This window comes from Streptomyces sp. NPDC058872 (assembly GCF_042743065.1).
Taxonomy (GTDB): domain Bacteria; phylum Actinomycetota; class Actinomycetes; order Streptomycetales; family Streptomycetaceae; genus Streptomyces.
This window is the reverse complement of record NZ_JBHYMK010000049.1, coordinates 1-54,944: the sequence shown is the minus strand read 5'-3', so window position 1 is coordinate 54,944 and position 54,944 is coordinate 1. Positions and strand designations below refer to the sequence as shown.

The following is a 54,944-nucleotide window of genomic DNA, read 5'->3' as shown; positions in this document are numbered from 1 at the left end:
GCGAGGACGGCGGACGTCGCGCGGGTGTCGAGTTCCAGGCGCAGGCGGTGGGCGGTGCCGTAGACGTCGCGCGAGGGGTCGAGCGGGCGGTCGCCGAGCGGTGCGGTGCCGGCAGCGAACTGTTCGTTCCACAGGGGGAACTCGGCGACCCGTTCGGCGGTCCTGGCATGGGCGCCCAGTCTGCTGGTCCACTCACGGTACGAGGTGGGGACGGGGTCCGGGCTGTCGCCCGCGACGGCGCGGGCGAGGTCGGAGACGAGGACGCGCCAGGAGACGCCGTCGACGCACAGGTGGTGGGTGAGCCAGACCAGGCGGCCCGAGCGGCCGGGGCCGCGGTCGAGCAGGACGAGCTGGGTGACCTGGCCGGTGTCCGGGGAGAGCCGGGCGCGGGTGAGGTCGGTTTGCTCGCGGACGGCGTCGGCCAGGGCCCGGGGGTCGTCGGCGAGGGAGGACGCGTCGACGTGGCGGACGAGGTCGGCGGCGGTGACCGCGCTCGGCGGGAGCGCTTCGAAGGACCAGAGCCCCTCGACGGGGACCGTGAGCCGGGTGCGCAGGGCGGCGTGTCGGTCGAGGAGGGCGTCGACGGCGGCGCGGAGGGCTTCGACGCCGAGTCCTACCGGGGTGCGCAGGACGACGAACTGGCTGTACTCGCGGGAGCGTTCGTCGAGGGCGGCGAGGTCCTCGCGCAGTTGGTGGGCGATCGGGGCGAGTTCGATCTCGCCGGTGCCGTCCTGGGCGGGGCCGGCCGGGCGGGCGGGCCCGTCGGCGGGGGTGGCGGCGGCAACGGCGCGGGGGGTGCCGTGCTTGCGGATCAGCAGCGGGGTGACGGCGAGGCCGGCCTTGCGGGCGTGGCTGACCGCCTGGATGGCGGTGATGCTGTCGCCGCCGAGCTCGAAGAAGTTGTCGTCGGGGCCGGCGGGGACTCCGAGGACCTCCGTGAAGACGGCGCGGAGGATCTCCTCGCCGCGGGAGCGGGGGGTGGCCGGGTCGGGGGCGGTGCTCGCGCGGCCGGTCGGGGGCAGGGGCAGTGCCTTGCGGTCGACCTTGCCGTGGGCGGTCAGCGGCAGCGCGTCGAGGACGAGGAGGTGCTGCGGCACCATGTACGCGGGCAGGTGCGCCGCCAGGTGCGCGCGGAGCGCTCCGGTGTCGAGGGCGGTGTGCTCGCGGGGGACGCAGTGGCCGACGAGGTGCTTGCCGCCGGAGGCGTCGGCCGTGACCGTGACGACGGCGTCGGCGACGTCCTCGTGGCGGCGCAGGATGGTCTCGATCTCGCCGAGTTCGATGCGGTGGCCGCGGATCTTCACCTGGTGGTCCCGCCGTTCGAGGAAAACGAGTTCGCCGTCGTCGTCCCAGTGGACGCGGTCGCCGGTGCGGTACATGCGGGTGCCGGCGGGACCGTACGGGTCGGGGACGAAGGTGCCGGCGGTGCGGGCCGGGTCGGCGAGGTAGCCGCGGCCGACGCCCGCGCCGGCGATGTACAGCTCGCCGGGGATGCCGTGCGGGAGGGGCCGCAGGTCGTCGCCGAGGACGTACAGGCGGGTGTTGCGGACGGGGGCGCCGATGGGGACGGGCCGGTCGGAGGCCGGGGCGTGCACGATGCGGGCGTGGGTGACGTCGTCGGAGCACTCGGTGGGCCCGTAGGCGTTGACGAGGGGCGTCCCGGGGTGGTGGGCGAGCCAGCGGCGGCAGAGGTCGGCGGGCAGGGCCTCGCCGGTGACCATGAGGTGGCGCAGGACCGGCAGGTCCATGCCGGCGCCGGTGAGGTCCCAGGCGTCGAGGGCGGCGCGCAGCAGGGACGGTACGACCTCGAGGACGGTGACGCCGTCGGCGGCGGCGAGCGCGAACAGGAGGTCGGGGTCGGCGGCGGTGTCCCGGCCGACGACGCGCACCCGGCCGCCGACAACGAGCGGGGTGAGCATCTGCCAGACGGAGATGTCGAAGGTGACGGGGGCGTTCTGCACGAGCGTGTCCCGCTCGGTCAGCGCCAGCTCGTCGACCTTGGCGAGCAGGTGGTTGGCCATGCCCGCGCGGTGCACCATGGCGCCCTTGGGCTGCCCGGTGGAGCCGGAGGTGAAGATCACGTAGGCGAGGTCGAGCGGTGCGCCGACGAGCGGCGCGAGGCCGTCCAGGGGGTCCTCGGCGCCGTCGGGGGTGACGATCCGCACGGGCCGCCCGGCGGCCGCGGCAGCCTGCTCGGCGAGGCGGCGGTGGGGCGCGTCCGCGATCAGGTGGTCGATGCCGTTGTCGGCAAGCAGGGCGGCGGTGCGCGCGACGGGCGCGTGCGTGTCGAGGGGTACGTAGGCGCCGCCGGCGCCGATGACGGCGAGCACCGAGGCCAGGTAGCCGGCGCCGGGGGTGGCGAGGATGCCGACGAGGCCCGTGCCGGGGAGGGTGCGGGAGAGCGCGGAGGCACGGGCGACGAGGGAGGCGTACGTGGTGCGGGCGTCGTCGTCCTCGACCGCGACCGCGTCGGGGCGGCGGGCGGCCTGCTCCCGGACGCGCTCGACGACGCAGGTGAGGTCGGCGGGGCGCTCGGGTCCCGAGGCGGTGCGCAGCCAGGCGGTGCGGCTCTCAGCCGTGGGGGCGTCGGGCAGGTCGCCGGGGATGTCCAGGCCGCCGACGCGCTCCTCGCCCGCGGCCTCGGCGAACCGTCCGACGAAGGCGGCGAGCCGGGCGAGGTGCCGGGCGGTCTCGGCGTCGCCGTAGCGGCCGGGGCTGCCGTTGAGGTGGATCTCCATGCCGTCGCCGGGTGTCTCGACGAGGGTGACCATCAAATCGTCGACGAGGCCGGTGGACAGGTTGTGCACCTCGGCCGTGCACGGGCCGAGGTCGAGTCCGGTCTGCTGCGGCAGCAGGTTGACGAAGGGACCGAAGGGGCGGCGGTCGTCGCTGCGCAGTCCCATGTCGCGGCGGATCGCGCTGACCCGGTGCCGCTGGTGCCGGAGGACCTGGGCGAGTTCCCGGGAGGTGAGCCGGAGCAGTTCCGCCTTGGTGAGGGTGGGCCGCACCGGTACGCGCAGGGGCAGGTAGTTGGCCATCATGCCGGGCACGGCCCGCTGGCGGGCGTTCATCCGGGCGGTGGCGGGCAGGGTGAGCAGCACGTCCTCGGTGCCGGACGCCCGCTGGGTGTAGAGGGCGACGGCGGCCATGGCCACGGTGGGCCAGGTGACGTCCGAGCGGCCGGCGGTGTCGCGCAGGGCTCGTACCGTCGCATCGGGCAGGACGACGGAGTGGCGCAGGAACCCGCTGGGGTGTCCGGCGGCGGGGGGCCTGCGGGACAGGGTGACCGGTTCCGGCGGCTCGGGGAAGCGCCGCTGCCAGAACTCCGCGTCGCGGCGGGCGGCTCCTGACGCGCGGTAGGCAGTCTCGGCGTCGACCAGCTCGCGCAGGGGCGGCAGCGGGGTGCCGGGCGCGGTGCCGTCGGCGTCGGCGGCGTACAGCTCGGCGAGCCGGCGCCACAGGACCGTCTGGCTGAAGCCGTCGCACAGCAGGTGGTGCACGCACAGGTAGAAGAAGGCGCGGTCGGGGGCGACGGTGAGGACGGCGGTCCGCATCAGCGGGAAGTCGTCGAGGCCCATGGGGACGGCGAGGTCCTGCGCCATCCATTCCCGGGCGGCCTCGGCGGGGTCTTCCGCGTGCCGCAGGTCGAGCTCGGTCAGCGGCGGCTCCGGGAGCCGTTCGACGGTCTGGTGCGGTTCGCCGTCGCGGTCGGTGAAGCGGGCGCGCAGGCATTCGGCCTCGTCGACGAGCCGGCGGAGCGCGGTGCGGAAGCGGTCGGTGTCGAGCGGGCCCCGGATGTCCAGGTATCCGGCCGAGTTGTACGCGCTGCCGCGGCCCGCGGCCCGCGCGTCGAGCCAGATCTCCACCTGGCCCGCGGTGAGCGCCGGTCCGGCGCCCGGAGTCGATGTCATCACAGGCTCCCAGGGGAGGTCGGGCCGACCCGGACGGGATCGGCGGGATGGTGCGGTGCGGGCTGGGCGTGCGGGGGGCGGTGGCCGGGGGCCCTCGGGGCGGGCGGCGGCGCGAAGGGGTCCTCGGTGAGGGTCTCCGGGCCGAACGCCTCGCCGACCCAGGCGTCGTCGTAGACGGTGTCGAGATACCGCTCGCCGAGGTCGGGGGCGATGGCGACGGCGGTCAGTCCGCCGGCGCCGGGGCGGTTCTCGCGCAGCCAGCGGACGGCGCCGCTGAGCACGGTGCCGGTGGAGCCGCCGAGCAGGAAGCCCTCGCGCAGCAGCGCCCGGCAGGCGCGCACGGTGTCCTTCTCGGGGACGATGACGACGTCGTCGAGGAGCGAGGCGTCCAGGAGGGCGGGCCGCACGCTCGTGCCCACGCCGGGGATGAGCCGGGGGGCGGGCTCGCCTCCGAAGTTGACCGAGCCGGCCGCGTCGACGGCGACGATGGTCACCGCCGGGTTGTGCTCGCGGAAGAAGCGGGCGCAGCCCATCAGGGTGCCGGTGGTGCCCGCGCCGACGAAGAGGACGCCCAGGTCCGGGAAGGCCTTCGCGATCTGCGGGGCGGTCGACTGGTAGTGCGCGGTCCAGTTGCCCGTGTTGGCGTACTGGTTGAGCCAGTGGTAGTCGTCGTGCTCCTCGCACAGCCGGCGGACCAGGTCCAGGCGCGCGCCGAGCAGCCCCCGTTCGGGGTGCGGCCGGGAGACCACACGTACGTCGGCGCCGAGCCGCTGCATCAGCCTGCGGGACGCCTGGGTGCACCGTGAGTCGGTGATACAGACGAACCGGTAGCCCCGGCTGACGGCGACCAGGCTGAGCGCCACCCCCAGGTTGCCGGACGAGCTTTCGACGATGGTCATTCCGGGGCGGAGCGCCCCGGCGCGCTCGGCGGACTCCACCATCTCGTTCGCGGCGCGGAGTTTGACCGAGCCCGCGAAGTTGAAGCCCTCACATTTCAGGTAGAGGGGATATCCGGTGACCCGCCGGACGTCGACGAAAAGGTCGTCGATGTCGAATTCCTGCGGCGTCGTGATGACTGGCATGCGTCTACTCCCGCCCGATGCGCGCGTGTTCAGCCCGTGGTGGTCTGCCGCTGTCCGTAGCGGTCCAGTTCGTGGAAGAAGTCGTCGACGACGTGGAGTTCACCGGCGTCGCGGACGAGGTCGTGGACGTACTTGCCGACGGCGAGGTCGAGCACACCGAGCCCGAAGGGGGAGAACACCAGCGGGAGCGACGGATCGGGCCGTACGGACCCGGTGATCACGTCGTACAGGGTACCGGCGATGAAATCGCGGTTTCCCATGCGCTGTTCGGCCAGGTGCACCGAGGTGTCGGCCTTGAGGCAGTGCTCGATGTCGTCGACGATGTTGGCCGAGGCCAGGACGACCTCGGGTGCCAGGTCGCGCAGCGACACGTTCAGGACGAGCGGGCGGTGCGCGAAGAGTTCGGGGTCGGTGACGTGCGGTGCGCTGACGACGGTGGCGAAGACGACGAGGTCGGAGGAGCGCAGCAGGTCGTCGGAGGTGTCGTGGACGGTGACGGGGGCCCGTTCGCCGCTCTGCTCCAGGTAGACGCGGAACTCGCGCGCGTACTCGGGGCGCAGGTCGTGGACGCCCACGTGCTCGAACTCCCAGCCGGTGGCGGCCAGGAAGGTGTGGACGTAGCGGGCGATGAGTCCGGTGCCCACGATGCCGAGCCGCAGCGGCCGGGGACGGCCCTGGGAGAGCCGGTCGGCGGCAAGCGCGGCGGACGCAGCGGTCCGGACGGCGCTGATGATGGAGCCCTCCATGCAGGCGAACGGATAGCCCGTGACGGGGTCGTTCAGGAGGAGGGCGGCCGAGGCGCGGGGCAGACCGGAGGCGATGTTCCCGGGGAAGCTCGATATCCATTTGATGCCGTCCACGCCGACGTCTCCGCCGCAGGAGGCGGGCAGCGCGATGATCCGCGCGTCGGGCCGGTCGGGGAAGCGCAGGAAGTAGGAGGGCGGGTTCACGGTCCGGCCCGCTCCGTGGAGCCGGTAGGCATCCTCCACGATCTCCACGACCTGCTTCTCGCGGCCGGTGAGGGCGGCCTGGACCTGCGCGCCCGGTATCACTGCGAAAGCCGGGGACGGCTTCTCCATGGCTGTGTCCACCTCATTCTCAAACGATGACGTGCTCGGCTCGGCCGAGGACGATGAGTGCATGGTTGCGCCGGGCCCTGACGGCAGGCTGATCCACCGCTGACGGGACGGCACTGTCAGCGGGTGGCGAGGGGCGGTGCGGCGCGGTCGATCTTCCCGCCGAGCAGCCCCTGGAAGAGGTTCAGTCGCTGCATGTGCGCGGTGCCTTCGAGGAACTCCATCGCCCGGGCGTCCCGGGTGAGTTTGTCGAGCAGCGGTTGGTCGAGGCGGGCGCCAGGACCGAAGAAGGAGCAGGCCGCCAGGGTGATGTCCTCGGCGAGTGCGGCGGTGCGCAGTTTGGCGGCGGAGGCCAGGTGGCCGTCGGTGCCGCGGGCGTCGACGGCGGCCGCCGCGTGGTGCACCAGGAGGCGCGCCGCGTCGACGCGCCGGCGGAGGTCGTCGAGCCGCTCGCGTTCGGCCGCGCGCAGGGTGCCGCGGTGGGCGGTGACGTATTCGAGAGCGGCGCGGGCGATGCCGACGGAGATGGCGGCGACGCCGGGGCGCAGCAGGTTGAAGGTCTGCACGAAGGCCCACACGCCGCGCCGGGTGGCGGGCAGGTGCCGGCCGAGGAAGCGTTCTTCGGGGACGGGGACGCGGTCCATGACGATGGAGCTGATCCGGGCGCCGCGCAGTCCGATCATGTCGAGCGGTTCGGCGCGGAAGCCGGGGTCGGCCGTGTCGACGAGGACGGCGGTGATGCCGAGCGGTCCCGGCCTGCTGCGGGCGAACACCACGCCGAGCTGGGCGCGCGAGGCGTTGCCGACGTAGCGCTTCTCGCCGCTCAGCAGGGCGCCCCCGGGGGTGGGGGTGAGGATAGTGCGCAGCGCGGCGGCATCCGAGCCGCCGTCCGGTTCGGTGAGGGCGAAGCAGGTCCACAGCGGCTCACTGAGCATCCGGCCGTAGAACCAGTGCTTCTGGGCCTCGTCGGCGAAGAGGCCGACGGCGACCCCGGCGAGGAGCGGTCCTGGCGCGGCGACGAGCGTGCCCACGTCGGCGCAGGCCAACTCCTCCATGACGACAGCGCGTTCGAGGGCGGAGTCGCCGTAGAAGCGGTGTCCGTCGATCTTCTCCGGCTCGTGTCCGTACGCGGCGGGGATGCCCATGGTGGCGAGATGGCGTACGGCCGGCAGGTCGAAGTGGCGGCGGACGGCCTCCGGGTCGCGGTCGATCTCCAGCGCGAGCGGGCGCAGGTCCGCGCCCCATTCGCGCAGCCGGCCGCGGAGCGCCGCCAGGCGGGCGTCGACGTGGTTCACGGCGTGACCTCCCCGCCGGTGTGGGCCTCGGCGAGCAGCTCCGAGACGTGGACGGTCATGCCGGGGCTGTTCCTGAGGTAGCCGGAGGCACCGAGCAGCCGCACCTGCTCGCGGTCGGCGGCGGTGATCCGGCGGTGCAGGTGGTGCAGCATGCCGGTGTCGAGGTCGCCCGGGGCGGCGCCGGTCAGGACGGCCCGGACCTCCAGGTGCTCGACGAGGACGTCGGCGATCGTGCCCTTGACCAGCTGCTGCTGGAGCAGGGTGGAGTCCCCGGTCCGCCGGTGCGCGAGACGGACGACGCAGGCGGCCCGCAGGCCCTCGGAGAGTCCGAGGCGCAGCCACACCAGACCGAGGGCGTACGCGGCGCTCCGGGCCCGGCCGGCCGCGTCCGGGCGGTCGGCGTCGTCCGGTCCGGGCCGGGTGACCCGGGTCGTGAGCACGGGGCCGCCCGGCAGGTCCGTCCCGGCCGGCGCGGTCTCCCGGCGGCGCTCGCGGGGGTGGCGCAGACCGCCGATCCATACCTCGTCGGCCTCGGCGTGGGTCCGGGCGTCCACGACGGCGTGCCCGGCGGGTCCGCACGGCAGCAGGCCGGGCAGGACGGCGGAGCCGAGCGCGGCGAGCGCGGGGGCGAACCCCTCGTGCCGGGCCGTGGCGTGGACGTGTCCGGTCAGCGCCGTGTCGTCGGGCGCGAGCGTGGTCATGTGTCTCTCCGGACCAGGCAGGCGCTGAGTTCGCCGGTCTCCGGGTCGTGGTCGAGCAGGGCGAGGCGGCCCTCGTGCGGGGCCCGCCGTGCCTCGGCGACCAGTTCGGTCAGGGTGGCGGAGGCCGGGAACCCGGCCGGGGCCCGCAGCCGGCGGCCGGTGTGGCCGGCCGGTCCGCTGTCCGCGTCGAGGCCGGGGCCGAGGACGAGGGGGCCGTCCGGGTCGTAGCCGAGGCCGTCGAGGAGCGCCGGGGCCAGGCCCGGCACGTCGTCGGGGCCGACGCCGGAGGCACGGCGGACCGCCAGCTCCCCGGCCGCTCCGTCGGCGCTAAACAGCAGGGCGACTCCGGCGTCCCCGGCGAGGTCGCGGCCCGTCTCGTACGGCAGGGTCGCCTGGTCCAGGACGAACACGGCGGCCGAGCGGTAGCCCTGCCGCCGGACGTACCGGCCGGCCAGTTCCAGGGCGACGAAGGGAGCCGCGGTGCCGCAGTCGGCGACCGTGAGGACCTGCGGGTCACCGGGGACGAGCACGGACAGGGCGGTGACCGCGGCGAGCCGGCAGTCGAGGTCCGGGGTGGTGTGGGCGACGACGACGAGCTCGGCGTCGACGGGCCCGGCCGACAGGTCGGCGAGGAGCGCCGCGGCCATGACGGCGAAGGTGTTGCCGGTGCCGCGGGCGGCGACCTCGGGGCGGTGCTCGACCCCGTAAAGGGTGGTGAGGTCGGCGAAGTGCCGGGCAGAGAAGGCGTCGTCGATCCGTGCCGGGCCCTCGGGGAACGTACGGTGCACGGCCGCGGCCAGGGGCAGCGGGAACACCCCGGTGTCCTCGGCGGCGCGGGGTGCCGGGGCGGGCTGCACGGTCATCCGCGGGCACCCGTTTCGGCGGCGATGAAGTCCGTCAGCGAGCGCACGCTCGCGAAGTGCGCCATCTCCAGCGAGTCCGTGTCGAACTCGATGTCCAGCGACTCCTCCAGACGCATCAGCATCTCGAAGACGCCCGTCGAGTCGAGACCCAGCTCGTCGAAGAGCCGGGAGTCCTCGGTCAGCTCCGGCAGGTCGTAGTCGAGCACGTCGTGGAGGGCCGCGGAGATCTCGGAGACGATCCGGGCGCGGTCGGTGGTGGTCGGAGCGGTCATGGCGGGAGTCCTTCCGGCGGTGGTCGGGGTCAGTTGGCGGCGGTGGCGCGTGCCTGGAGCACGGCCGCCGGGAGCCGCTGCTTGCTCAGGAGATCGGCGGGGCGGTCGGCCTCCCGGACGAGGTGGGCGTGTCCGTCGACGACGAGCACCTCCGCGGGGTAGCCGTGGCTGAGGAAGTTCACGGGGGACGCGGTGGGGCCGTACGCGCCGGAGCGCTCCACGCCGAGCAGGTCGCCGGGGGCGAGGGGCGGCAGCGCGATCTTCTTGGCCAGGGTGTCGTTCGGGGTGCACAGCGGTCCGGTGACGTTCCACGTCTCCGTGCCGGTCTCGTCGCCGGCGCCGCTGATCAGGCGCATCGGGAAGTTCCGCTTGACGAAGGAGCCGATGCCGACCGCCGCCATGTGGTGGTGGGTGCCGCCGTCGGTGACGGCGAAGCGCTCGCCGAGCGAGGTCTTCACGTACCGGACGCGCAGGACGTACGTGCCGGCCTCGGCGGTCAGGTAGCGGCCGAGTTCCATGACGAGCCGGGTGCGCGGGTGGCGGCCGGCGAAGCCGGCCACCACGGGGTTGAGGCCCTTCGCGAGGACGGACAGGTCGAGGTCGCTCTCGCCGTCGAAGTAGGCGACGCCGAGGCCGCCGCCGATGTCGACGAGGTCCAGGTCGAAGCCGAGCGCGGCGGAGAGGCGTTCGGCCAGCTCGACGATGCGCGTGGAGTTCTCGACGACGGACTGCTCGCTGAGGATGCGGGTGCCCATGTAGACCTGAACACCCATCAGCCGGACGTGCGGGAAGCGCTGCGCGAGGTCGGGTTCGGCGAACAGCTGTGCCTCGTCGATGCCGAACTGGCGGGGCTTGCCGCCCATGGTGAGGCCGGAGCCCTTCACCGAGAAGCCGGGGTTGACGCGCAGGGCGACAGGCGCCCGCTCGTCGCGCTCCCGGGCCAGTTCGTCGATGACGGCGAGTTCCTGGAGCGATTCGCAGACGACGGCGGCCACGCCCTCGTCCAGGCAGGCGGTCAGTTCGGCGCGGCTCTTACCCGGGCCGAGGAAGATGATGTCCTCGGGGGCGACGCCGGCCCGGCGTGCGGTGAGGAGCTCGGTCAGCGAGCAGACCTCGGCGCGGGCGCCGTGCGCGTGCAGCAGGGCGCAGACGGCGACGTTCGGGTTGGACTTGAGGGAGAAGAAGATCTCCAGGCGGGGGTCGAAGGCCTCGCGGAGCTCCCGCATCCGTCCCTCCAGCGCGTCCCCGTCGTACAGGTAGAACGGGGTGCCGTAGGTCTCGGCGAGTTCGGAGACGGGGATTCCCTGGACCTCGTGTCGTGTGGTCATGCCGCGTTGTCCTTCCGTGCCGCGAGTCGCGCGGCGATCTCCGTGTCGAGGGTGCCGACGCGGGCGTCCGAGGCCTCCACGAGGACTCCGTAGAGGCGTCCGTCGACGGTCGGCGCGGCCTGCTCCGCCGTCTCGGCGAAGCCCCCGTTGACCGTGGCGTGGTTGTTGACGAGCAGGCCGGTCCCCCGGTCCGGGTCGAAGAGGAGTCCGTCGAGCAGGTCCCGGGTCTCCGCGAACGACAGGGGGGCGGTGAGCCGGAGCGGGTAGTGGCGGGCGACGGCGATCCGGCCGTCCCGGACGAACCGCTCCTCCAGACCGACCTGGTAGGTCGACATGTTGTGCCGGGCGTTGATCTCCACGACCGGGTAGAGCCCGCCCTCGGGGTCGATCATGGCGTCCACGCCGACGACCCCGACGTAGCCGTCGGCGGCGAGGCGCTTGCCGAGCCGCTCGGCGGCGTCGCGGACCTCGTCCCGCTGGAGGGCGGAGAGCCGGGCGGGCATCCGGTGCCCCTTGTGCACACCGCCCTCGGTGAGCTGCTCCTTGACGAAGTCGAAACGCACCGAGCCGTCGCGGCCGACCGTGAACTGGTAGTTCAGGTCGGTCTCCTTGGCCACCCACTCCTCGACGACGAAGGCGACCCTCCCGTTCCCGGAGCGTTCCGCCTGCTTGCGCACCATGCCGAGGATCCGGTCGGCCCTGCGCCGGCTCTCCAGGACCGCGATGCCCTTGCCGGAGACGCCGAACGCCTCTTTGACCACGTACCGCGTCCCGCTGTCGTCGGTGGCGGCGGCGAACGCGCCGGCGAGGTCGTCGAGCGTCTCGCAGGCCCAGCCGTGGGGCTGGCGCAGCCCGAGCTCGTCGGCGACGCGGCGGCTGTACACCTTGCTGTTGACCGCCTTGCAGACGTCCGGTCCCGGCCCGGCCAGCGGCAGTCCGGTCACCTCCGTGAAGCGCCGCTCGTCCGCGGAGATGCCGTGCGCGGTGACCTGGCAGCCCTGGGCCGCCAGCGCGGACAGGGCCGTGAGCAGCGCCGGGGCGTCGAGGGCGTCCTCGGTGACCGTGCGCTGCGGCTCCTGCCGGCCGGGCACGTGGATGCGGGGCAGGGCGATGCCGAGACCGGTGAGGAAGGCGAGGTAGTCGTCGTCCGGCCGGGTCTTGAGGACGACGTGGTCGTCGGCGCCGCCGAGGAACAGGGCGAACTCGTCCATGTGGTTGACCACGGCGCCGGCCGTCGCGGCCGACAGGCGTGGCAGGGTGTGCTCGCCCTTCGCCCACTGCTGTTCCACCTCGAAGTTGCCGAGGAACAGCAGCGGGGTCTCGGGCGCCCCGGTCAGGGCTGTCGCGAGCCGCGCTCGGAAGCCCGGGAGTGTGCCGCTCATGTGCCGTCCTCTCGGTGTCAGTGCTGGAGCACGGCCGCCGCGAACGACTGGCCGAGGCCCGCGGAGGTCATCAGGTAGAAGCCTCCGGGCCGCAGTAGGCCGAGTTCGCGCGCGGACTGGTAGTTGACGAAGGGGTCGGCGCAGAAGCAGTGGCCGGTCTTCGCGATGTTCTCCAGGAAGATGCGGTCCTGGGAGATGCCGAGGTTCTTGGCGGCGACCGTCCACGAGACGCGGTTGACGTTGTGCGGGAGCACGAGGTCGAGGTCGCCGACGCCGATCCCTGCGGCGGCGAGCGCCTCGTGGATGACCTCGGACATGACGTCCTGGTAGATACGCTTGGCCTCCCTGGCCCCCTCGGGGTCCAGGTCGATCACGCCGTCGTCTCGGCCGATGATGCGGGCCTGGTAGCCCAGCACCCGGTCACGGGGGCCGTCCGCGCTGACGAGCAGGGCCGTCATGCCCTCGCCCATGATGGAGACGTCCTCGACCCACTGGGAGAACGGGGTGAACGTCTTGTCGCCGGCCAGGACCAGGGCGAGGGCGCCGGGGTCGGCGGCCAGCAGGGTGCCCGCCACGTCGAGGGCGAGCAGTCCGGTCGCACAGCCGTGGTCGGCCACGGAGAACACGGTCGCGTGGCGCAGGCCGAGCGCCTCACGCACCTGCTGGAGGGGGCTGACCGGGTAGGGCGCGGTGGTGCGCAGCCCCTTGGCGCGCACCACGTAGCGCACGCGGTCTTCCTGGCCTGCGAGCGCCTCCAGCTTCCCGGCCGCCGCGAGCAGCAGCTCGACCTCGGACTGGTCAGGCGCCTGGCAGATTTGCTCCAGGCCGTAGAGCCTGGTGAACCTGCGTACCTGCTGGTCCGTCAGACCCAGCGGTTCACGCAGTTCTTCCACGGACATGGCGGGTGGCAGATAACTCGACACCGCTTCGAGCGAGGTCATGCGCCGGGCCTCCTTGAGTGGTCGGAGCCACTCAAGACTCTTCAGAGGCGCTGACAGCGGGCTGACGCCTCGCTGATCGCCACCACCGCCACCACCGCCGACGCCGCCGAGGGCGTTCGGGCGGCGGGTGCGGCGGCGGGTGCGCGGCGGGTGCGACGGTCACGCGGCCGGTGGGGGGCGGGTGGGCCTGGGGCCCGCCCGGGTTCAGCTGTTCCTGACGGTGATGTCGCCGTTGCTGGTGCGCACTCCGAGCTCGTACTTGCCGGCCGGGTCGCTGGGCACGTCGATGGTCTGGTCACCGTTGTTGGAGTCGACGGTCACCTTGTAACTGGCCTTCGGCACGGTGAGGGTGACGGCGCCGTTGGAGGTCTGGGCACGGATGTCGGCGGGGGTGTCCGGGGCCAGGTTGATCCTGCCGTTGGAGGTCTGGGCCTGGATCCAGTCGCCCTTGATGCCGGTGCCGTTGATCTGGCCGTTGCTGGTCCGCACCTGGACGGTGCCGGTGACCCCGTTCATCTCGACGCGGCCCGAGCTGGTCGTCACCTCGACCGAACCGACCTGGGCGAGGCGGATGGCCCCACTGGAGACCTCGCCGCTGACGGGGATGCCGGCCGGCACGTCGACGGTGTAGTTGACCGAGCAGCGGTTGCCGCAACCACCGAGGATCAGCACGCCGTTCTCGATCCGGTGGGTGGCGCCCTGGGGCCGCTCGCCCTGGAACTCGATCGTGCGGTGCAGCGCCAGGGCGCCGTCCTTGACCCCGTTGACCGTGACGCCGCCCGAGCCGTTGTCGAGGCGCACCGAGGTGATCTTGCCGGAGAGGGTGCTGTCGTCCTCGTAGGTCTCCCCCTGGACGATCCCGCAGGAGGCGAGCGAGACGACGGCGGTGCCGGACACGGCGACGAGCCCGAGGCCGCGGAGTAACTGACGCATGAAGGTTCCTCAGTTCTGGAGAGTGGCCCGAACGGGCACGGGGAGTAGGCCGGTCCGGGCCCTGGTGGTCACGGCGCTCTGCGACGCTATCGCACCTGCAACGGAGCGACCATGGGGCAAACCCCCGGGTCCGGGCGCGGGCTGCCCGTACCCCGGAGGGGTGGTCCCATGCGGTGCGCGGGCCCGCCGGCGGGCGGTCAGCGAGGTGTCAGCGGGGTGTCAGCGATGGGGCCCAGCATCGTCCCATGACTGCGGCGACGACCCTGCCCCCGGGGAGAACGCTGGGCGTACTCGGCGGGATGGGGCCCGCGGCGACCGCGGAGTTCCTCCGTCTCCTCGCCAACGACGTACCGGCGTCCCGGGACCAGGAACACCCCCGGATCGTCATGCTCTCCGACCCCACCGTCCCCGACCGCACGGCCGCGATCCTCGGCGACGACACCGAGGCGGCCCGGCTCATTTGCAAACATCTGTTCACCCTCGTCGAATGGGGAGCCGATCTGCTCGCCATCCCCTGCAACACCGCGCACGCGCTGCTCGACGACATCGCTTCGGAACTTCCCGCCCCCCTCGTCGACATCGTCGACGCGACCCTCGACGAGGCGGTACGGCTGAGCCCCGAGGGCGGCTGGCTCACGGCCACCACCGGAACGGTGGCCAGCGGCCTCTACCAGAAGCGGGCGGCGACGCGGGGCTACCCGCTGCACGTGCCGGGCGACGCGGAGCAGGAGCGCGTCCACGCGGCCGCCGGGCTCGTGAAGGCCGGGCGGACCGACGAGGCCGCCGACGGCTTCCAGGACGTCGTGGAGTCCCTGTGGCGGCGGCGCTCCCTTCCGGTCCTCGCCGCCTGCACCGAACTCCCGCTCGCCCACCGGGCCTCCGCGCTGCCGCCGGAGTCCATGGTGTCCAGCCTGCAGGCGCTCTCCCGTGCCTGTGTCGCCGCACTGCTCTGAGGAGGGCCCCATGCCGTGGACCCGTACGACCGCACCGCGGGCCTCCGCCCCGGTGCGGCTCTTCTGCTTTCCGCACGCCGGCGGCTCCCCGCTGTTCTTCCGTGGATGGGGCGGCGCGCTCACCGGGGCCGAGGTGTACACCGTCTGCTATCCGGGGCGCGCCGAGCGTCTTGGCGAGGAGCCGTTCACCGACCTGCGCGCGATGGCGCGCCTGATCGCCGAGGAGATCGCCGGCGCGGACGACGGCCGGCGGGTCGTGCTGTTCGGGCACAGCATGGGTGCGCTCGTGGCGTACGAGACGGCGGCCGTCCTGGAGGAGCGCGGTGCCCCGGTACACGGGCTGCTCGTCTCGGGTGCGCGGGCGCCGCACCTGCCGCGCTCTGACGCCCCCGACGGCCCGGAGGGCGCCCTGCGGACCTTGACCGAACTTGGCGGCACCGCACCCGAGTTGCTGGCGGACCCGGACTTCCGCGCGCTGATCCTGCCCTCGCTGACAGCCGACTTCGTCATGCTCGGCGGCTACACGAAGCCGGACCGGCCGCCGCTGTCCTGTCCCGTCACGGCGCTCGTGGGGGACGCCGATCCCCGGGTGACCCCCGCGCAGGCCGAGGCCTGGCGGGAGGCGAGCCGGGGCACCTTCCGGCTGCGGACGGTGCCCGGCGACCACTTCTACCTGGCCGCCGAGCCCCCGTTCGACGCGCTCAGGGACGGCTGCCGGGCCTGAGCGTCGCCGGACGCTCCCGGTACATCTCGGCGAGCAGGAACGCCAGGTCGAGCGACTGGTCGTGGTTGAGCCGCGGGTCGCAGGCGGTCTCGTAGCGCCGGTCCAGGTCCTCGGCGCGGACTTCGTTGCCGCCTCCCACGCACTCGGTGACGTCGTCGCCGGTGAGTTCCACGTGGACGCCGCCGGGGTGGGTGCCCAGGGCGTGGTGCACTTCCACGAAGCCGCGGACCTCGTCGAGGACGTCGCCGAAGCGGCGCGTCTTGTGGCCGCTCGGCGCCGTGAACGTGTTGCCGTGCATCGGGTCGCTGACCCAGCACACCTGGGCCCCCTCCGCGGTCACCTTCTCCACGAGGGTCGGCAGCACGTCGCGGACGCGGTCGGCGCCGGCCCGGACCACCAGGGTCAGCCGGCCCGGCTCGCGCGCCGGGTCGAGGCGGTCGATGAGACCGAGGACGGCGTCGGGCGAGGCGGTGGGACCCAGCTTGACCGCGATGGGGTTGGCGACCCGGGAGAAGTACTCGACGTGCGCGCCGTCCAGGTCCCGGGTCCGCTCACCGATCCACAGCAGGTGCCCGCTGGTGGCGTACGAGCGGCCCGTCTCCCCCTCGACGCGGGTGAGCGGGGCCTCGTAGTCGAGGAGCAGCCCCTCGTGCCCGACGAAGAACTCCGCGCTCGTCAGCTCCCCGAGGCCGACGCCGCAGGCCTGCATGAAGGCGAGGGTGCGGTCGATCTCGTCGGCGATCCGCTCGTAGCGCCGGCCCGCCGCCGAGCCCGTCACGAACCCCTGGTTCCAGGCGTGCACCTGGCGGAGGTCGGCGAAGCCCCCGGTGGTGAGCGCCCGGACCAGGTTGAGGGTGGTCGCAGACGCCTCGTACATCCGCCGCATGCGCCATGGGTCGGGCGTGCGGTCCCGCTCGGTGAAGGCGGCGCCGTTGACCGCGTCGCCGCGGTAGGACGGGAGCGTGAGCCCGTCACGGTGCTCGACCGGGCTGGAGCGGGGCTTGGCGTACTGCCCCGCCATGCGGCCCACCTTCACCACCGGCAGGGCGGTGGCGTGGGTGAGGACGACGGCCATCTGGAGCAGGGTCCTGAGCTTGCCGCGCACCCCCTGGACGGTCGCCTCGCCGAAGGTCTCCGCGCAGTCGCCGCCCTGGAGGAGCACGGCCTCGCCCCTGGCCACGGCCGCCATCCGCTCGCGCAGCCGGTCGCACTCGGCGGCGAGGACCAGCGGCGGCGCCTGGGTCAGCCACCGCGTCACCGCGCGCACCTCCCCCTCGTCCGGCCAGTCCGGCTGCTGGGCGGCGACGTGCGTCCGCCAGGACCCGCCGGATTCTCTGGATTCTGTGGAGTCGCTTTCCATGGTCCGAGCTCCCTTCCCGTGCACCGATGCGGAAACCTAGAGAAGCACAGTGCATGACGGCGGGCGGGGTCAAGGAATTCGGAAGTGGTCCGTATCTGCGCGAGGCGATTGGTCTGGCACGCCGGGGGGATCACGCGGTTCTCTTTTCATCGTCGGGATGGATCGACCGCTGCCCGAGGACGATTTCGAGAATTCGACGGGAGTTCACCATGACGAAATTGACGGAGAGTGAATCCATCGGGGTACGGGTCGTGGCGGACGAGCTGCCGTGGCACGACCCGCTCGATCTGTACACCGGTCTGCGCGAGGCCCTCGGCGACGCGGAGGTCTTCCTCTTCGAGGACCTGAGCGGCGAGGGGCCGCGGCAGCGGAACTCGGCCGCCGTCGGGGTGGGCCGGCTGGCGGAGATCCGCGGCTTCGCCGGCCACGTCGAGATCGACGGCGCGCCGGAGCTGGTGCGCGCCCTCGTGGCGGCCGCGGAGGCGGCGGGACTCCACCCGGAGGCCTCCCCGGACCACCCGGAGACCTCCCCGGAGACCTCCCCGGAGCCGGGCGCGGAGCCGGGCGCGGAGCCGGGCGCGGCGGCAGGTGCGCACCGGCTGCGGCTTACCCGCTCCGACCAGCTGTGGGACCTGGCGGCCCGTGCGCAGCGGCTCTTCGTCCTCGACACCGAGCTGCCCGCCTCCGAGTACGCCTTCGGGTTCCTGACATCGTTCGCGTACGAGTCCGCCTGGCACATGGAGGAGCTGCCGCGGCGCACCAAGGCGACCGGCGGCCCCGACGTGACCCTGACGCTGTTCCGGGACACCGTCCGCTACGGGCCGGACGGGGTGCGTCTGCTCGCCGCCGAGAGCGCGGCCTTCCCGGCGCGGCCCGACCGCCTGGACGTCGCCATCGAGGTCTGGGCCGCCGCACAACGCCCCGAGAGCGGAACGGAGTCGGTCGTTCCGGCGGCCCCGGAGCCCCGGGAGGTGCGCGACAGCGTCAGCCGTGCCACCTTCCTCGACTGGGCCGCACGCTGCCTCGCGCACATCGGCGTCGGGGACATCTACCAGATCCAGATCGGCCACCGCATCGACGTGCGGACCGCCCTGGGGCCCGTCGATGTCTACCGCCGGCTGCGCGGCCGCAACCCCTCGCCGCACATGTACCTCCTGCCGCGCGCCGGAAGCACCCTGATCGGCGCGAGCCCGGAGCTGTTCCTGCGGATCGAGGACGGCAGGATCGTCATGCGACCCATCGCGGGCACCGCCCCGCGCTGCGCGGACGACAACGAGGAGAACCAGCGACGGGTCAAGGAGCTGCGCGAGAGCGAGAAGGAACGGGCCGAGCACATCATGCTGGTCGACCTGTGCCGCAACGACATCGGGCGGGTCTGCCGGCCGAGCGTCCAGCCCGTCGACCGGCTGATGGCGGTGGAGACGTTCTCGCACGTCTTCCACCTGGTCTCCTCCGTCTCCGGTGAGCTGGAGCCCGGGGTGGACCCGTGGCAGGCCGTACGGGCGACGTTCCCGGCCGGCACCATGACGGGTGCGCCCAAACTCCGCGCCATGGAGATCATCGACGGCCTGGAGCAGGAGCACCGGGGCGCCTACGCCGGGGCCGTGGGCCTGGTCGACGTGCGCGGCTGGAGCGAACTGGCCCTGTGCATCCGCACGATCGCGTACGACGGCTCCGTCTACTCCACGCAGAGCTCCGCCGGTCTGGTGGCGCAGTCCGACCCCGAGGCCGAGTGGCGCGAGACCCTGGCCAAGATGGGCGCCGCCTACTGGGCGCTCACCGGGGCCGAGCTGGCCGAATGACCCCCTGGCCGCCGCCCCGCGATCCGTCCCCCTCCCCGCCGCCCTCGCCCTCGCACTCGCCCTGGAGACGACCGGTATGAAGGTCCTGCTGATCGACGCCTACGATAGCTTCGTCCACATCATCGACCAGTACCTGCGCACCCTCGGGGCCGACACCGACGTCGTACGGTCCCGCACTCGCTCCCCCGAGGAACTCGCCGCCACCCGCCCCGACGCGGTCGTTCTCGGCCCCGGCCCCGGGCACCCCCGGGACTCCGGTCACGTCGAGCTGGTCCATCGCTTCGCCGGCCGGGTGCCGGTGCTCGGCGTGTGCCTCGGCCACCAGGCCATCGCGCTGGCCTATGGCGGCCGGGTCGAGGTCGCCGACCAGATCATGCACGGTCGGATCAGCACGGTCCGGCACGACGGCGCGGGCATCTACCAGGGGCTCGGCCACACCCTGGAGGCCACGCGGTACCACTCGCTGGTCGTGGCCGAGCCGCTGCCCGGGGAACTGACCGTCACCGCCGTCGCGGCCGACCACGGCTATGTGATGGGGCTGCGGCACCGCACCCTGGCCGTCGAGGGCGTGCAGTTCCATCCGGAGAGCATCATGACGACGGCGGGCCTCACCCTCCTGGAGAACTTCCTCGCCACCAGCGGCTCCCCGGCGCCCGGGCGGGAGGCCGGGCTCACCGGCGCACGGCCACGCTGATCTCCCGTACGGCCTCGGCCACGCCCGAGCGCGGCAGGTGGGTGTGCCCGACCACGAGCGCGGGCGCGCCCCTGAGCGGCCGGGCGTGGTAGGCCGCCGCGCCGCGCACGAGGACCGACCGGCCGAGCGCCGCGGTCACGAGCGCCGCCTCGTCGGCGTACCGGGGCAGCCGGACGTACGTGTGGTGCCCCGCGGCCCTGCCGGTTACCTCGGCGCCCGGCAGGTGGCGGCGCACCGCCTCGTCGAGCCCCTCCCTGCGGCCGCGGCAGTGGGCGTTGAGCCGGCGCAGGTGCCGGTCGAACGTGCCGCTGCGCAGCAGCTCCGCGAAGGCCAGCTGGGTCAGCGTCTCGGTGCCGAGGTCGTGGCGGGCCCGTGCGCGCAGCAGCGGCTCCACCAGCGCGTCGGGAGCCGCGAGCCAGCCCAGTCGGAGTCCGGGCGCCAGCGTCTTGCTGGCGGTCCCGGCGTAGAGGACCCGGTCGGGGGCGAGGCGCTGGAGCGCGAGCGGCCGGGGGGTGCGCTCGTACCAGAGGCCGCCGTCGTAGTCGTCCTCGATCACCCAGCCGCCGACGGCCTCGGCCCACCGGACCAGGGCCTCGCGGCGCCGCGCGCTCAGGGTCACCCCGGTGGGGAACTGGTGGGCGGGCGTCACCAGGACGGCCCGGGCGCCGGTCGCGGCCAGGGCGTCGACGTCGAGGCCCTCGTCGTCGACGGGGACCGGCACGGGCGAGAGCCCGCTCTCCCGCAGGAACCGGCGCTGCCCCGGGTGGCCCGGGTCCTCGATGGCCAGCCGGTCCACGCCGTGCCACGGCAGTACGGTGCAGAGGAGGCCCAGGGCGTGTCCGAAGCCGGCCACCACCATGATCGAGTCAGCGTCCGCGCGGACACCGTTCGACCTGCCCAGATAGTGGGCGAGTTCGGTGCGCAGGGCCGGTTCGCCGGCCGGCGGCGGATAGTCGTGGTCGGCGGGCGTGGCCGCGTCGAGGACCCGCTGGTAGCACGAGAGCCACTCGCGCCGGGGGAACGCGGGCAGGTTGCGTCCGCCCGCTCGCAGGTCCCAGCGGGTCACCGGGCCGCGGCCGGCGTCGAGGAGGGCCGGTACGACGGCCTCCTCGCCCACGTGCGGGCCGACCCGGGTGCCGGCGCCGCGCGTCGCCTCCAGGTACCCCTCGGCCACGAGCTGCCCGTAGGCCTCCACGACCACGCTGCGTGACACGTCGAGGTCGTCGGCGAGGGCGCGGCTCGACGGGAGCCGGGTGCCGGGATGGAGGACTCCCTCGGATATCTCCTTCTTGATGAATCGCTGGATCTGCGCCGTCAGGGAAACCTCGGAATCCCTCGCGATGTCGACGGACATGTGCAGTGCCACAGCACTTCCCTTCCTCCGGCGGGTTCCCGCGGGAATTGGACCGTACGACTCGGTGGACAGTGGTCTGGAATGCCGGTCGGGCGGTCAGCAGACTGGCGTACGACACGTATTCGGATATCGGGCTGAGGAGAATTCCATGAGCGCCGAACCGCTGACGCGCAGCTGGCCGGATCTGCTGGACGCCCTGTTGGACGGCCGGAGTCTGACCGCGCGGGACACGGAATGGGCGATGGACGACGTGATGTCGGGCCGGGCCGGGCCGGTGCGGCTGGCCGGGCTCATGGTGGCGCTGCGGGCCAAGGGCGAGACGGTCGAGGAGATCGAGGGGCTCGTACGGGCCCTGTACCGGCACGCGGTGCGCCTGGAGGTCCCGGGGCCCGCCCTCGACATCGTGGGCACGGGAGGTGACGGCTCGAACAGCGTCAACATCTCGACGATGTCCGCGATCGTGGCCGCCGGCGCCGGTGCCCGCGTCGTCAAGCACGGCAACCGGTCGGCGTCCTCGGCCTGCGGCTCGGCCGACGTCCTGGAGGAGCTGGGCGTCGCGCTGTCGCTGGAACCGGCGGAGGTCGCGGAGGTCGCCGAGGACGTCGGCATCACCTTCTGCTTCGCGCCGGATTTCCATCCGGCGCTGCGGCACGCGGCCGGTCCGCGCCGTGAGCTGGGCATCCGTACGGTCTTCAACGCGCTGGGCCCGCTGGTGAATCCGGCCGCGCCGGCCGCCTGCGCGGTGGGCGTCGCCGACCGGCGGCTCGCTCCGCTGCTCGCCGGGGTGCTGGCCCGGCGGGGGGTGTCGGCGCTGGTGTTCCGGGGCGACGACGGCATGGACGAGCTGACGGTCACCACGACCTCCACGATCTGGTCGGTGCACGACGGCAAGGTGCGCGAGGAGCGCTTCGACCCGCGGGCCCTCGGCATCCCCCGGGCGGACGCGGCCGCACTGCGCGGCGGCGACCGGGTGCACAACGCGCGGGTGGCACGCGAGGTCCTTGCCGGCACCCGGGGACCGGTACGGGACGCGGTGCTGCTGTCGGCGGCGGCGGGGCTCGCCGCCCTAGAACCGCACTCGCGTTCCTGCACCGAGCGCCTGTCGTCGGCGCTGTTCCGCGCGGCCGAGTCCATCGACTCGGGCGCGGCGACCGCCGTCCTCGACCGCTGGCGCACGATCACCACGAAGCGGGCCACGGGAGGCTGAAGCCACGTCAGGGCCGGGCCCCGCAGGGCCCGGCCCTGACGGTCCGGTCGAGTGGTCACGGGTCCGGTGGTCCGGCCGTGGGCGGTGCCGCGGGAGCGGGCCGGGCACGGCCCGCCGCCGTCAGGTCCCGTACCGCCTCGCGCGGGGCGCCGCCCGTCACCAGGCTGGTGCCGACGAGGACCGCGTCCGCGCCCTGGCGGGCGTACACGGCGACGTCGTCCGGGCCCCCGACGCCCGACTCGGCGATGGTGACGACGTCGGCGGGGAGGAGGGGCGCGACGCGGGCGAAGGCCATCCGGTCCACCTCCAGGGTGCGCAGGTCGCGGGCGTTGACGCCGATCACCCGGGCGCCGGCGGCCAGTGCCCGCTCCGCCTCGTCGGCGTCGTGGACCTCCACCAGCGGGGTGAGGCCGATCTCGCTGGCCTGGGCCACCAGGTCAGTGAGCAGCGGCTGGTCGAGCGCGGCGACGATCAGGAGCACGAGGTCCGCGCCGTGGGCCCGCGCCTCCCACACCTGGTAGTCGCCGACGACGAAGTCCTTGCGCAGGACCGGCACGCGTACCCGCGCGCGTACGGCGTCCAGGTCCGCGAGCGAGCCGCCGAAACGGCGCCGCTCGGTCAGGACGCTGACGGCGCGGGCGCCGCCCGCCTCGTAGTCGGCGGCGAGGGACGCCGGGGAGGGGATGGCGGCGAGCGGGCCCAGGGACGGGCTCGCCCGCTTCACCTCGGCGATCACCCCGGTGCCGCCGTCGCCGCGCAGCAGCGCCGCGCCGTCCAGGACCGGTCCTGCGTGCGCAGCGCGTTCCCGCACCTCCCTGACGGGGACGCGGAGTCGCCGCTCGTCCAGGTCGTCGCGCACACCCGCGACGATGTCGTCGAGCACCGTCATGACCGCGATCCCCCCGCCGGAGGCCGTCCGGGTGCGGTCGCGGTCCCCGGCCGGGCGGGCCCGGGCGTCATCCGCAGCCTCCGGCGTGACCGTCGTCGGTGGACCGGGGGCCGAGTCCGACGGCGGCGGCGACCGGCTCCGGCAGGCGCGGCGCGGGGACCGTCCGCGTCCGGAGGTGGCCGACGAAGTCGGGGAGCCGGTCGAGGCCCCAGAACCGGCTGTAGCCGTGGACGAAGAAGGGCACGCCGAAGACGCCGTCCGCGTCGATGTCCCGCAGCAGCCGCACGCCCTCGCGGCGCAGCTCCGGGTCCTCGGCGGCGCCCGCCGCCGCGTCCCCGTCGACGCCGACGGCGGTGGCGATCGCGGCCACGACGTCCGGGGCGCAGATGTCGCGGCCCTCCTCCCAGCGCGCCCGGTAGGCCGCCGCCACGTACGCGGAACCGTGGCCCTCGCGCAGCGCGACGAGGTACGCCAGGTGCGGGACCTCCCACACCGGCGCCTTGTCGACCGGCCAGGTCAGCCGCAGCCCCCGGGCCTTGGCCAGGCGCCCCACGTCCTGGAGGACGTACAGGTGCTTGGCCCGTGACATGGGCGTGTACGGGAAGGAGCCGCCGGCCTCCGTGAGCATCCGCTCGCTGACGGCGTCGGGCTCGAAGAACGGCCGCCACTCGACGGCGGCGGCGACGTCGGGGTGGGTGTCGACCAGCTCCCGGTAGGCGAGCCACGAGTAGGGGCTGCGCAGCGAGAAGTAGAAGCGCGGTGTCTTGTCGGCCGCCATGTCAGATCACCAGCCCGCCGTCGACCCCGAAGACCTGCCCGGTGATGTACGAGGCGCGGTCCGACGCGAGGAAGGACACCATGTCGGCGACCTCCTCGGGGCGGCCGAAGCGGCCGAGCGGGACGCGGGCGGCCAGCCGCTCGCCGGCGTCCTCGCCGAGCGCCGAGGTCATGTCGGTCTCGATGAAGCCGGGGGCCACGCTGTTGACGCGGATGCCCCGAGGCGCGACCTCCTTGGCCAGGGCCTTGGAGAAGCCGATGATGCCGGCCTTGGACGCCGAGTAGTTGGTCTGGGTGGCGTTGCCGTACACCCCGGCCACCGAGGACATGGTGATGACGGAGCCGGTCCTGCGCTTGAGCATGGCGAAGACGGCCGCGCGGCAGACGTGGTAGGTCCCGTCGAGGTTGACGCGCAGCACCTCCTGCCAGGAATGGCCGTTCATCATGATGAGCGGGTTGTCGCGGACGATGCCGGCCGAGGAGACGACGACGTGCACGGGGCCGAGTTCGCGCTCGGTCCGGCGGACGAAGTCCTCGGCATCGAACTGCTCGGCCACGTCGACCTGGCAGGCGAGGACGGCCGCGCCGGCGGCCTCGACCTCCTTGGCGACGGCCCGCGCCTCCTCCTCGCGCGAGCGGTAGCAGAAGGCGATGTCGTATCCGTCGGCGGCGAGGCGCTGGACCACGCTGCGGCCGATGCCCCGGGAGCCTCCCGTGACCAGGGCGACGCGGTTGTCTGCGGACATCATGACCTCTCGTCGGTTGTCTTCGCGGTGGTCCCGGCCGCCGGGTCCAGGGACTCGGCCGGCCGCAGGGCGAGCGTCAGCTGCCCCACCTCCAGGACGGTCCGGTCCCCCACGACGGTGGTGCCGGTGGTGAGGACGGTGTCGCCGAGGTCCCGCAGGACGCGGACCTCGTGGACGAGGACCGCCCCGGGTTCCACGGGGGCCAGGGCGCGCACGTCGCGCACCCCGGCGAGGAGGGCGACGTTGCCCTTCAGGACGTCCGGGTTCGGCCGCTCCCAGCAGGCGAGCAGGACGGCGGCCTGGGCCCAGGACTCGAGGAGCAGCCCGAGCGGGAGGGACGGGTCGTCGTCCTGGCCGGGGCGGACGGGCCCGGGGTGGAAGCCGGGCCCGGCGGCGACCGTCCGGTGGGCGACCAGCCGCCGGCCGGGTTCCACGGCGACCACCCGGTCCACCAGCAGCGCCGGGGGGCGGTGCGGGATGACGGAGGTGAGGCGCGCGTCCGTCGGCGCGGGGCCGGCCACGGGCTGTCCCGGGGGCGTCGGCGCGGGGTCTCCCGCGAGCGTCGTCACGGGGTCTTCTGGGGGCGTCTTCACGGGGTCTCCTGCGGGTCGTTCGTCTCCCGCGGGTAGTGGAGGGTGATCTCGGCGGCGGGCCGGTCGTCCGCGCGAACGGCGGCGACGGCGCGGACCCCGTCGGCGGTGCGCTCGATCCGCGCCTCGACGACCATCTCCCCGCCGGGCCGTACCGGGCTGAGGAACCGCGCCTTGCGCACGACGACCGGGTGGTCGCGGGGCGCCCCCGCGGAGGCGGCCAGCTCGTACACGTACTGGACGAGGCTGAAGCCAGGCACCAGCGGAAAGCCGGGGTAGTGGCCCGCGAGGAACGGGTCATCGGCGGGTACCGCGAACGAGCTCCGTACGGTCTCCTCGGCCAGCCCGGTCCGCTCGGGACCGCCGACCGCCCGCGGGCGGTCCTCCACCAGGCCGAGGGCCTCTTCGAGCGTCATGGCCGTCTCCTCATCCGCTCAGCAGCGCGCAGCCGACCGTGCCGTCCCGGTCGATGCCGGTGACGAGCGCGAGCTGTCCGGCCGGCAGTCCGCCCCCGGCCGCGAGGGCGAGGACGGCCACGGTCTGGAAGCCGGTCGCCGCGGCCGAGGTGTCGCCGAGCAGCGGCCGGCAGTGGATCCACTCGGGCTCCTGACCGGCCGGCAGGGCCTCCCGCACGGCGTCCTCCTCGCCCTCGGTGCCGAGCGGCACGACGAGGCGGACGTCCGCAGGGTCGGCGCCGGCCTCGTCGAGGAGGGCGCGGACGCACCGGGTCAGGGCGTCGGCGACCTCGGCGGGCCGGTGGTACGCGCGGAACCGGGTGCCCCGCAGCCGGGCGAGCGGGGTGCGGCCCGCCGCCCGCGCGGCGTCGGCGGATTCGAGGAGCCAGGCCGCGCCGCCCTCGCCGAGCGGGATGCGCGCGTCACCGTCGGCGGCGTGCCACTCAAGCCAGGCGCGCTGCTCCGAGTACTCCTCGGCGACCCCGCACAGCACCCGCTCGCAGTGTCCGCCCCGGTACAGCCGGCCGGCGTAGCCGAGGACGAGCAGCCCGGTCAGCCAGCCGCCCGCGATGGTGGTGTTGGGGCCCTTGATGCCGTGCCAGATGGCGCTCTGGCCGGCCGCCCTGTTCATCACCGTGTTGGGGAAGCGGGCCGGGTCGACGAGATAGGGGCGGTCCCCCGTGAGCGAGTCGCGGGTGAAGTCCATGATGCTCTGGACGCTGCCGGACCCGGTGCCGAGCACCAGGGCGACGCTCTCCGGGCGCTCGACGAGGGCGGGGCCGCACGCGTCGAGGAGGCTGCCGAAGGTGGAGACGGCGAGCGCGGTGACCCGGTCCATGGTGCGGGTCCCCTTCTTGCCGAGGGCGCCCGCCGCGGTGAAGTCCGGAACGAGCGCGCCCTGCCGGTAGGGGCCGGGGAAGGCCTCGGGGTCCAGGTCGGCAGGCGCGCTCGCCGCGCCCCGGATCCCCTCGGCGTACGCGGCCGCCTCCATGCCGTACGGGGAGACCGACGACCAGGCGGTGAAGACGAGTTCGTCCGCGGGCCCGGTCCGGTCGGTGGATCCGGCCGGGCGGCTCGCGACGTCCGCCGCGGTCATGCGGTCCCCCGGCCGACCGCCTTGCCCGCCTTGCCGTTGAGCGCGTTGATCAGACGGTCGTCGAAGTCGACGAGGCTCCAGTCGGCGCGGTTCTCGATGACGGCCCAGCCGTGGGTGATGCGGCCGGTGGTGGTGGGGACGAGGACGCCGTCGCGGAGCACGTAGGTGTCCATGCGGGCGGTGTACGTGTAGCGCTTGAAGACGTTCTCGACAGTGAAGACGGTGTAGAGCGTCTCCTCCATGCGGGCCTCGTCGAGGACGGTGATCCGCGAGTGCGGGACGACGGGGATCCAGTCCTGCTCGTCGAGGAGGGTCTTGATCGACACCCCGCGGTCCTCCAGGAAGAGGTCGACGACCTCCTCCATCTGCCGCAGGTAGCCGGACATCTGCACGCGCTCGGTGAAGTGGCAGTAGAAGTACGGCATCCGCCAGGCCCAGCCGAAGGCGTTGCGGCCCGCGGTCAGCTGCTCCAGCGGGTCCGTGCCCGCCGGTACCGGGATCGCCTCGGCGCCGGCGCCGAGCCGCTCGACGACGTACTCCGCGAGCTCGGCCGGCGCCTCCTCGGCCTCGTGGCCCCGCGGGTCGAAGCGCAGCTGGACGGCGACCTTGGAGACGACGGCCTTCACGGGCTCGCCGTCGCGCTCGGTCGTCATCTCGACGACTAGGCGCAGTCCGTCGCCCTTGCCGGGGGCGGGCCGGACGACCGCGGACGCGACGCTGTCGATGTGGAAGGCGGTGAGGATCTTGGTGTCGAGGTCGGTGATGTCGACACCGAGGCCGTACCGCTCGTACAGCTCCCCGGCGGGGAAGCCGCGCTGCCGCAGGTGGTCGTAGACGGCTTCCTCGACCATGTAGTTGACGTGCTTGAAACCGATCCAGGTGCAGATGTTGGACCCCTCGTAGCGGGGCCGGATCTCCAGGCGGGTGCTGCCGTCCGTGGTGGCGGCCGTGCTGCTGGTCATGTCATCTCCAGTCGGGGAACGGGGGCTGCGGCGGCGTGCCGCGCCGGACGGGTTCCTACGGCGAGGAAGTCGTGCACGAAGCGGGTGACGCGGTCCGGGTCCTCCACCATGGGGAAGTGCCGGCAGCCGTCGAGGAGTTCGAAGCGGGCGCCGGGCACGGCCGCGGCGAGGGCCCGGCCGTCCTCCGCCCGCGCCGCGATGTCCTTCTCTCCGGACAGCACGAGCAGCGGGGAGCGGACGGCGGCCAGGTCGAGGAAGGGGGTGCGCAGATACGATTCGAAGAACCGCATCCAGCCGTACGGGCCGATCTGGTCGCGCAGCCGCAGCGCCATCCAGTCCCGGTGCGTCTTGGCGAACCGCTGGGTCTCGCCGACCTCCAGCGCCTCCTCGAAGACGCGGTGGAAGTCGTTGAGGTAGTACGAGATCACCGACCAGTCGAAGTCCCGGGGACTGGACCGGTAGAACGGGCTGACCAGGACGGTGGGCCGGGGTGCGACGAGCCCCGCGGCCCCGGCCTCGGTGAGCAGGTTGGCGGCGTACGAGTGGGCCACGACCGCGTCGTAGGGCTCCTGGAGCAGCTCGACGAGGCACTGGGCGGGCTGGGGCAGGGAGCCCCAGCCCTCGCTGTCGGCCATGGCCCGCCAGGGCAGTTCCACGTCCCACAGTTCGAGGCGTCCGTCGGCGCGGGCCGCGAACGGGTCCCACACCGAGGGCCGGCCGCCGAGACCGTGCAGCAGGAGCACCCGCAGCGGGTCGTCGTGCGTGGCGGGCCGGCGCAGCCGCGGGGTCAGGGCCGTCATGCGGCCGTTTCCGGTTCGTACGGGCGGCCGGCGGTTCCGGGTGCGGACCGGTCGGCGGCGTCCGGCTCGTACCGGCCGAGGATCACCACGGCATTGTTGCCGGCGAAGGCGAGCGCGTTGTTCTGCACGATGCGCACGTCGGCGGGGCGCGCCTCGTTGGGCACCGGGTCCAGGCCGCACTCGGGGTCCGTCCGCCGGTGGTTGATGGTCGGCGGGATGAACCCCTCGGTGATGGCGAGGGCGCAGGCGGCCGAGGCGAGGGCGCTGGCGGCCCCCATGGTGTGGCCGAGCATGGACTTGATGGACACCGTGGGCGGGGGGTCGGCGAACACCTGGCGGATGGCTCCCGCCTCGGTGACGTCGTTGGCCTTCGTCCCGGTGCCGTGCGCCGAGATGAAGTCGATGTCCTCGGGCTTTACCCCGGCGTTGCGGTGGGCCAGCTCGATACAGGCGGCGAGGCTGTCCCGGTCCGGGGCGACCGGGTGGTGGGCGTCGCAGTTCAGACCGTAGCCGAGGATCTCGGCGTAGATCCGGGCACCGCGGGCGAGGGCCGATTCCAGGCTCTCCAGGAACAGGATGCCGGCCCCCTCGCCGGTGAGGATGCCCTGCCGGTCGGCGTCGAACGGCCGGCACACGTCGGGGGCGATGGTGCCGAGCCGGTAGAAGCCGGTGAACGTCTTGCGGCACACGGCGTCGGCCCCGCCCGACAGGGCGACGTCGACCTCACCCGACCGGATCGCGTCGAAGCCGGAGCCGATGGCGTAGTTGCCGGCGGCGCAGGCGGTGGGGATGGTGACCGCCTCCACGTCCCGCAGCTCCAGCTCGCGGACGATGCTGCTCGACAGCATCCCCGCGCCGGACCGGCGCGCCACGACCGGGTCCAGGTGCTCGGGCCCGGTGGCAAGCTGGCTCTCCATCAGGCCGTCGAGGTCGTGCGACTCCCCGTCGGTGGTTCCGACGGAGACGAGCACCCTGCGGGCGCGCAGCTCCTCCAGGCCCATTCCGGCGTCGGACACGGCCATCCTGGCCGCGGCCACCGAGAACTGGCCGGCCCGGCCCAGCTCTCCGGGATCCACGCGCTCGATCCACTCGGACGGGTCGAAGCCCTCGATCTCACAGCCGTTGGCGTACGCGTATCCGGTCGTGTCGAAGGCCGTGATCGGCTTGACCCCGCTGCGTCCGGTACGCAGCCCGGTCAGGAACTCGGTGGCCGAGGTGCCGATGCTGGTCACCGTCCCCAGGCCGGTGACGACGACCCGGTGCGGCCGGCGCTCACTGCTCATCGCTGTCCCCTCTGTCGGCTCTGTCGGGATCCGCGCGGGGCACTACGCGGTCAGGTTTTCCTGGACGACGGCGACCACGCCGTCGAGGTTGACCATCCGGGTGAGCTCGGTCTGGTCGATCTCGATGCAAAAGGTGCGCTCCAGGGAGGAGAGGATCTCGATCGCGCCGAGCGAGTCGGCGTTGTGGTCCTCCTTGAAGAGGCTCGTGTCCGTGACCTCGGCCGGCTCGATCTCGAGGATCTCGCAGACGATCTCCTTGATCTCGGCACGCTGTTCGGTGGTGATCGCGACCGTGCTGGTCATTTTCGCCTCCACGTGTTGACGCAGCTGATGGTGAGAAGTTTTCTCGGCTGCGCTGACATGGAACTGACGAGCAACTGATGCGGGCCGGAACGGTGTTGCCGCAGCGCTGTGGGCTGCGTTTTTCGGCGCCCGCTGAAACACCTGTCCGTGGGCGGCCGTTCGCGTCAAGGTGATCGATTGACACCTCCGCGCCCGCCCGCCCCGCTGGAGAAGGCTTGAACCGCCGCCCCCGCCACCGCCTCCTGCCCCGCAGGATCACCGTCGTCGTCACGCCCACACCGGGCCTGGACGCGGCGGCCTCGCGTGCCGCGCTGCTGAGGGCTGCGACCCGGGTCTGCGGGGTGGCGCCGGGCTCGCTGCGGCTGGGGCACGATCACGCGGGCCGGCCGCTGCTGTCCGGTCTGGGCGACGGGCTGTGGGTGAGCCTCAGCCACGGCCGCGGGCTCGCCGCGCTCGCCCTGTCGTACGTGGGGCCCGTCGGCGTCGACGTCGAGGTCCCCCGCCGGGTGGCCGCCGTACAGCTCGCCGCCCGGTGGTTCCCCGCCGCGGAGGCCGCGTGGGTGCGCGACCGGCCCGAGGCGGAGCGGGACCTGGCGTTCTTCTGGCTGTGGACCCACAAGGAGGCGATGGGCAAGGCCTACGGCACCGGTCTGGACTCGGGCGGGCTCGAACGGCCCGGTCCGCTGCCGCACCGGTGGCCGCCGGCCCCGGTCCGCCGACTGCTGCCGCTGCCCGCCCCGGACGCCCCGCCGCGGGCCGAGCGGGCGGTCACGGAGCCGTACGCCTGGCACTGCGTCGCGGCGCCGTTCGCCGGGCCGCGCGGGGTGCTCACCGTGGCGGCGCTCGGCCCGCGCGCGCGGGGCGCGGACGTGGACGTACGGCTGTGCCCGGCGCCGCTCCGGCGCGCGGAGCACCTCACGAGTCGAAGGGAAGCGACGACATGAACGGCGGGCTCATCGCCATCCTCATCACGTTCATCGTGGTGCTCGGTCTCAGTACGAGCACGGTCGCCTACTTCGTCCTGCAGAGACATCGCGCGGACGGCGCCGCGATGGCCCAGTACCGCGTCCTCGCCGAGGAGTCCGTGGCGCGCCAGGAGTCGCTACACCGGACGCTCAGGGAGCTCACCGACCGGCTGTGCGCCGTCGAGTTCATGCTGCGCAGCGTCGACGAGGGATGAGGGAGCCGCCGTCCTGGCCCCGGACGGACCGGTCGGCGTCCCCGGCCCCGGACGGACCGGTCGGCGTCCCCGGCCCCACCACGACCACACCACGAACCATCTGCACCAGCACCAGGGAGACCCATCCATGAAGAGCACGCCGCAGCGTGAAGCCGACGAGGTCGTCGTCCTCAGCAGGGTACGTCGGGCGTACGGCGCCGAACGCACGGGCGTGGTCGCGCTCGACGACGTGTCGATCGGCTTCCGGCGCGGCACCTTCACCACCGTGATGGGGCCCTCCGGATCGGGCAAGACCACCCTGCTCCAGTGCGCGGCGGGGCTCGACCGCCCGACGTCCGGGTCGGTGGTCCTGGACGGTGTCGAGCTGACCGGCATGAGCGAGCGGAACCTGACCAGGCTCCGTCGCGAGCGCATCGGCTTCATCTTCCAGTCGTACAACCTGCTGCCCGCGCTGACCGTCGAGGACAACGTCACCCTGCCCCTGCGGCTGGCGAGCCGCCGGCCCGAACCCGGCAGTGTGGCGCGGGTGCTGGAGCAGGTGGGCCTCGGTGACCGCGGCCGGCGCCGGCCGGACGAGCTCTCCGGCGGTCAGCGGCAGCGGGTCGCGATCGCCCGCGCGCTGATCACGGAACCGGCCGTCATCTTCGGTGACGAGCCGACCGGCGCGCTCGATACCCACACCGCCCTCGAGGTGCTGCGGCTGCTGCGCTCCGCGGTGCGCGACGGCGGGCGGACGGCCATCGTGGTGACGCACGACCCGGTGGCCGCCTCCCACGCCGACCGGGTCGTCTTCCTGGCCGACGGGCGGATCGTGGACGAGCTGCACGGCGCGACCGCCGACACGATCGCCGAGCGCATGGTCCATCTCGGCGCGTGGGGCGAGCGTCCCGGCGTCCATACCCCCGGAGGATCGGTCTGATGTTCGGTCTGGCCCTGCGCACCCTGCGCTTCCGCAAGAGCGGCTTCGTCGCCTCCTTCGTGGCCCTGTTCCTCGGAGCCGTCATCGTCGCCGCGTGCGGCGGTCTGATGGAGACCGGCATCCGGGCCTCCGCCCCGCCGCGGCGGGCAGACGGCGGTCACGCCGTCGTCCTGTTCTCGCCGATCGAGCAGGAGGCGACCCGGCTGGTCTCGCTCTCCGCCGTGTTCGGCGGGATCGCCGTCATGGTGGTGGTGTTCGTCGTCGGTTCCACGCTCGCCGTGCTCGTCCAGCAGCGCATGCAGGAGATGGCCCTGCTGCGGGCGGTCGGCTCGCTGCCCGGTCAGATCCGTCTCCTGGTGGTGTCCGAGACGCTGGTGGTCGGGGCGCTCGCGACCGCGCTCGCCCTGGCACCCGGTCACGCCGCCGGACGGCTGATGCTGGAGCGGTTCGCCGAGGGCGGGATGGTCTCGCCCGAGATGCCCTACCGCGCCGGCTGGATCCCGCTGGGCATCGCCGCCGGGGCGGCCCTGCTGGCGGCCGTGGCCGCCGCCTGGATCGCCTCGCGCCGCGCCGCGCTGGTCCGGCCCGCGGCCGCCCTCGCCGAGGCGGGGCTGCAGCGCCGCTGGATGAGCGCGCCGCGTCTGGTGTTCGCGCTGCTCTGCCTCGCCGGCGGCACCGCCCTGGCCCTGGTCACCGTGCTGGTGATGCCTGGGTCGGTCGCAGCGAGCACGGCGGGTCCGACCGCGATGCTCTGGGCCTCCGGCATCGCGCTGGTCGCGCCGGGGCTCACCCGGGCGCTGATCGCGGTGCTGCGGCCGCCGCTGCGCGTCCTGCCCGGCCCGTCCTGCCGCCTCGCCTCCGACAACGTCCGGGCCCGCGCGGTCAGGACGGCCGGTGCGGTCACTCCGGTGATGCTGGCGACGGGGCTCGCCACGGGTCTGCTCTACCTCCAGACGACCCAGGACGCGTCGGCCCGGGACGCCCGCGCGGCCGACACGGTCACGAGCGCCCCCGTCTCCGTCACCCCGGCGTCGCGTACGGAGGTGAACGTCCCTGCCTCCGTCCCACCGCCCCGTACGGCCGGCGGCTCGGCGGTCGCCGTCACCCCTGCCCGTACGGACGCCCACGCCACCGTCGCCGTGACCCCGGCGCGTACGGACGTGAATGCCACCGTCGCCGTCACCCCGGCGCGTACGGACGCGCACGCCTCCCCCGCCGTCGCGGTGGGCCGTACGGACGGGAGCTCGGCGGTCGTCGTCGCTGCCCCGCGAGCCGCCTCCGGGGGTGCGTCGGCCGATGCCTGGATCAACTTCCTGCTGGCCGGCACCATCATCGGGTACGCGATGATCTCCCTGGTCAACACCCTGGTGGTGGCCGCGTCCGAGCGGCGCGAGGAGTTCGCGCTCCAGCGTCTCGTGGGGGCCACCACGGGCCAGGTGATGCGGATGATGACGATCGAGGCGCTGCTCGTGGCGGTGATGGGGACCATCCTCGGCTCCCTGGTGGCCGCCGCGACGCTGGTCCCGTTCCGGCTCGCGCTCGACGGCTCATGGCTGCCCGGCGGCCCGCTGTGGATCTACCTCGCGACCGTCGGCCTAGTCACCGCGCTGACCGTGGCGGCCACGCTGGTGCCGGTCCGGCTCGCCCTGCGGTTCCCGCCCACGGGGGCGCCGGCCGCGCCCTGACGTCCGCTCACGGAGCGGTGGGGCCGAAGGGGCCCAGCTCGGCGAAGTCCCCCGGATGGTCGGTGATCCACGGCCAGTACCGGGGGATGGTCCGCGCGTAGTCGCGGTAGTAGCGGCGGACCGTCTCGAGGAGGCCGCGCCGCATGGACTCGGTGAGCACGTCTCCCCGCCACACCAGGAGCAGCTCGGTGCGCTCGGTGTCCCTGATCGGCACCAGGGTCACCTCCCGGGTCGCCCCCGTGGGGGTGGTGAGCGCCGCCGCGTCGGCGTCCCGGACCCAGTTCATGGCCTCGTGGTGGCCGTCGACGTGGTGCAGCACCTCCGGGTCGTCGCCCGCGACCCTGGCGAACAGCTGCTTCTCGATGGGGTGGAACCAGTGGCCGCGGGCGTACCGGATCCAACGGAGTCCGGCCAGGTCCCGCACGTCGGCGACGCTCCGGCCGGCCAGCGGGTGCCGCGGGGGCACCGCGAGCCAGACCGGTTCCCGTACGACGACCGCGCCGGACAGGGGCGGTTCGAGGTGCCCCGCGGACGCGGTCCCCGGCGTGCCGGTCACGAGCGCCGCGTCGAGCGCGCCGCCGCGCACCGCCGCAACGGCCGTGGCGGGGTCGAGGGTCTCGGTCCGCACCTCGGCGACGGGCAGCGCCGCCTGGAGCACGGCGCGCAGCGACGGAGGCGTCCATTCCGTGTTCCCGAACCGGAAGACGTCCGAGGTGTACGCGGTGGCCTCGGCGATCACGAGGTCGGCCTGCCGGGTCAGGTCGGCCAGCATGGGGATGAGACGCTCGCCGAGCGGCGTCGGGGTCACCCCGGAGCGGGTCCTGACGAAGAGTTCGCCGCCGACGGCCTTCTCGATGCGGCGCAACTGCGCGGTGAGGCTCGACTGCGGGAGGCTCAGCTCGACCGCGGCCTTCGAGATGCTCCCCGCGCGGTCGATGGCGGTCACGACTCTGGCGTGGCGTAACTCGACGTTCACCTGTCCCCCGTGTGTGCCGGCCCCTGCGGTCGTCCCCCGGCGGACGGCCCCGGGGAGATCGCCACGCTAACAGGGGGGACTGGCACCGTCCATGTCGGCGGCGCGGGGCCGCGGGGGCCCGCCAGGAGGGGGATCAGGCCAGTGCGGGGGCCGAGCGCGCGAGGACGCGGCGCGGCTCGCCGAGCGTCTCGTCCTGCCGGAGGATCGCCTCGTAGGCGTGGTGGAGGGCGCGGCCGGGTTCGAGGCCGAGGTCGCCGGCGAGGCGGCGGCGCGCGCCGTGGAAGACCTCGAGGGCCTCCGCCTGGCGGCCGTCCCGGTAGAGCGCCAGCATCAGCAGTTCGCTCAGCCGCTCCCGGCCGGAGTGCTCGGCGGCCAGCTGGCGCAGCTCGGAGACGGGCACCCGGGCCGCATCGACGGAGAGTCTGGCCGCGGTGAGGTCCTCGTAGGCCGTGATGCGACGTTCCTCCAGGTGGGCCGCCTGGATCCGGCAGCGCATGCCCTCGCAGGTGTCGAGGAGGGCGGGGCCGCGCCACAGGGCGAGGGCGGCCTCCAGGGTGTCGATGGCGCGGGCGGGATCCGTCGCGGCCAGTTCGGCGCCGGTGCCGGCGAGTTCCAAGAAGCGGTGGGCGTCCACGGAATCGGCCGGGGTGTCGAGCAGATAGCCGTTGCCGGCGGTCCGCAGGAGTTCGGCTCCGTCGTGGTCCGTCACCGCCTGCAGCAGTTTGCGCAGCCGGCGGACGTTGGCCTGGAGCGCGTTGCGCGCGTTGGCCATGGGCTGGTCGGCCCAGAGCTCGTCCACCAACTGGTCTGCGGTGATCGGCACCCCGGGGGACAGCGCGAGCATCGTGAGGACGACGCTCGCCCGCTGCGAGGTCATCGTGTACCGCTTCCCGCCGTGCGCGAGAAAAAGCGGGCCGAGAACATTGATTTCCACAGTCGGAACCCCCATGTAAGCACGCGGACATGGGACATCATGCGCGGGTTCGACGGGCATAGGGAAATACCACCTCGCTCGTCGGGACATCGCTCACCAGTATGACCAGCCACCCGCTGTCACCTGCGACTTTCACCTGAAAGAAAAAACCTACAGGTGTCACTCCGAACCTACTCAGGCCCTCTTGAGAAGTATTACCGACAGTGTGCCGGGAATGCCTGACACGATACTGACAACGCGTCAATTACGTCGTTCGAAAGGGCGGTCCGACAGGTCTCGCCTGCGATATTCGGCGGGCACTGAAAGACCTCGTACTCGCTTCATGCCCGACCTAGAGTCGTTCTTCGGTGGCGCCATCCCAAACTTCCCACCGAAGGAGTCGTCGTGCTCAACAGAGTTGTGATCGTGGGCGGCGGAACAGCCGGCTGGATGACCGCCTCGTACTTCAAGGCCGCGTTCGGGGACCGTATCGACATCACCCTCGTCGAATCGGGAACCGTCGGAGCGGTCGGTGTCGGCGAGGCCACGTTCAGCGATATCCGTCACTTCTTCGAGTTCCTCGGACTCAAGGAGAAGGACTGGATGCCGGCGTGCAACGCCACGTACAAGCTGGCCGTGCGCTTCGAGAACTGGCGCGAGCCGGGACACTACTTCTACCACCCGTTCGAGCAGATGCGGTCCGTCAACGGCTTCCCGCTGACCGACTGGTGGCTCAAGAACGGGCCGACCGACCGCTTCGACAAGGACTGCTTCGTCATGGCGTCGGTCATCGACGCCGGCCTGAGCCCCCGGCACCAGGACGGCACCCTCATCGACCAGCCCTTCGTCGAGGGCGGGAACGAGATGCAGGGCCTGACGATGTCCGAGCACCAGGGGAAGACGCAGTTCCCCTACGCCTACCAGTTCGAGGCCGCGCTCCTGGCCAAGTACCTCACCCGCTACTCGGTGGAGCGGGGCGTGCGGCACGTCGTCGACGACGTGACCAAGGTCGAGCTCGACGAGCGCGGCTGGATCTCCGCGGTGCGGACCGCGGAGCACGGCGACATCACCGGTGACCTCTACATCGACTGCACCGGCTTCCGCGGCGTGCTTCTCAACCAGGCCCTGGAGGAGCCGTTCATCTCCTACCAGGACACGCTGCCTAACGACAGCGCGGTCGCCCTCCAGGTGCCCATGGACATGGAGCGGCGCGGCATCCGCCCGTGCACCACCGCGACGGCCCAGGACGCCGGGTGGATCTGGACCATTCCGCTGACCGGCCGGGTCGGCACCGGGTACGTGTACGCCAAGGACTACCTGTCCCCGGAGGACGCCGAGCGCACCCTGCGGGAGTTCGTGGGGCCGGCCGCGGCCGACGTCGAGGCCAACCACATCCGCATGCGGATCGGCCGCACCAGGAACTCGTGGGTGAAGAACTGTGTGGCGATCGGTCTGTCCAGCGGCTTCGTCGAGCCCCTGGAGTCGACCGGCATCTTCTTCATCCACCACGCCATCGAGCAGCTCGCCAAGAACTTCCCGGGCGAGGACTGGAACCCGGTCCACCGCGACGTCTACAACGACGCCGTCTCCCACGTGATGGACGGTGTACGGGAGTTCCTGGTGCTGCACTACGTGGCGGCCAAGCGCACGGACACCCAGTACTGGCGCGACGCCAAGACCCGCGCCATACCGGACTCGCTGGCCGAGCGGATCGAGAAGTGGAAGGTCCAGCTGCCCGACAGCGAGTCGATCTACCCCTACTACCACGGCCTTCCCGCGTACTCGTACATGTGCATCCTGCTGGGCATGGGCGGGATCGACCTCGCGCCCTCCCCGGCGCTCGCCCTGTCCGACGGGGCCGCCGCGCGCCGGGAGTTCGAGCTGATCAGGGAGAAGACCGAGAGCCTGGTCAAGGTGCTGCCGAAGGCCTACGACTACTTCACCCGGCTGGGCTGACGGCGCCGGACGGGAAGGGACTCCCTGTCATGGACGTCCTCAGCCTGTGGCCCCGGATCCCCCACGCCGTAGCGGTCCTCGGCGTGGTGGCGCCGATCGCCTACGCGGGCCGCTGGGCCGCGCGGCTGGTGCGCCAGCCGGTGGTCGTCGGGGAGGTGACCCTGGGCCTGCTCGCCGGTCCCGCCGCGCTCGCGCTGGTGGGCCGGCTGGCCTTCGACACGATGCTGCCGGAGCCCGTCCTGCACCTCGTCGGCCTCGTCGCCGAGGCGGGCCTGGTGTTCTATCTCGGCGCCGCCGCCCTCGCGGTGGCGCTCACCATGAAGGACCTCGGGATGACCGCCATCCTCGGTGCCGCCGTGGTCGGCTTCGCCGTCCCGGGGGGCGGGTCCGAGCCCTGGACGCGGGTGGTCACGGATCTGTCCCGGGCCGGTCGGGCGCTCGTCCCCACCTTCTTCGTGGTCTCGGGGATCGCACTGCTCGACGACGTGTCCCCCGCCGCTTCCTGGACGCTGATCGCCTGGACCATCGCGCTCGGCTGCCTCGGCAAGGGCGTCGGTTCGTACGTCGGGGCCCGCCTCGACGGCCGGCCGCCCCGGCTGGCCGGACGGATCGCCATCCTCATGAACACCCGTGGTCTGACCGAACTCGTCGTCGTCCAGGCGGGCTACACGGCGGGCGTCCTGTCCGCCGCCATGATGCTGGGCCTGACGGCGATGGCGCTGGTGACCACGGCCATGACGGGCCCGCTGTTGGATCTCCTCGACCGTGGGGAGCGCGCGCCACGTGCCGAGCCCCTTCCCCTCACGACGACAGAAAGCAGCAGCCGATGACCGATCCCGCGGTCCGGACCCCGCCCGCTCCGCACGCCACCGCCGGTGGGTTCCGGGCGATGATGAGCGGCTTCCCCACCGGCGTGTGCATCGTCACCTGCGCGGATCTCGACGGCACCCCGCGCGGGATGACCTGCTCCTCACTCTGCAGCGTCTCCCTGGAGCCGCCGACCCTGCTGGTGTGCCTGCGCGCCGGCAGCCCGACCCTCCGGGCGGTCCTCGACACCGGCGGGTTCACCGTGAACCTGCTGCACGACGGGGCGCGGGAGGCCGCCGAGCTGTTCGCCTCCGGTGACCCGGAGCGCTTCGCCCTGATCCCCTGGGAGCGGCCCCCGGAGGCGGCGGGACCGCATCTGCTCCGGGACGCGCACACGATCGCCGACTGCGAGGTGACCCTGACGCACCGGACCGGCGACCACGTCACGGTCTTCGGCGAGGCCCGCACCATCCGGCAGGAGCAGGACCGGCCACCGCTCCTCTACGGTCTGCGGCAGTTCCGCTCGTGGTCCGCCGCGTGACCCGGCCCTCCCCTCCCGCCTGACGACCGCCGCACGCGCGAACCGGCCGGCCCTCACGGCCGGGCGGGTTCGCGTGTGTCACGGACCGCGGGCGGTGAGGCGCTCGGGTCGGGTCGGCTCAGACGGCGGGCAGTACGGCGGCGCGGGCCAGGGGCTCTCGGCGGACGTCCCGGGGGCCGTTGGCCCGCCGGGCCGGGCGGCCGTCGAGCAGGGCGAGGCCGAGCGGGGACACCGAGTGCAGCATCGAGTTGCGGACCCTGCGGCTGGTGATGAGGCCGGTGCGCCGCAGCACGGCGGCGTGCTGGCTGGCTCCGGCTGGCGAGATGCCGAGCCGGTCCGCCAGTTCGGAGGTGGTGCACGCGGCGCGCAGCACCCGGAGGGCCGCCGCCCGGGTCTGGCCGACCAGTGCACCCAGCGCCTCGGTGGTCTCGTCGGGCTCCGCCCACAGCACGGCGGCCTCGTGGGCGCGCGGCGGGGCGGAGACCACGAGGGTCGGCCGGCCGCTGCCGTCCAGCGGCCAGATGAGCTGTCCCGGGCGGTGGTTGAGGAAGACGGACGGGGTGAGCACCAGGCCCCGGCCGCCGAGCACGACATCGCCGTCGGGGCCGCCGGGGATCTCCAGGACGGGTGAGGTCCAGGTGATCCGGGGGTGTGCCGTGGAGAGCAGCTGTTCCACGCCTCCGGCCATCACAGCCCGGCCGCGCGCCTCGCAGTCCGCCTCCAGGTACTCCAGGACCTTGTCCCAGTAGGGTGCGACGGCCGCGCGCCAGATGTCCGGCAGCTCGGGACCGTGCGACGGCCCGGCGGGGGTGGTGTCGCGCGCCGAGGCGGATGCGGCCGGGCCCGAGGGCGTGCCGTCCGTCGCACCGCCGCACTCGACCGCGCGGCGCACCAGTTCGTCGGCCCCGGGCCCCTGCCCGGGGCGGGGCGGGGGCAGCCGTTTGCTCACCTGTCTGCGCCATCCGGCGTACGGAGCGCCGACGCCGCGGCCGAGGAGCACCGCCGCGAACGCCGTCTCGACGAGCGGTCCCGCGCTGGTCCTCAGCCGGGTGCGTGCCAGGTCCGCGCTGGAGAAGTGGATGCGCTGCACGGTGAATCCCCCGAATCTCCGCGACGTGAAAGTGGACGAGCACGTCCGTCCGCCGGGACGGCTGCGGCGCGCGGGGCGCGTCGATTCATGCTCGGGGCGGCCGCTGACGCGTCACTGACCGCCCTCTGACGCGAGGGCGTACTCACCCCTGGGCGAGGCGTCGCCCTGTACGGCGGCGAGGACCCCGGCCACGTTCAGTCGTACGTCGAACGGGACCAGCTCGAAGTAGCGCAACGCCTTGCCGTCCTCGGAGAGTTCGAGGGTGCCGACCACGATGCCGGCCTTTTCCAGCCGCTCCAGGTGCATGTAGAGCAGGGGCCGTGAGATCACCAGGCACCGGGCGAGCTCGCTGACGTACCGGCGGTCCTTGGCCAGCTCGGCGACGATCCGGAGGCGCTGCGGGTGTCCGACGGCAGAGAGAACAACGAGGAGTTCCTCACCGGTCATGCCCCATCTCCCAGCGTGCGGAATGTTCCGGGCGAGTCCTTCCCGCCCCGGCCACTGTAAGCGATTCCCACGCCAGGAGGTATCTCTGATTCTCACGGCTCGGGGGCGAAGGATTCATACGCGGCGCCTGGTGAATTCATGCGGTCAAGCCATGGATCGGCCATACGGAGTGGTCGGCGGAGAAACGCCGGCGCGAGGCGGACGGCGAGCCGCGGCGGCGCCGCAGAGGCGGCGATGACCTGGGACAAGCCATACGGAATTCCAGAATCCATTCGGAACTTTCATTTCCGATTGTATGGCGCGTGTGAACCGGGGATCGTTCGGGCCGCCATGAAAAGTTCACACCGTCACAGTGATTCCCACACTGTTCCGTTCCGGCGCCTCCGGTGCAGAATTACCCTGGAAATTGGCCGTCAAAGACTTGGAGAGTGGAAGACATGACGATCGCCGTTGCCACACCCGTCCGCTTCGGCGAGCCGACCACCGCAGGCGCACATCGGCCCGTCGTGCGCCGACTCGTGATCGAAGACCTCGACGCCGTGCCCGACACCCAGGGTGCGGCGCTCCTCAGCATCTGCATCGTCGCGGCACCCGTCGTCGACGGCACCACCGCTCCCGTTCCGGCCGCGTAGGCCCCGAAGACGGGAGCGGCATGGTCAACGAGGAAGGCGGCGGGACACCCGCCGCCCCCGTACGGCTCGGGTTCCGGAGCCATCTGCGGGCCACCGTCGTTCCCGGCGAGGCCGTCTACCTCGTCTCGCACCGCGGGGTCACCGCGCTCCACGGTGATCCCGCGGAGGTGCTGGCCCCCCTGCTCGACGGAAGCCGGAGCCCGGCCGACGTCCTACGGGAGGCCGCGTCCTCGCTCACCGCGGACGAGGCCCTCGACGCGCTGCGGGCCCTGGAGGCCTCCGGCCTGCTGGCCCTGCGGCAGGCACCGGCCGAGCCCCCGGCGGCCGTCCCCCACCGGCCGGACCCCGCCGCGGAGGCGTACTGGGACCTGGCCGGTCTCGACGGCGCCCGGGTCTGCGCGACGCTGGCCCGGAGCGCCGTGCACGTCGTCGCGGCCGGCGGCGTCGACACCGAGGAGGTGCGCGAGGCCTGCCGCGCCTCCGGGCTCGGCCTCGCGCGCCCCGATGAGGACGCGGACCTCACCCTCGTGGTCTGCGACGACTACCTGTCCCCGCTGCTGCACGAGATTGACGCCGCCCACCGTGCGGCCCGGCGACCGTGGCTGCTGGCCGGCGTGGGCTCCACCGCCGGCTGGGTCGGGCCCCTGATCCGGCCGTACGAAGGGCCCTGCTGGCACTGTCTCGCCCACCGGCTGCGGGGACACCGCCGCTCCGAGGAACCGCTGCGGCGCGCCCTCGGTCTGACGGGCCCGCTGCCCCGTCCGCAGGCGACCCTTCCGGCGGGCCGGGCCCTCACCGTGCACCTGGCGGTGCTGGAGGCCGCGAAGTGGCTCGCGGGCCTGCGCGACGAGGCCCAGGACTCCGTGTACGTCCACAACACGCTCGGCCCGCACGGCTCGGCCCACCCCGTCGTGCGGCTGCCTCAGTGCGCGGCGTGCGGCGACCCCGGACTCGTGGCCTCGCGGGTGTCCCGCCCCTTCGTGCCGCGGCCCCGCCCCAAGACGGCGGAGGACCTGGGCGGCCACCGGGCGCTCACCCTCGAACGGATGCTGGAGCGGTACGGGCCCCTGGTCGACCCCGTCACCGGGATCGTCAAAGAGATCCGCAGCGCCCCGGGCAGCCCCGACTTCGTGCACGCCTACCTGTCCGGCCAGAACCTGGCCATGCGCAGCCCGACCCTCACCGGTCTGCGCGCCGGACTGCGCGCCCTCAGCGGCGGCAAGGGGCTCACGGCGACCGAGGCCCGGGTCAGCGCGCTGGGCGAGGCGGTGGAGCGGTACAGCGGCACCCGGCAGGGTGACGAACCGGTGGTGCGCGACTCCTACCGCGGCCTCGGCCCCGCCGCCGTCCACCCCAACACCAGCCAGCTCTACCACGAGCGCCAGCTGCACGACCGGAACGACTGGAACGCCCGCGGCTCACGGCTCCAGTACGTACCTCCGCTCTTCGACGAGACCCTGGCCACCGACTGGACGCCCGTGTGGTCGCTCACCGAGGGGGCCCAACGGCTGCTGCCCACGTCGATGCTGTACTTCAGCGAGGAACCGTCACCGGACGGACTGTACGCCGACTCCAACGGCAACGCCGCCGGCAGCAGCCCCGAGGACGCCCTCGTCCAGGGCTTCCTGGAACTGGTCGAGCGCGACGCGGTGGCCCTCTGGTGGTACAACCGCACCCGCCAACCGGCGCTCGACCTCGACGCGTTCGCGGAGCCGTACCTCGGCCGGTTGATCGACGGCTACACCGCCCTGCGCCGTGAGGTCTGGGCCCTGGACCTCACCTCGGACTTCGGCATCCCGGTGGTGGCGGCCCTGTCCCGGCGCACGGACAAGCCCGCCGAGGACGTCCTCTTCGGCTTCGGCGCCCACTTCGACCCCCGGGTCGCCCTGCGCCGGGCGCTCACCGAGATGGGCCAACTGCTGCCCCTCGTAGCCGAGGTGACGCCCGAGGGCGTCGGCTACCGGATCGACGAACCCGACGCGCTCGACTGGTGGCGGCACGCCACCCGGGCCGGCCGGCCGTATCTGGCACCCGACCCCGGTCTACCGCCGCGCGGCCCGGAGGCCTGGACCTACCGGCCCACCACCGACCTCCGCGAGGACGTCACCACGATCACGGAGACCGTACGGGGGCGGGGCATGGACCTGCTCGTCCTCGACCAGACACGGCCCGATCTGGAGCTCCCCGTGGTCAAGGTCATCGTCCCCGGGCTCCGGCACTTCTGGGCCAGGTTCGCCCCCGGCCGCCTCTACGACACCCCCGTCGCCCTAGGCAGGCTCACCAGCCCCACGCCGTACGAGGAGTTGAACCCCGTCCCGCTGTTCGTCTAGCCCCGGACTTCGCGGGTCGCCGTTTCAGGTCTCGCTGGGCGCTTCAGTTGCCCGGTGGGCTTTGATTTCGGCCGACCGGGCACGAATGTGCGGGCGGTCAGTCACGGCACTCGGTCACAGGTCCGGCAAGAGGAGCCAGACTTCGGAGAAGACAAGGCCGTGCTCGTGGGTCACCGCCCCACACGGGCAGCCCAGCGAGATCAGGCGCCAGTCGCAGGTCACCGTCCACGGGCCGTCCTTACCCCCACATGCCGGGCAGCCGATGGTCTCGGCCGTCCACACCCCGAAAGCGGGTCTGCCGTAACGACGGAAGCGGCCCGCGTACCGGACCTGCCAGGGCTCGACCGGGGGCGTGAGCGGGACGCTCCCGGGTGGGCTCGCCGAGGCCAACACGGCGAACAGAGCGATCAGATCGGGAAGCAGGGCCTCGCCCGCCTCTGTCGGTGGCACGGCCGGGCCGTCCGCCGTGCCCAACGGGGTCCCGTATCTCGGGGCCGCCGCTGCGGGCGGTGGGTTCGGGGTGGTGTGCCAAGGCAAGAAGGCTCGGGCGACGGCGGCCAGCAGGGCGGCTGCGGGCGGGCTGACTGCGCCTGCGTCGAGGTGGTGGAGGGTGGTCCGCAGGATGCGCTGGAGGCGCCGGTCCCGGTCCGTGGCCAGCGTGTGCGTGGTCGCTGCCCGCCGGGTTGGGAGCGGGGCCGTGAGGCGGGCCAGGACGCGCGCTGCTGCTTGTGAGTCCTCCGCGGCAGGGCGCCATTCCCCGGCGGCCAGGAGCTGCCGTGCCCGCCCGGCCTCACGGGTCAGGGCGCGCGTCTGCAACGGCAGCGCGCCGGAGCCTGCCCCGTGAGTCTGGTGCCCGCCCGTCATGGCCCCCTCTCCCCTTCCCTCGTTCGTTGCTGCGCCGCGTCCCCGCCCTCTACGAGCGTTGGTGAACATCCCATCACACGGGCGGATTGGGCCCGGAGACGCTTAGCCACAGTTCTGTGGCCAGCGGGTTTGTCCGATGTCGGTATCGAGCACGTCGAGGAGGTGGAGTGGGACACCGCGGGTGATCTGGACGGTGGGCGAGTCGGTGACGTGACCGATCCGCAGGGTGAGTTCGCCGAGGTGGTAGAAGATCATGCGGCCGGTGGGGCGGACGCGGCGGTTGTCGGGGTAGAGGCCGCTCATGGTCTGCTCGGGGCCGAGTGCCCGTCTGACCTGCCGTTCGATGAAGCAGAAGACGAGCAGGGCCGGGCAGATGACCTGGATCAGGGCGGCGACGCGTCGGTGGTGCTGCACGAAGACGGGCGTGACCGCGAGCGGGCCTTTGAAGTCGTGGTAGCGGCGCTCGACCGCATCCAAGGCCCGGGCCAGACGGTCATCGCTGAGCAGATCCGGCTCGATACCGAAAACCTCCTCCACCGCCCAGGGCCGCGCCCAGTCACCGACCCGCACCAGCGGCGCGGGCGACATCAGCCGGTTGGCCACCAGTGCCTCGATCACCTGCCCGTGAGTCAGATGCGCGCTCGCACCACCCGGACACAACCCGTCAACGATCCCGGCGACGTCCAGCCGGCGCAGAAACTCGGCAGCGACAGGCAGAGCGCCCAGACGCTTCTCGGACATGGACGTCACCGCCACTTCAAGGCGCTGACGGACAGACCGTGGCCGCGGGGACCGGGAAGTCATCGACACACCCCACCCAACGCCACACCACCGGCCCAGGAAACCCCCGGACCGGTCACACCATACGAATCAATGACCCGCGAAGTACGGGTCTAGCCACTCGTAGTCGCTCCGGTGTTCGCGTGAAACACATACACTCGACTCCGCATGCCCGCACCACGGAAGCATCAGAGGACACGGACAAGGCAACAACGGGCGGACAAACGAATGCCACGTCACGACGAGCACCACGCACACCAGGACGGGTTAGCGGCGTCGGGCGGCGCCACAACGTCACCGCCCGACGTCCAGGACCTGCCCGCCGCCCGGCTGGCCCGCACCGTGCTCACGGTCGCCCTGCTCGGCTATCTGAGTGTGACGGCGCTGAATCTCGCGGGCGAGCGGCTCCGGCTCCCCCAGCTGATCGCCTCCGTCGTCTGTCTGGTCCTCATCTTCGTCCTACAGCTGGGCCATTCACGCCCGGGAGCGCGCCGGGCCCCGGTGCGGCAGTGGGCAACGACGCTGTCGGCGCAGGCCCTGCTGACCTATCTGCCGATCGCGGTGTTCCACTCCCAGTGGGGGGCCATGGCCGGTTTCCTCGCCGGTTCGCTGCTGCTGCTCCTGCCCGGCCGGTGGGCCTGGACCGCGTACGGCCTCGTGGGGCTCACCATGCTGGTCCCGCCCGCCCTGGACGGACTGTCCCTCCAGGAGACCGTCTACCTCTGCCTCTCCACGCTGCTGACCGGACTCGTCGTCTTCGGCCTGTCCCGCATGACCGAACTGGTCCAGGCCCTGCACGAGACGCGGGGCCAGCTCGCGGGCATGGCCGTCACCAAGGAACGGCTGCGGTTCGCCCGCGACCTGCACGACCTCCTCGGCTACAGCCTCTCCGCGATCACGCTGAAGAGCGAGCTGATCCACCGGCTGATCCCCACCCATCCGGAGCGGGCGATGGACGAGGTGAGCGAGGTCCTCGTCATCTCCCGGCAGTCGCTCGCCGATGTGCGGTCCGTCTCCAGCGGGCTGCGCCGCATGTCGCTGGAGCAGGAGCTGGGAGCGGCCCGCTCCCTGCTCCAGGCCGCTGACGTCGACGTACGCAGCGACATCCGACTGAGCGGACTCGACCAGCAGGTGGACTCCGTGCTCGCCGCCGTGCTCCGCGAAGCAGTAACGAATCTACTGCGCCACTCCCACGTCAGCACCTGCACCCTCGAGGCCGTCGAGGAGGACGGCTGGGTCCGGCTCACCGTGGTGAACGACGGCGTGGACCCCGCCTACCGGGACGCGTCGACGGACAGCGGCAGCGGCCTCGGCAACCTCAGGGCCCGGCTCCGGACGGCGTCCGGCAAGCTCACCGTCACCCGGGGCGCCGGAACCTTCAGTCTGACGGCGGAGGCGCCGACCCACCCCGTGTCGAGCCTCGCCACCCCCGACGACGGCCCGCGTCCCCTCAGGGACCCGGCCGCCTGACCGTCGCCCCCCCACCCCTGCCCGCGAGCCGCCGACGGCCGAGACCCGGCCCGAAAGGACATTCACCATGCCGATCCGCATCCTGCTGGCCGAGGACATGAACATGGTGCGCGGAGCGCTCGTGGCCCTGCTGGACCTGGAGGAGGACCTGGAGGTGGTCTGCGAGCTGGAGCGCGGCGACCAGATCGTGCCCTCTGCCCTCGAACACCGCCCGGACGTCGCCATCATCGACATCGACCTGCCCGGTACCGACGGGCTCACCGCCGCCGGCCTGCTGCGCGAGCAGCTCCCGGAGTGCCGGACCCTCATCCTCACCAGCCTGGGCCGCCCCGGAGTGCTCCGCCGCGCCCTCGCCGCCCAGGTCGCCGGCTTCCTGCTCAAGGACGCCCCGCCGCACGAACTGGCCGAGGCGGTACGGAACGTGGCCGCCGGCCGACGGGTGATCAACTCCCAGTTGGCGCTGTCCGCGTGGAGCAGTTCGCAGAGTCCGCTGACCAGCCGGGAGACGGAGGTACTGCGACTCGCCGCCGAGGGCCTCGAGCCGGTCGAGATCGCCGACGGGCTCGGGCTCTCGCTCGGCACGGTCCGCAACTACCTGACGTCCATGGTGACCAAGCTGAACGCCCGCAACCGCGTGGACGCGATCAAGATCGCGCAGGCCGCCGACTGGCTGATCTGACCGCCGGTGGCCTGCTCCCGGTCGCGTCGCCGGGCGTCAGCGGGCTCCGAAGACCTTGGTCCAGTACGGGCCGCCGTCGTCGTGGATGCCGACGCCGATCTCCTTGAAGGCGCAGTTGAGGATGTTCGCGCGGTGGCCGGGGCTGTTCATCCACGACTCCATGACCTGCTCCGGGGTGCTCTGCCCCTTCGCGATGTTCTCGCCGTACGTCGACCACGGGTAGCCCGCGGCCGTGACGCGCTCCCCCGAGCCGTCGCCGTCGGGGTCGGGGTGGTCGAAGAAGTTTCGGGCGGCCATGTCGTCGGAGTGACCCTGGGCCGCCCTCGTCAGGGTGGCGTTGACGCTGAGGGGCCCGCAACCGGCCTTGACGCGAACGGAGTTGACCAGGGCGATGACCTGGTCCGCCGCCGAGCTCTGTCCGGTGTCGTGCTGCGGACCTCCTCCCGGACCGGTGTCCGTGCCGCCCGTGGAGGCGGTCGGGCTCGGCGTCGCGGGGGCCGTGGTGCCGGAGCCGCCGGCCGGGGCCGCGGTGACCCCGTGTTCCGTGGCGGCCGAAGACACGGGGAGGTCGGGAACGACGGCGAACGTCTCGGTGGGGGCCGCGGACAGGTCGGCGGGCCCGGCCGCACCGACTCCCATGAGACAGTGGCCGCAGTGGGCGGTGTGCCGGGCCAGCTCGTCGCGCCAGGCTGCGCCGGGCCGGCCGTCCCAGGCGGCGGTCTGCCGGTGGAGGCCGGGGCAGCGGGGCGTCCGGGCGAGGGCGGCGGTGACGGAGCGGGCGACGTCCAGACGGACGCGCACCGACTCCATCCGTATCGCGGTGTCGTCCGGGGACCAGTTCAGCGCGGCCGCCGTCCCGTACCGGCTCAGGCACCCCTCCTCCAGCGACCACAGGGCCGCCAACACGGAGTCCTCGATGTCCAGCCAGCGCAGGGCCTCGGCATCGGAACCGGGCGCGACCGGCGGGGCCGGCGGCCGCGTGGGCGAGGGTGCTCGCCACAGCGATCGCGACGATCCAGGGGCGGAACGGCTCCGCCGGGGAGCAGCGCGTCCAGGCCACCCGCGACCGGCGCGCCGCCGACCGGTCGGTCACCGCCTGGGCCCGGGGGAACGCGGCCGAGCTGCGCCAGCCGGCCTGGCAGATCACCGCCCTCGACAGCCTCCCCGCAGCCGCCAGGAAGGCCTTGTCCGAGGCGTTGGCGAGCAGCGATCCGGCCCTCCTCGTGGAGCCCCTCACCCGCACCCTCGCCCACCTCGTGCCCGCGCACCCCGAGCTGGCCGAGCGCGTCGACACCCTCACCGACCGCACGGCCCCTCTCCGTGACGAGAGCGACCGGCGACGCTCCGGCACCGCGCAGTCCTGATCCTCGACACGGGGGCGGCGGGCAGCCGCGCCCTACATCAGCCGCGACCCCGATGAGCCGCCCACAGCGTTCCGGCGCGGTCGGCGGCGCGGGCGACCAGGTCCGCCAGTTCGGGTCGGTCGGGAACGGGAAAGGAGACGTACGCGCCCCGGCCACCGGCGACCGGTCGCCCGTACGCCTTCACGGCGAGCCGACCGTCCGGGAGGAGCCGGACGTTGAGCGTCATCAGGGTGAACGCCTCATCGCGCCGCGTATCGGTCCACCGGAGCTCCTCCGGGATCGTGACATTGATCGCCAGGGCACTCACGTCCAGGTCGCCGCTCATGGACGAAACGATCTCACGACGGGTCCCTCTTGAGGAGAACCGCCGTCCGCGTGAAGGGGAGCCGCGGACGGCGGCTCTCGCTCACTCCGTCCCCTGCCCGAAACGCGCACCTCACACGGATCAGTTTTTCTGCGCGGCGCGGTTCGGCGCCGGCGTCCCGGAGGACGCTCAGTCGAGGCAGAACTCGTTGCCCTCGACGTCCTGCATCGCGAGGCAGGACTCGTTGTTCTCGTCGGCGAGCAGGAGTTGTACGCGGACCGCGCCGAGCGCGACCAGTCGGGCACATTCGGCCTCCAGGGCGGCCACGCGCTCCTCGCCCACGAGACCGGTGCCGACCCGCACGTCGAGGTGCACCCGGTTCTTGACGGCCTTGCCCTCGGGGACGCGCTGGAAGTACAGGCGCGGACCCACACCCGTGGGATCGGAGCAGGCGAACCACGCGCCCCGGTCGCCCGCCGGAAGCGAGCTGTTGTAGTCGTCCCACCTGGCGAAGCCCTCCGGGGGCGACGGGGCGACATACCCCAGGACCTCGCACCAGAAACGGGCGACGCGCTCCGGCTCCGCGCAGTCGAAGGTGACCTGGAACTCCTTGATCGATGCCATCGGACCACCGTAACAGGGTTGCTCCCGGGCCCGGTTGCCGATGTGCGGGACAGCTCTCAGGGTCTGTCCGGAGAGTCCCGGCCCGCGCTCCCCCGTACGAGCATCCCCGCCGCCGCCAGGTATTCGAGGATCTCCCGCGTCACCGTCCGCGGCAGCGGCAGCGGCAGCGTCCGGGCCACCGCCTCCGGGGTGATGGCGGCGGCCAGCATGGCGACCACCCACATCGGCTCGGGACGGTGCAGCAGCACCCGGTGCTGGGCCCCGCCCCGCTCCAGCCGGAAGCCTTTGGCCTCCAGGAGCAGGGTCACACCCCGGTGCAGCCGGACCGGCTCGGTCTCCCCCAGCCTGGGGAGCACGAAGACCGCCGGCCTGGTGAGCGGGAGCACCGAGAGGAGCGGACCGCGCAGGTCCGCGAGTCCCAGCGTGCGCACGATCAGGTGGGAGAGCCGCCGCAGAGCAGGCAGGAGGACCAGGTACAGTCCGGCGCCCAGCACCGGACTGCCGGGCGCGGACTCGATGTTGCTCAGCAGGACGGGCCCGAGCTCCATCCGGTACAGGGCCTCGCGCAGCACCGGATGCGCGTCACCGATGCGCTCGTCGCCCCAGGGCCCGGCGAGCAGCAGGTCGCCGTCGTCCCCCCGCTCGATGGCGACGTCTTCTCGAAGGGACCACAGGTGCACGGTCCCGGGTTCGTCCACACTCCGCACGAGTAGTCCTCGACTTGACACCACGATCACGTTGAGTATCCGGCCGGAGAGCGGAGGCACGGTAGCCAAGCATTCACGTATCTGTCATGAATTTCTCATACATGCTTCGCGGTCTCCCTCCCGTGGGCGTCGACGTACGCGAGGCAGGAGGCCCGGTCGGAGGGGCCGTGGGCGGGGGCCCAGCCGTGGGGGACGGTGAACTGAAGGAGCTGATCCAACACGTCTACGACTCCAACTACCGCGTCTACGGGGCGAGGAAGATCTGGAGAGAGCTGAACCGGCAGGGCCAGGCCGTGGCCCGCTGCACCGTCGAACGCCTGATGCGCGAACTCGGCATCGCCGGCGCCGTCCGCGGCAGGCGCGTGATCACCACGCTTCCCGGCGGGCAGGCCGGACGGGCCCCGGACCTGTTGGACCGGGACTTCGTCGCCGGCGCCCCGAACCGCTGCTGGGTCGCGGACTTCACCCACGTGAAGACCTGGGCCGGCGTCGTCTACGTCGCGTTCGTCGTCGACACCTTCTCCCGCCGGATCGTCGGCTGGTCCGCCGCCACCGTGAAGGAGACGGTCTTCGTGCTGGACGCCTTGGAGATGGCGATCTGGCAGCGCGACCGCGACCAGCAGCCAGTCCGGCCAGGCGAGTTGATCCATCATTCCGACGCCGGGTCCCAGTACACCAGTTTCCGGCTCGCCGACCACCTGAACGCCGCCGGCATCGCCGCCTCGATCGGCTCCGTCGGCGACGCCTACGACAACGCCCTGATCGAGAGCACGATCGGCCTGTTCAAGACCGAGCTGATCAAACCTCAGCGACCCTGGAAGACCCTCTCTCAGGTCGAGCTGACCACCGCCGAGTGGATCGACTGGTACAACCACCGACGACTCCACGGTGAGATAGGCCACGTCCCACCCGTCGAATACGAGAACAACCACTACCGAGCAACCACGAAACCCCAGGCCACAACCAACATCTGAGATCTCTACCGAACCCGGAACGGTTCACTGCCTCCAACACCCCTTGCGGAAGCGGGCGGTGTGGCTCGGCATCGATTCCGAGCGACATGACATCCTCACGGCTGGCCACCGCGGCACCGCGATAGCCATCGCAGTGGGTCAGGGATCCCACCACTCCGTCAGGCCACGACGGCACACCGTGCTCGTCCGGCGGCAGGGGAACGGCCGGTCGGCCCAGCACTGACAGCGCCGCACGGGCGCAGTGGCGTCCCGTGGCGAACTCCCGCCTCCGCGCGTGCAACGCACTTGCGATCGCAGTCTCCTCCTCCGGGAACAGTGAGACGTCCACCACGTCACCGAACACCTTCGCTGTACGCACCCCCGCCGGCACCAGACCGGCGATCAGGTTCGCGACCATCCCGTCCCTTCCTTTCGGAATGCTCCAAAACCTTTGCGTGACAGGTGAATTAGGATCCGAAGGCAACAGTACAGCTTCACTTCCGTGTCGAAGGCAGGAGAACCGCATGAATCACATCGATTTCGTGGCCCCCGGCGATATCAGGTACGAGGACTTACGCCGGGGCGAGAACCTCAGGTTCGTCGGTGAGCCGGACGAGATACATCTGGTGGGATCCGCCGCTGAGATCGAGCAGGTTCTTTCGCGTGCCGTGCGGTCGGGCAAGCAGGTGGCCGTGCGCAGTGGAGGGCACTGTTACGAGGACTTCGTAGCCAATTCAGACATCCGTGTGGTGATGGACATGTCGCGGCTGTCGGCGGTCGGATTCGATGAGGAGCGCGGCGCGTTCGTCGTCGAGGCCGGTGCCACTCTGGGCGCGGTCTACAAGACGCTGTTCCGGGTGTGGGGCGTGACGCTGCCCGGCGGGGCGTGCCCCGATGTGGGGGCGGGCGGGCACATCCTCGGTGGGGGCTACGGCCCGCTGTCCCGGATGCACGGCTCGATCGTCGACTATCTGCACGCGGTCGAGGTCGTCGTGGTCGACGCGTCGGGCGACGCGCGGACCGTGATTGCGACGCGCGAGCCGGACGATCCGAACCATGATCTGTGGTGGGCGCACACCGGGGGCGGCGGCGGGAATTTCGGCGTGGTCGTCAGGTACTGGCTGCGGACCGCCGAGGCCGACGTACCGCCGGAGCCCGGCCGGCTGCTGCCTCGGCCGCCGGCCGAGGTGCTGCTCAACACGACGGTGTGGCCTTGGGAGGGGCTGGACGAGGCCGCCTTGGCGCGGCTCGTACGGAACCACGGCAGGTGGTTCGAGCAGAACAGCGGCCCCGACTCCCCCTGGTGCGACCTCTACAGCGTGCTGGCCCTCACCCGCAGCCAGTCCGGTGCCCTCGCGATGACCACGCAACTCGACGCGACCGGCCCGGACGCGGAGAAGCGGCTGGAGACGTATCTCGCAGCGGTCTCCGAGGGTGTGGGCGTGCAGCCGCACAGCGACACGCGGCGGCTGCCGTGGCTGCACTCGACGCGCTGGCCCGGGATCGCCGGGGACGGCGACATGACCGGACGGGCCAAGATCAAGGCGGCCTATGCGCGCCGGAGCTTCAACGACCGGCAGATCGGCACCCTGTACACGCGCCTGACCAGCACCGACTACGACAATCCGGCCGGGGTCGTCGCGCTCATCGCCTACGGCGGCAAGGTCAACGCCGTCCCGGCGGACCGGACCGCGGTGGCGCAGCGCGACTCCATCCTCAAGATCGTGTACGTCACGACCTGGGAGGACCCCGCGCAGGACCCGGTCCACGTGCGGTGGATCCGCGAGCTGTACCGGGACGTGTACGCGGACACCGGCGGCGTACCGGTACCCGGTGGCGCCGCCGACGGCGCGTACGTCAACTACCCGGACGTCGACCTCGCGGACGAGGAGTGGAACACCTCCGGGGTGTCGTGGTCCGAGCTGTACTACAAGGACGCCTACCCGCGCCTCCAGGCGGTCAAGGCGCGCTGGGATCCGCGGAACGTGTTCCGGCACGCACTCTCCGTGCAGGCTCCGTCGGCCTGAGACGGCACCGAGGGGTACGGGTTCCCGCGCGGGGACCCGTACCCCTCGGCGCTTCCGCCCCTGCCCGCCCGCGAGTTCAGCGGTCACTAGGGGATCGATAGGGGTGTAGGGGGCAACGATCATTTGATTACAGTCGGCAACTGCCTTTGCGTGTGCCGCAGGGGGCGTTTCTCATGCCTTTCACTTACTGGGGGATCACGGTCGCATGTCTCAATTCCGCGACGGCTTCACCGAGGTCGGGATACCGGACGACGCAATCGCCATAGTGGGGCTCTCCTGCAGACTCCCCGAGGCCCCCGACAAGAGCGCGTTCTGGGAGCTGCTCCGCGACGCGCGGCATGCGATCGGGGAAGTGCCGCAGGACCGGTGGAACGCCGAGGGACTTCCCCCCGCCGCACGGCACGGCGCCTTTCTCGACCGGGTGGACACATTCGATCCCGCATTCTTCGGCATATCGCCGCGCGAAGCCTCGATGATGGATCCCCAGCAGCGGCTCATGCTGGAACTCTCCTGGGAGGCTTTCGAGGACGCCGGCATCCCTCTGCGGCAGGTGCGCGGCAGCCGTACCGGGGTCTTCGTCGGTGCGATCGCGAACGACTACGCGGTGCTGCTGAACCGGCAGGGGCTGTCCGCCGTCACCCAGCACTCGCTGACCGGAACCCAGCGCGCCATCATCGCGAACCGGGTGTCGTACACCCTCGGGCTGCGCGGTCCCAGTCTCACCGTGGACACCGCGCAGTCCTCCGGCCTCGTCGCCGTCCACCAGGCCTGCGATGCCCTGCGCTCGGGCGGTTGCGAACTCGCCGTGGCCGGTGGCGTGAACCTCAACATCGTGCCGGAGAGCGCCCTCGCCGCGGACCGGTTCGGCGGGCTGTCGCCGGACGGTCGCTGCTACACCTTCGACGCCCGCGCCAACGGCTATGTCCGCGGTGAGGGCGGCGGGGCCGTCCTCCTCAAGCCCCTCGCCCGGGCACTGGCCGACGGCGACTCGGTCTACTGCGTGATCCGCGGCGGCGCGGTTAACAACGACGGCGCCACGGACGGACTCACGGTGCCGAGCACGGCCGCGCAGAGCGAGGTGCTGCGCCTGGCCTACGACCGGGCGGGCGTCGACCCGGCGGACGTCCACTACGTGGAGCTGCACGGCACGGGCACTGCCCTCGGCGACCCCATCGAGGCCTCGGCCCTGGGCGCCGTCCTGGGCACGGCCCCCGACCGCCGACTGCCCCTCACGGTCGGCTCGGCCAAGACGAACGTGGGACACCTGGAGGGTGCCGCCGGAATGGTCGGTCTCCTCAAGACCGCCCTGTCCCTCCATAGGCGCCAGATCCCGGCCAGCCTCCACTACGAGACACCGAACCCGCGGATCCCGCTGGACGAACTCAACCTGCGTGTGCAGCAGTCGCTGACGGACTGGCTGGAGCCGGAGTCCCGGCCGGCGCTCGCGGGCGTCAGCTCCTTCGGGATGGGCGGCACCAATTGCCACCTGGTCCTGCAAGGGGTGCCGGCGGCCGAGCCCGCGACCCGTGACGGCGGCGGGGCCGAGCGTCGGGCCGGTGTGGTGCCGTGGCTCGTCTCCGGCCGCGGGGAGGACGCCCTGCGGGCGCAGGCCGAGCGGCTGCGGTCGTTCGTCGCGGACCGGCCCGAACTGGATGTGGACGCCGTGGCGCAGTCCCTGGTGACCTCCCGCGACGCCCACGAGAACCGGGCAGTCGTCCTCGGCTCGGACCGGGAGAGCCTGCTGAACGGGCTCGCGGCACTGGCCACGGGAGAGCCCGCGTCGCGGGTCGTACGGAGCCGGGGGGTGGGGGCGCCGGCGGCCGGGCGGTTGGCGTTCCTGTTCTCGGGGCAGGGCAGTCAGCGGGCCGGGATGGGACGTGAACTGTACAAGGCCTTCCCCGTGTTCGCCGCCGCGCT

53 protein-coding genes and 1 pseudogene (1 of these 54 running past the window's edge) are annotated in these 54,944 nt (G+C 72.7%); 20 read left to right on the top strand and 34 right to left on the bottom strand.

Annotated features, from left to right (window positions below; all coding sequences use genetic code 11):
• The 11 genes from ACFW22_RS26815 to ACFW22_RS26765 all read right to left on the bottom strand — a co-directional run.
• The coding region annotated (locus ACFW22_RS26815) for an amino acid adenylation domain-containing protein (RefSeq protein ID WP_386409206.1) crosses the window boundary (this coding region is incomplete at its 3' end): on the bottom strand, positions 1-3,911 show 3,911 of its 8,269 nt. 4,358 nt of the annotated region lie to the left of the window's left edge.
• On the bottom strand, positions 3,911-4,993 hold the full coding sequence (sbnA, locus tag ACFW22_RS26810; protein ID WP_386409204.1) for a 2,3-diaminopropionate biosynthesis protein SbnA: 1,083 nt from the start codon (positions 4,991-4,993) through the stop codon (positions 3,911-3,913). The genes sbnA and ACFW22_RS26815, both read right to left, overlap by 1 nt.
• 29 nt (positions 4,994-5,022) lie before the next feature.
• On the bottom strand, positions 5,023-6,072 hold the full coding sequence (gene sbnB / locus ACFW22_RS26805) for a 2,3-diaminopropionate biosynthesis protein SbnB (protein WP_386409202.1): 1,050 nt from the start codon (positions 6,070-6,072) through the stop codon (positions 5,023-5,025).
• Between the two features lie 116 nt (positions 6,073-6,188).
• The gene (locus ACFW22_RS26800; protein WP_386409200.1) at positions 6,189-7,364 is read right to left on the bottom strand and encodes an acyl-CoA dehydrogenase family protein; all 1,176 of its coding nucleotides are present in this window, start codon (positions 7,362-7,364) and stop codon (positions 6,189-6,191) included.
• A complete protein-coding gene (locus ACFW22_RS26795) occupies positions 7,361-8,065 on the bottom strand; it encodes a hypothetical protein (protein WP_386409198.1) in 705 nt (234 codons plus the stop codon). Before ACFW22_RS26795 ends, ACFW22_RS26800 begins: the two co-directional genes overlap by 4 nt.
• Entirely contained in the window at positions 8,062-8,928 is an 867-nt protein-coding gene (locus tag ACFW22_RS26790) for a hypothetical protein (protein WP_386409196.1), read from the bottom strand. Before ACFW22_RS26790 ends, ACFW22_RS26795 begins: the two co-directional genes overlap by 4 nt.
• Positions 8,925-9,200, bottom strand: coding sequence for an acyl carrier protein (locus ACFW22_RS26785; RefSeq protein WP_032767757.1), 276 nt, complete (start codon positions 9,198-9,200; stop codon positions 8,925-8,927). Before ACFW22_RS26785 ends, ACFW22_RS26790 begins: the two co-directional genes overlap by 4 nt.
• Before the next feature lie 29 nt (positions 9,201-9,229).
• Entirely contained in the window at positions 9,230-10,528 is a 1,299-nt protein-coding gene (locus ACFW22_RS26780) for a type III PLP-dependent enzyme (protein ID WP_386409194.1), read from the bottom strand.
• On the bottom strand, positions 10,525-11,910 hold the full coding sequence (locus ACFW22_RS26775; RefSeq protein WP_386409192.1) for an ATP-grasp domain-containing protein: 1,386 nt from the start codon (positions 11,908-11,910) through the stop codon (positions 10,525-10,527). The genes ACFW22_RS26780 and ACFW22_RS26775 overlap by 4 nt, the downstream gene beginning before the upstream one ends.
• Before the next feature lie 17 nt (positions 11,911-11,927).
• Positions 11,928-12,851, bottom strand: coding sequence for a 3-oxoacyl-[acyl-carrier-protein] synthase III C-terminal domain-containing protein (locus ACFW22_RS26770; protein ID WP_386409190.1), 924 nt, complete (start codon positions 12,849-12,851; stop codon positions 11,928-11,930).
• Positions 12,852-13,055: 204 nt separating this feature from the next.
• Positions 13,056-13,784: a DUF4097 domain-containing protein gene (locus tag ACFW22_RS26765; RefSeq protein WP_386409188.1), complete on the bottom strand. Its 729-nt coding sequence runs from the start codon at positions 13,782-13,784 to the stop codon at positions 13,056-13,058.
• A gap of 245 nt (positions 13,785-14,029) precedes the next feature.
• On the opposite strand from ACFW22_RS26765, the gene ACFW22_RS26760 reads away from it, so the two are divergent.
• Together ACFW22_RS26760 and ACFW22_RS26755 are read left to right on the top strand one after the other, a co-directional pair.
• Complete coding sequence (locus tag ACFW22_RS26760; protein WP_386409186.1) at positions 14,030-14,737, top strand: aspartate/glutamate racemase family protein; 708 nt, start codon at positions 14,030-14,032, stop codon at positions 14,735-14,737.
• 10 nt (positions 14,738-14,747) lie between these two features.
• Positions 14,748-15,461 (top strand): thioesterase II family protein, encoded by a 714-nt coding sequence (locus ACFW22_RS26755; RefSeq protein ID WP_386409184.1) that lies wholly within the window; start codon positions 14,748-14,750, stop codon positions 15,459-15,461.
• Here ACFW22_RS26755 and ACFW22_RS26750 read toward each other — a convergent pair.
• Positions 15,439-16,821, bottom strand: coding sequence for a class II 3-deoxy-7-phosphoheptulonate synthase (locus tag ACFW22_RS26750; RefSeq protein ID WP_386409182.1), 1,383 nt, complete (start codon positions 16,819-16,821; stop codon positions 15,439-15,441). The two genes, ACFW22_RS26755 and ACFW22_RS26750, sit on opposite strands and share 23 nt — an antisense overlap.
• Before the next feature lie 209 nt (positions 16,822-17,030).
• Here ACFW22_RS26750 and ACFW22_RS26745 point away from each other — a divergent pair, with 209 nt between their 5' ends.
• Both ACFW22_RS26745 and ACFW22_RS26740 read left to right on the top strand, forming a co-directional pair.
• On the top strand, positions 17,031-18,623 hold the full coding sequence (locus ACFW22_RS26745) for an anthranilate synthase component I family protein (RefSeq protein ID WP_386409180.1): 1,593 nt from the start codon (positions 17,031-17,033) through the stop codon (positions 18,621-18,623).
• Positions 18,624-18,699: 76 nt separating this feature from the next.
• Positions 18,700-19,317 (top strand): anthranilate synthase component II, encoded by a 618-nt coding sequence (locus tag ACFW22_RS26740; protein WP_386409178.1) that lies wholly within the window; start codon positions 18,700-18,702, stop codon positions 19,315-19,317.
• Here the strand turns inward: ACFW22_RS26740 and ACFW22_RS26735 are convergent.
• Positions 19,295-20,683 (bottom strand): PLP-dependent aminotransferase family protein, encoded by a 1,389-nt coding sequence (locus ACFW22_RS26735; protein ID WP_386409176.1) that lies wholly within the window; start codon positions 20,681-20,683, stop codon positions 19,295-19,297. The two genes, ACFW22_RS26740 and ACFW22_RS26735, sit on opposite strands and share 23 nt — an antisense overlap.
• A gap of 136 nt (positions 20,684-20,819) precedes the next feature.
• Between ACFW22_RS26735 and trpD the strand changes: the two genes are divergently transcribed.
• Positions 20,820-21,878: an anthranilate phosphoribosyltransferase gene (trpD, locus tag ACFW22_RS26730; protein ID WP_386409174.1), complete on the top strand. Its 1,059-nt coding sequence runs from the start codon at positions 20,820-20,822 to the stop codon at positions 21,876-21,878.
• A 55-nt stretch (positions 21,879-21,933) separates the two neighbouring features.
• On the opposite strand, the gene trpC is transcribed toward trpD, so the two are convergent.
• From trpC to ACFW22_RS26680, 10 genes are all read right to left on the bottom strand, one after another.
• Positions 21,934-22,767, bottom strand: a complete 834-nt coding sequence (trpC, locus tag ACFW22_RS26725) for an indole-3-glycerol phosphate synthase TrpC (protein ID WP_386409172.1) — start codon at positions 22,765-22,767, stop codon at positions 21,934-21,936.
• A gap of 67 nt (positions 22,768-22,834) precedes the next feature.
• The gene (locus tag ACFW22_RS26720; RefSeq protein ID WP_386409170.1) at positions 22,835-23,545 is read right to left on the bottom strand and encodes a 2-hydroxychromene-2-carboxylate isomerase; all 711 of its coding nucleotides are present in this window, start codon (positions 23,543-23,545) and stop codon (positions 22,835-22,837) included.
• Between the two features lies 1 nt (position 23,546).
• Entirely contained in the window at positions 23,547-24,293 is a 747-nt protein-coding gene (fabG, locus tag ACFW22_RS26715) for a 3-oxoacyl-[acyl-carrier-protein] reductase (RefSeq protein ID WP_386409168.1), read from the bottom strand.
• On the bottom strand, positions 24,290-24,883 hold the full coding sequence (locus tag ACFW22_RS26710; protein WP_386409166.1) for a 3-hydroxyacyl-ACP dehydratase FabZ family protein: 594 nt from the start codon (positions 24,881-24,883) through the stop codon (positions 24,290-24,292). Before ACFW22_RS26710 ends, fabG begins: the two co-directional genes overlap by 4 nt.
• Positions 24,880-25,296, bottom strand: coding sequence for a hypothetical protein (locus ACFW22_RS26705; RefSeq protein ID WP_386409164.1), 417 nt, complete (start codon positions 25,294-25,296; stop codon positions 24,880-24,882). The genes ACFW22_RS26710 and ACFW22_RS26705 overlap by 4 nt, the downstream gene beginning before the upstream one ends.
• Positions 25,297-25,306: 10 nt before the next feature.
• Complete coding sequence (locus ACFW22_RS26700) at positions 25,307-26,431, bottom strand: beta-ketoacyl synthase N-terminal-like domain-containing protein (RefSeq protein WP_386409162.1); 1,125 nt, start codon at positions 26,429-26,431, stop codon at positions 25,307-25,309.
• Complete coding sequence (locus ACFW22_RS26695; RefSeq protein ID WP_386409160.1) at positions 26,428-27,393, bottom strand: hypothetical protein; 966 nt, start codon at positions 27,391-27,393, stop codon at positions 26,428-26,430. Before ACFW22_RS26695 ends, ACFW22_RS26700 begins: the two co-directional genes overlap by 4 nt.
• Positions 27,390-28,193, bottom strand: coding sequence for an alpha/beta fold hydrolase (locus ACFW22_RS26690; protein ID WP_386409158.1), 804 nt, complete (start codon positions 28,191-28,193; stop codon positions 27,390-27,392). Before ACFW22_RS26690 ends, ACFW22_RS26695 begins: the two co-directional genes overlap by 4 nt.
• The gene (locus tag ACFW22_RS26685; RefSeq protein ID WP_221744751.1) at positions 28,190-29,476 is read right to left on the bottom strand and encodes a beta-ketoacyl synthase; all 1,287 of its coding nucleotides are present in this window, start codon (positions 29,474-29,476) and stop codon (positions 28,190-28,192) included. The genes ACFW22_RS26690 and ACFW22_RS26685 overlap by 4 nt, the downstream gene beginning before the upstream one ends.
• 42 nt (positions 29,477-29,518) lie before the next feature.
• Positions 29,519-29,779, bottom strand: a complete 261-nt coding sequence (locus ACFW22_RS26680) for an acyl carrier protein (protein ID WP_386409155.1) — start codon at positions 29,777-29,779, stop codon at positions 29,519-29,521.
• Positions 29,780-29,994: 215 nt separating this feature from the next.
• Between ACFW22_RS26680 and ACFW22_RS26675 the strand changes: the two genes are divergently transcribed.
• The 4 genes from ACFW22_RS26675 (at position 29,995) to ACFW22_RS26660 (ending at position 33,563) form a co-directional block, all read left to right on the top strand.
• Entirely contained in the window at positions 29,995-30,723 is a 729-nt protein-coding gene (locus tag ACFW22_RS26675; RefSeq protein ID WP_386409153.1) for a 4'-phosphopantetheinyl transferase family protein, read from the top strand.
• Positions 30,720-30,959 carry a hypothetical protein gene (locus ACFW22_RS26670; protein ID WP_073817685.1) on the top strand — a complete coding sequence of 80 codons (240 nt, stop codon included), beginning with the start codon at positions 30,720-30,722 and terminating at the stop codon, positions 30,957-30,959. Before ACFW22_RS26675 ends, ACFW22_RS26670 begins: the two co-directional genes overlap by 4 nt.
• Positions 30,960-31,086: 127 nt before the next feature.
• Positions 31,087-31,878 (top strand): ABC transporter ATP-binding protein, encoded by a 792-nt coding sequence (locus tag ACFW22_RS26665; RefSeq protein WP_386409151.1) that lies wholly within the window; start codon positions 31,087-31,089, stop codon positions 31,876-31,878.
• The gene (locus tag ACFW22_RS26660) at positions 31,878-33,563 is read left to right on the top strand and encodes an FtsX-like permease family protein (RefSeq protein ID WP_386409149.1); all 1,686 of its coding nucleotides are present in this window, start codon (positions 31,878-31,880) and stop codon (positions 33,561-33,563) included. The genes ACFW22_RS26665 and ACFW22_RS26660 overlap by 1 nt, the downstream gene beginning before the upstream one ends.
• Before the next feature lie 7 nt (positions 33,564-33,570).
• Here the strand turns inward: ACFW22_RS26660 and ACFW22_RS26655 are convergent, their stop codons facing one another.
• Both ACFW22_RS26655 and ACFW22_RS26650 read right to left on the bottom strand, forming a co-directional pair.
• Positions 33,571-34,539, bottom strand: coding sequence for a LysR family transcriptional regulator (locus ACFW22_RS26655; protein WP_386409147.1), 969 nt, complete (start codon positions 34,537-34,539; stop codon positions 33,571-33,573).
• A 133-nt stretch (positions 34,540-34,672) separates the two neighbouring features.
• Positions 34,673-35,416, bottom strand: coding sequence for a BTAD domain-containing putative transcriptional regulator (locus tag ACFW22_RS26650; RefSeq protein WP_386409145.1), 744 nt, complete (start codon positions 35,414-35,416; stop codon positions 34,673-34,675).
• 441 nt (positions 35,417-35,857) lie between these two features.
• Between ACFW22_RS26650 and ACFW22_RS26645 the strand changes: the two genes are divergently transcribed.
• Genes ACFW22_RS26645 through ACFW22_RS26635 form a run of 3 tightly spaced genes read left to right on the top strand, consistent with a single transcriptional unit; the run spans position 35,858 to position 38,756 of the window.
• On the top strand, positions 35,858-37,408 hold the full coding sequence (locus tag ACFW22_RS26645) for a tryptophan halogenase family protein (RefSeq protein ID WP_386409143.1): 1,551 nt from the start codon (positions 35,858-35,860) through the stop codon (positions 37,406-37,408).
• A gap of 29 nt (positions 37,409-37,437) precedes the next feature.
• Positions 37,438-38,238, top strand: coding sequence for a cation:proton antiporter (locus tag ACFW22_RS26640; protein ID WP_386409141.1), 801 nt, complete (start codon positions 37,438-37,440; stop codon positions 38,236-38,238).
• Positions 38,235-38,756 carry a flavin reductase family protein gene (locus ACFW22_RS26635; protein WP_073817700.1) on the top strand — a complete coding sequence of 174 codons (522 nt, stop codon included), beginning with the start codon at positions 38,235-38,237 and terminating at the stop codon, positions 38,754-38,756. The genes ACFW22_RS26640 and ACFW22_RS26635 overlap by 4 nt, the downstream gene beginning before the upstream one ends.
• 118 nt (positions 38,757-38,874) lie before the next feature.
• Here ACFW22_RS26635 and ACFW22_RS26630 read toward each other — a convergent pair whose 3' ends face one another.
• Positions 38,875-39,846: an ArsR/SmtB family transcription factor gene (locus ACFW22_RS26630; protein WP_386409139.1), complete on the bottom strand. Its 972-nt coding sequence runs from the start codon at positions 39,844-39,846 to the stop codon at positions 38,875-38,877.
• 111 nt (positions 39,847-39,957) lie between these two features.
• Entirely contained in the window at positions 39,958-40,293 is a 336-nt protein-coding gene (locus tag ACFW22_RS26625) for an ArsR/SmtB family transcription factor (RefSeq protein WP_386409137.1), read from the bottom strand.
• A 437-nt stretch (positions 40,294-40,730) separates the two neighbouring features.
• Here ACFW22_RS26625 and ACFW22_RS26620 point away from each other — a divergent pair, with 437 nt between their 5' ends.
• Positions 40,731-40,925 (top strand): hypothetical protein, encoded by a 195-nt coding sequence (locus tag ACFW22_RS26620; protein ID WP_386409135.1) that lies wholly within the window; start codon positions 40,731-40,733, stop codon positions 40,923-40,925.
• A gap of 20 nt (positions 40,926-40,945) precedes the next feature.
• A complete protein-coding gene (locus tag ACFW22_RS26615; RefSeq protein ID WP_386409133.1) occupies positions 40,946-43,255 on the top strand; it encodes a TOMM precursor leader peptide-binding protein in 2,310 nt (769 codons plus the stop codon).
• 114 nt (positions 43,256-43,369) lie between these two features.
• Here ACFW22_RS26615 and ACFW22_RS26610 read toward each other — a convergent pair whose 3' ends face one another.
• Positions 43,370-44,119, bottom strand: a complete 750-nt coding sequence (locus tag ACFW22_RS26610) for a hypothetical protein (RefSeq protein WP_386409131.1) — start codon at positions 44,117-44,119, stop codon at positions 43,370-43,372.
• 102 nt (positions 44,120-44,221) lie between these two features.
• The gene (locus tag ACFW22_RS26605; RefSeq protein ID WP_386409129.1) at positions 44,222-44,860 is read right to left on the bottom strand and encodes a DUF4277 domain-containing protein; all 639 of its coding nucleotides are present in this window, start codon (positions 44,858-44,860) and stop codon (positions 44,222-44,224) included.
• A gap of 267 nt (positions 44,861-45,127) precedes the next feature.
• Between ACFW22_RS26605 and ACFW22_RS26600 the strand changes: the two genes are divergently transcribed.
• Positions 45,128-46,369: a sensor histidine kinase gene (locus tag ACFW22_RS26600; protein WP_386409127.1), complete on the top strand. Its 1,242-nt coding sequence runs from the start codon at positions 45,128-45,130 to the stop codon at positions 46,367-46,369.
• A 67-nt stretch (positions 46,370-46,436) separates the two neighbouring features.
• The gene (locus tag ACFW22_RS26595) at positions 46,437-47,048 is read left to right on the top strand and encodes a DNA-binding response regulator (protein ID WP_386409125.1); all 612 of its coding nucleotides are present in this window, start codon (positions 46,437-46,439) and stop codon (positions 47,046-47,048) included.
• Positions 47,049-47,084: 36 nt separating this feature from the next.
• On the opposite strand, the gene ACFW22_RS26590 is transcribed toward ACFW22_RS26595, so the two are convergent.
• Positions 47,085-47,954 carry a CAP domain-containing protein gene (locus ACFW22_RS26590; protein WP_386409123.1) on the bottom strand — a complete coding sequence of 290 codons (870 nt, stop codon included), beginning with the start codon at positions 47,952-47,954 and terminating at the stop codon, positions 47,085-47,087.
• A gap of 83 nt (positions 47,955-48,037) precedes the next feature.
• On the opposite strand from ACFW22_RS26590, the gene ACFW22_RS26585 reads away from it, so the two are divergent.
• Positions 48,038-48,412 carry a hypothetical protein gene (locus ACFW22_RS26585; protein WP_386409121.1) on the top strand — a complete coding sequence of 125 codons (375 nt, stop codon included), beginning with the start codon at positions 48,038-48,040 and terminating at the stop codon, positions 48,410-48,412.
• A 37-nt stretch (positions 48,413-48,449) separates the two neighbouring features.
• Here ACFW22_RS26585 and ACFW22_RS26580 read toward each other — a convergent pair whose 3' ends face one another.
• The 3 genes from ACFW22_RS26580 to ACFW22_RS26570 form a co-directional block, all read right to left on the bottom strand.
• Positions 48,450-48,737, bottom strand: a complete 288-nt coding sequence (locus tag ACFW22_RS26580) for a hypothetical protein (RefSeq protein ID WP_386409119.1) — start codon at positions 48,735-48,737, stop codon at positions 48,450-48,452.
• A 168-nt stretch (positions 48,738-48,905) separates the two neighbouring features.
• Entirely contained in the window at positions 48,906-49,340 is a 435-nt protein-coding gene (locus ACFW22_RS26575) for a VOC family protein (RefSeq protein ID WP_386409117.1), read from the bottom strand.
• A 56-nt stretch (positions 49,341-49,396) separates the two neighbouring features.
• Positions 49,397-50,038 (bottom strand): NADH oxidase, encoded by a 642-nt coding sequence (locus ACFW22_RS26570; protein WP_386409115.1) that lies wholly within the window; start codon positions 50,036-50,038, stop codon positions 49,397-49,399.
• Positions 50,039-50,232: 194 nt separating this feature from the next.
• Here ACFW22_RS26570 and ACFW22_RS26565 point away from each other — a divergent pair, with 194 nt between their 5' ends.
• Entirely contained in the window at positions 50,233-51,021 is a 789-nt protein-coding gene (locus ACFW22_RS26565; protein WP_386409113.1) for an IS3 family transposase, read from the top strand.
• 115 nt (positions 51,022-51,136) lie between these two features.
• Here the strand turns inward: ACFW22_RS26565 and ACFW22_RS26560 are convergent.
• Positions 51,137-51,418: pseudogene (locus ACFW22_RS26560) on the bottom strand (4'-phosphopantetheinyl transferase); the annotation flags it as partial.
• Between the two features lie 106 nt (positions 51,419-51,524).
• On the opposite strand from ACFW22_RS26560, the gene ACFW22_RS26555 reads away from it, so the two are divergent.
• Both ACFW22_RS26555 and ACFW22_RS26550 read left to right on the top strand, forming a co-directional pair.
• A complete protein-coding gene (locus tag ACFW22_RS26555; protein ID WP_386409111.1) occupies positions 51,525-53,027 on the top strand; it encodes an FAD-binding oxidoreductase in 1,503 nt (500 codons plus the stop codon).
• A gap of 205 nt (positions 53,028-53,232) precedes the next feature.
• On the top strand, positions 53,233-54,944 hold a 1,712-nt coding region (locus tag ACFW22_RS26550; protein ID WP_386409109.1), incomplete at its 3' end, for a type I polyketide synthase.

Bases quoted from the DNA above. Each gene is read 5' to 3' on its own strand.
- sbnA (WP_386409204.1), bottom strand. From the start codon at position 4,993: ATGCCAGTCATCACGACGCCGCAGGAATTCGACATCGACGACCTTTTC.
- sbnB (WP_386409202.1), bottom strand. From the start codon at position 6,072: ATGGAGAAGCCGTCCCCGGCTTTCGCAGTGATACCGGGCGCGCAGGTC.
- ACFW22_RS26795 (WP_386409198.1), bottom strand. From the start codon at position 8,065: ATGACCACGCTCGCGCCCGACGACACGGCGCTGACCGGACACGTCCAC.
- ACFW22_RS26790 (WP_386409196.1), bottom strand. From the start codon at position 8,928: ATGACCGTGCAGCCCGCCCCGGCACCCCGCGCCGCCGAGGACACCGGG.
- ACFW22_RS26785 (WP_032767757.1), bottom strand. From the start codon at position 9,200: ATGACCGCTCCGACCACCACCGACCGCGCCCGGATCGTCTCCGAGATC.
- ACFW22_RS26780 (WP_386409194.1), bottom strand. From the start codon at position 10,528: ATGACCACACGACACGAGGTCCAGGGAATCCCCGTCTCCGAACTCGCC.
- ACFW22_RS26775 (WP_386409192.1), bottom strand. From the start codon at position 11,910: ATGAGCGGCACACTCCCGGGCTTCCGAGCGCGGCTCGCGACAGCCCTG.
- ACFW22_RS26770 (WP_386409190.1), bottom strand. From the start codon at position 12,851: ATGACCTCGCTCGAAGCGGTGTCGAGTTATCTGCCACCCGCCATGTCC.
- ACFW22_RS26765 (WP_386409188.1), bottom strand. From the start codon at position 13,784: ATGCGTCAGTTACTCCGCGGCCTCGGGCTCGTCGCCGTGTCCGGCACC.
- ACFW22_RS26760 (WP_386409186.1), top strand. From the start codon at position 14,030: ATGACTGCGGCGACGACCCTGCCCCCGGGGAGAACGCTGGGCGTACTC.
- ACFW22_RS26755 (WP_386409184.1), top strand. From the start codon at position 14,748: ATGCCGTGGACCCGTACGACCGCACCGCGGGCCTCCGCCCCGGTGCGG.
- ACFW22_RS26750 (WP_386409182.1), bottom strand. From the start codon at position 16,821: ATGGAAAGCGACTCCACAGAATCCAGAGAATCCGGCGGGTCCTGGCGG.
- ACFW22_RS26745 (WP_386409180.1), top strand. From the start codon at position 17,031: ATGACGAAATTGACGGAGAGTGAATCCATCGGGGTACGGGTCGTGGCG.
- ACFW22_RS26740 (WP_386409178.1), top strand. From the start codon at position 18,700: ATGAAGGTCCTGCTGATCGACGCCTACGATAGCTTCGTCCACATCATC.
- trpD (WP_386409174.1), top strand. From the start codon at position 20,820: ATGAGCGCCGAACCGCTGACGCGCAGCTGGCCGGATCTGCTGGACGCC.
- trpC (WP_386409172.1), bottom strand. From the start codon at position 22,767: ATGACGGTGCTCGACGACATCGTCGCGGGTGTGCGCGACGACCTGGAC.
- ACFW22_RS26720 (WP_386409170.1), bottom strand. From the start codon at position 23,545: ATGGCGGCCGACAAGACACCGCGCTTCTACTTCTCGCTGCGCAGCCCC.
- fabG (WP_386409168.1), bottom strand. From the start codon at position 24,293: ATGATGTCCGCAGACAACCGCGTCGCCCTGGTCACGGGAGGCTCCCGG.
- ACFW22_RS26705 (WP_386409164.1), bottom strand. From the start codon at position 25,296: ATGACGCTCGAAGAGGCCCTCGGCCTGGTGGAGGACCGCCCGCGGGCG.
- ACFW22_RS26700 (WP_386409162.1), bottom strand. From the start codon at position 26,431: ATGACCGCGGCGGACGTCGCGAGCCGCCCGGCCGGATCCACCGACCGG.
- ACFW22_RS26695 (WP_386409160.1), bottom strand. From the start codon at position 27,393: ATGACCAGCAGCACGGCCGCCACCACGGACGGCAGCACCCGCCTGGAG.
- ACFW22_RS26690 (WP_386409158.1), bottom strand. From the start codon at position 28,193: ATGACGGCCCTGACCCCGCGGCTGCGCCGGCCCGCCACGCACGACGAC.
- ACFW22_RS26685 (WP_221744751.1), bottom strand. From the start codon at position 29,476: ATGAGCAGTGAGCGCCGGCCGCACCGGGTCGTCGTCACCGGCCTGGGG.
- ACFW22_RS26680 (WP_386409155.1), bottom strand. From the start codon at position 29,779: ATGACCAGCACGGTCGCGATCACCACCGAACAGCGTGCCGAGATCAAG.
- ACFW22_RS26670 (WP_073817685.1), top strand. From the start codon at position 30,720: ATGAACGGCGGGCTCATCGCCATCCTCATCACGTTCATCGTGGTGCTC.
- ACFW22_RS26665 (WP_386409151.1), top strand. From the start codon at position 31,087: ATGAAGAGCACGCCGCAGCGTGAAGCCGACGAGGTCGTCGTCCTCAGC.
- ACFW22_RS26660 (WP_386409149.1), top strand. From the start codon at position 31,878: ATGTTCGGTCTGGCCCTGCGCACCCTGCGCTTCCGCAAGAGCGGCTTC.
- ACFW22_RS26650 (WP_386409145.1), bottom strand. From the start codon at position 35,416: ATGACCTCGCAGCGGGCGAGCGTCGTCCTCACGATGCTCGCGCTGTCC.
- ACFW22_RS26640 (WP_386409141.1), top strand. From the start codon at position 37,438: ATGGACGTCCTCAGCCTGTGGCCCCGGATCCCCCACGCCGTAGCGGTC.
- ACFW22_RS26635 (WP_073817700.1), top strand. From the start codon at position 38,235: ATGACCGATCCCGCGGTCCGGACCCCGCCCGCTCCGCACGCCACCGCC.
- ACFW22_RS26625 (WP_386409137.1), bottom strand. From the start codon at position 40,293: ATGACCGGTGAGGAACTCCTCGTTGTTCTCTCTGCCGTCGGACACCCG.
- ACFW22_RS26620 (WP_386409135.1), top strand. From the start codon at position 40,731: ATGACGATCGCCGTTGCCACACCCGTCCGCTTCGGCGAGCCGACCACC.
- ACFW22_RS26615 (WP_386409133.1), top strand. From the start codon at position 40,946: ATGGTCAACGAGGAAGGCGGCGGGACACCCGCCGCCCCCGTACGGCTC.
- ACFW22_RS26610 (WP_386409131.1), bottom strand. From the start codon at position 44,119: ATGACGGGCGGGCACCAGACTCACGGGGCAGGCTCCGGCGCGCTGCCG.
- ACFW22_RS26605 (WP_386409129.1), bottom strand. From the start codon at position 44,860: ATGTCCGAGAAGCGTCTGGGCGCTCTGCCTGTCGCTGCCGAGTTTCTG.
- ACFW22_RS26600 (WP_386409127.1), top strand. From the start codon at position 45,128: ATGCCACGTCACGACGAGCACCACGCACACCAGGACGGGTTAGCGGCG.
- ACFW22_RS26595 (WP_386409125.1), top strand. From the start codon at position 46,437: ATGCCGATCCGCATCCTGCTGGCCGAGGACATGAACATGGTGCGCGGA.
- ACFW22_RS26580 (WP_386409119.1), bottom strand. From the start codon at position 48,737: ATGAGCGGCGACCTGGACGTGAGTGCCCTGGCGATCAATGTCACGATC.
- ACFW22_RS26575 (WP_386409117.1), bottom strand. From the start codon at position 49,340: ATGGCATCGATCAAGGAGTTCCAGGTCACCTTCGACTGCGCGGAGCCG.
- ACFW22_RS26555 (WP_386409111.1), top strand. From the start codon at position 51,525: ATGAATCACATCGATTTCGTGGCCCCCGGCGATATCAGGTACGAGGAC.